55 protein-coding genes (1 of these 55 running past the window's edge) are annotated in these 57671 nt (G+C 45.4%); 27 read left to right on the forward strand and 28 right to left on the reverse strand.

From position 1 onward, the window contains the following. Positions 1–263 precede the first annotated feature (263 nt). A complete protein-coding gene (locus tag QUA74_RS06620; protein ID WP_333326298.1) occupies positions 264–1358 on the forward strand; it encodes a glycosyltransferase family 61 protein in 1095 nt (364 codons plus the stop codon). 178 nt (positions 1359–1536) lie between these two features. Beyond that, positions 1537–3294: an urease subunit alpha gene (gene ureC / locus QUA74_RS06625; protein ID WP_333326300.1), complete on the forward strand. Its 1758-nt coding sequence runs from the start codon at positions 1537–1539 to the stop codon at positions 3292–3294. Between the two features lie 232 nt (positions 3295–3526). Here ureC and QUA74_RS06630 read toward each other — a convergent pair whose 3' ends face one another. From QUA74_RS06630 to QUA74_RS06645, 4 genes are all read right to left on the reverse strand, one after another. After that, complete coding sequence (locus tag QUA74_RS06630) at positions 3527–4156, reverse strand: hypothetical protein (RefSeq protein WP_333326302.1); 630 nt, start codon at positions 4154–4156, stop codon at positions 3527–3529. Between the two features lie 253 nt (positions 4157–4409). Continuing rightward, positions 4410–6122: a calcium-binding protein gene (locus tag QUA74_RS06635; protein WP_333326304.1), complete on the reverse strand. Its 1713-nt coding sequence runs from the start codon at positions 6120–6122 to the stop codon at positions 4410–4412. A gap of 135 nt (positions 6123–6257) precedes the next feature. Beyond that, positions 6258–7931 carry a S8 family peptidase gene (locus QUA74_RS06640; protein ID WP_333326306.1) on the reverse strand — a complete coding sequence of 558 codons (1674 nt, stop codon included), beginning with the start codon at positions 7929–7931 and terminating at the stop codon, positions 6258–6260. A gap of 171 nt (positions 7932–8102) precedes the next feature. Next, entirely contained in the window at positions 8103–8999 is an 897-nt protein-coding gene (locus tag QUA74_RS06645; RefSeq protein WP_333326308.1) for an aspartoacylase, read from the reverse strand. Positions 9000–9250: 251 nt separating this feature from the next. Here QUA74_RS06645 and QUA74_RS06650 point away from each other — a divergent pair, with 251 nt between their 5' ends. Then, positions 9251–10156 carry a LysR substrate-binding domain-containing protein gene (locus QUA74_RS06650; RefSeq protein WP_333326310.1) on the forward strand — a complete coding sequence of 302 codons (906 nt, stop codon included), beginning with the start codon at positions 9251–9253 and terminating at the stop codon, positions 10154–10156. Between the two features lie 701 nt (positions 10157–10857). Here QUA74_RS06650 and crn3 read toward each other — a convergent pair. The 7 genes from crn3 to QUA74_RS06685 form a co-directional block, all read right to left on the reverse strand. Then, complete coding sequence (gene crn3, locus QUA74_RS06655; RefSeq protein ID WP_242722629.1) at positions 10858–11190, reverse strand: CRISPR-associated ring nuclease Crn3/Csx3; 333 nt, start codon at positions 11188–11190, stop codon at positions 10858–10860. A 43-nt stretch (positions 11191–11233) separates the two neighbouring features. Next, positions 11234–12163: a DUF192 domain-containing protein gene (locus QUA74_RS06660; RefSeq protein WP_333326312.1), complete on the reverse strand. Its 930-nt coding sequence runs from the start codon at positions 12161–12163 to the stop codon at positions 11234–11236. Between the two features lie 19 nt (positions 12164–12182). Continuing rightward, complete coding sequence (locus tag QUA74_RS06665) at positions 12183–13913, reverse strand: NAD+ synthase (RefSeq protein WP_333326314.1); 1731 nt, start codon at positions 13911–13913, stop codon at positions 12183–12185. An 87-nt stretch (positions 13914–14000) separates the two neighbouring features. Then, positions 14001–14294 carry an isochorismate lyase gene (locus QUA74_RS06670; RefSeq protein WP_333326316.1) on the reverse strand — a complete coding sequence of 98 codons (294 nt, stop codon included), beginning with the start codon at positions 14292–14294 and terminating at the stop codon, positions 14001–14003. Positions 14295–14364: 70 nt separating this feature from the next. Continuing rightward, the gene (locus QUA74_RS06675) at positions 14365–15114 is read right to left on the reverse strand and encodes an NrtR DNA-binding winged helix domain-containing protein (RefSeq protein WP_333326318.1); all 750 of its coding nucleotides are present in this window, start codon (positions 15112–15114) and stop codon (positions 14365–14367) included. Then, positions 15075–15674, reverse strand: coding sequence for a nicotinate-nucleotide adenylyltransferase (locus QUA74_RS06680; RefSeq protein ID WP_333326320.1), 600 nt, complete (start codon positions 15672–15674; stop codon positions 15075–15077). The genes QUA74_RS06675 and QUA74_RS06680 overlap by 40 nt, the downstream gene beginning before the upstream one ends. Before the next feature lie 62 nt (positions 15675–15736). Continuing rightward, on the reverse strand, positions 15737–17140 hold the full coding sequence (locus tag QUA74_RS06685) for a nicotinate phosphoribosyltransferase (RefSeq protein WP_333326322.1): 1404 nt from the start codon (positions 17138–17140) through the stop codon (positions 15737–15739). Between the two features lie 499 nt (positions 17141–17639). On the opposite strand from QUA74_RS06685, the gene QUA74_RS06690 reads away from it, so the two are divergent. The 4 genes from QUA74_RS06690 to QUA74_RS06705 all read left to right on the forward strand — a co-directional run bounded on the left by QUA74_RS06690 (position 17640) and on the right by QUA74_RS06705 (position 25869). Then, positions 17640–17789: an isochorismate synthase gene (locus QUA74_RS06690; protein WP_333326324.1), complete on the forward strand. Its 150-nt coding sequence runs from the start codon at positions 17640–17642 to the stop codon at positions 17787–17789. 778 nt (positions 17790–18567) lie between these two features. Next, complete coding sequence (locus QUA74_RS06695) at positions 18568–20355, forward strand: NHLP bacteriocin system secretion protein (RefSeq protein ID WP_333326326.1); 1788 nt, start codon at positions 18568–18570, stop codon at positions 20353–20355. A 168-nt stretch (positions 20356–20523) separates the two neighbouring features. Further along, positions 20524–22734 carry an NHLP family bacteriocin export ABC transporter peptidase/permease/ATPase subunit gene (locus QUA74_RS06700; protein ID WP_333326328.1) on the forward strand — a complete coding sequence of 737 codons (2211 nt, stop codon included), beginning with the start codon at positions 20524–20526 and terminating at the stop codon, positions 22732–22734. A 168-nt stretch (positions 22735–22902) separates the two neighbouring features. Then, on the forward strand, positions 22903–25869 hold the full coding sequence (locus QUA74_RS06705) for an NHLP bacteriocin export ABC transporter permease/ATPase subunit (RefSeq protein WP_333326330.1): 2967 nt from the start codon (positions 22903–22905) through the stop codon (positions 25867–25869). A gap of 306 nt (positions 25870–26175) precedes the next feature. Here QUA74_RS06705 and QUA74_RS06710 read toward each other — a convergent pair whose 3' ends face one another. From QUA74_RS06710 to QUA74_RS06720, 3 genes are all read right to left on the reverse strand, one after another. Continuing rightward, on the reverse strand, positions 26176–26316 hold the full coding sequence (locus QUA74_RS06710) for a hypothetical protein (protein WP_333326332.1): 141 nt from the start codon (positions 26314–26316) through the stop codon (positions 26176–26178). Between the two features lie 30 nt (positions 26317–26346). Then, positions 26347–26568, reverse strand: a complete 222-nt coding sequence (locus QUA74_RS06715) for a hypothetical protein (RefSeq protein ID WP_333326334.1) — start codon at positions 26566–26568, stop codon at positions 26347–26349. A gap of 262 nt (positions 26569–26830) precedes the next feature. Beyond that, positions 26831–27244: a Nif11-like leader peptide family natural product precursor gene (locus tag QUA74_RS06720; RefSeq protein WP_333326336.1), complete on the reverse strand. Its 414-nt coding sequence runs from the start codon at positions 27242–27244 to the stop codon at positions 26831–26833. A gap of 202 nt (positions 27245–27446) precedes the next feature. On the opposite strand from QUA74_RS06720, the gene QUA74_RS06725 reads away from it, so the two are divergent. The 3 genes from QUA74_RS06725 (at position 27447) to QUA74_RS06735 (ending at position 31311) form a co-directional block, all read left to right on the forward strand. Continuing rightward, positions 27447–27608, forward strand: a complete 162-nt coding sequence (locus QUA74_RS06725; RefSeq protein ID WP_333326338.1) for a hypothetical protein — start codon at positions 27447–27449, stop codon at positions 27606–27608. Between the two features lie 206 nt (positions 27609–27814). Beyond that, positions 27815–30514, forward strand: coding sequence for a CHAT domain-containing tetratricopeptide repeat protein (locus QUA74_RS06730; RefSeq protein ID WP_333326339.1), 2700 nt, complete (start codon positions 27815–27817; stop codon positions 30512–30514). 164 nt (positions 30515–30678) lie between these two features. Next, complete coding sequence (locus QUA74_RS06735) at positions 30679–31311, forward strand: response regulator (protein ID WP_445251639.1); 633 nt, start codon at positions 30679–30681, stop codon at positions 31309–31311. A gap of 174 nt (positions 31312–31485) precedes the next feature. Here the strand turns inward: QUA74_RS06735 and QUA74_RS06740 are convergent, their stop codons facing one another. The 5 genes from QUA74_RS06740 to QUA74_RS06760 all read right to left on the reverse strand — a co-directional run bounded on the left by QUA74_RS06740 (position 31486) and on the right by QUA74_RS06760 (position 33019). After that, positions 31486–31626, reverse strand: a complete 141-nt coding sequence (locus QUA74_RS06740) for a hypothetical protein (protein ID WP_333326341.1) — start codon at positions 31624–31626, stop codon at positions 31486–31488. Positions 31627–31749: 123 nt separating this feature from the next. Further along, the gene (locus QUA74_RS06745; RefSeq protein ID WP_333326344.1) at positions 31750–32001 is read right to left on the reverse strand and encodes a hypothetical protein; all 252 of its coding nucleotides are present in this window, start codon (positions 31999–32001) and stop codon (positions 31750–31752) included. A 64-nt stretch (positions 32002–32065) separates the two neighbouring features. After that, complete coding sequence (locus QUA74_RS06750) at positions 32066–32290, reverse strand: hypothetical protein (RefSeq protein WP_333326346.1); 225 nt, start codon at positions 32288–32290, stop codon at positions 32066–32068. Positions 32291–32311: 21 nt separating this feature from the next. Then, positions 32312–32578 carry a hypothetical protein gene (locus QUA74_RS06755; protein ID WP_333326348.1) on the reverse strand — a complete coding sequence of 89 codons (267 nt, stop codon included), beginning with the start codon at positions 32576–32578 and terminating at the stop codon, positions 32312–32314. Positions 32579–32623: 45 nt separating this feature from the next. Next, complete coding sequence (locus QUA74_RS06760; RefSeq protein ID WP_333326349.1) at positions 32624–33019, reverse strand: Nif11-like leader peptide family natural product precursor; 396 nt, start codon at positions 33017–33019, stop codon at positions 32624–32626. Positions 33020–33399: 380 nt separating this feature from the next. On the opposite strand from QUA74_RS06760, the gene QUA74_RS06765 reads away from it, so the two are divergent. The 10 genes from QUA74_RS06765 to QUA74_RS06810 all read left to right on the forward strand — a co-directional run bounded on the left by QUA74_RS06765 (position 33400) and on the right by QUA74_RS06810 (position 47634). Next, positions 33400–34680 (forward strand): glycosyltransferase, encoded by a 1281-nt coding sequence (locus tag QUA74_RS06765; RefSeq protein WP_333326351.1) that lies wholly within the window; start codon positions 33400–33402, stop codon positions 34678–34680. A 96-nt stretch (positions 34681–34776) separates the two neighbouring features. Further along, positions 34777–40197, forward strand: coding sequence for an AAA family ATPase (locus QUA74_RS06770; RefSeq protein WP_333326353.1), 5421 nt, complete (start codon positions 34777–34779; stop codon positions 40195–40197). Between the two features lie 9 nt (positions 40198–40206). Next, positions 40207–41274 (forward strand): ATP-binding protein, encoded by a 1068-nt coding sequence (locus tag QUA74_RS06775; protein WP_333326582.1) that lies wholly within the window; start codon positions 40207–40209, stop codon positions 41272–41274. Next, positions 41271–41705, forward strand: a complete 435-nt coding sequence (locus tag QUA74_RS06780) for a response regulator (protein WP_333326356.1) — start codon at positions 41271–41273, stop codon at positions 41703–41705. The genes QUA74_RS06775 and QUA74_RS06780 overlap by 4 nt, the downstream gene beginning before the upstream one ends. Before the next feature lie 9 nt (positions 41706–41714). Further along, entirely contained in the window at positions 41715–42299 is a 585-nt protein-coding gene (locus tag QUA74_RS06785) for a sensor histidine kinase (protein ID WP_333326358.1), read from the forward strand. An 85-nt stretch (positions 42300–42384) separates the two neighbouring features. Next, positions 42385–43017 (forward strand): response regulator, encoded by a 633-nt coding sequence (locus tag QUA74_RS06790; protein ID WP_445302126.1) that lies wholly within the window; start codon positions 42385–42387, stop codon positions 43015–43017. 154 nt (positions 43018–43171) lie between these two features. After that, on the forward strand, positions 43172–43657 hold the full coding sequence (locus QUA74_RS06795) for a hypothetical protein (RefSeq protein ID WP_333326360.1): 486 nt from the start codon (positions 43172–43174) through the stop codon (positions 43655–43657). After that, the gene (locus QUA74_RS06800; RefSeq protein WP_333326361.1) at positions 43627–45318 is read left to right on the forward strand and encodes an SPFH domain-containing protein; all 1692 of its coding nucleotides are present in this window, start codon (positions 43627–43629) and stop codon (positions 45316–45318) included. Before QUA74_RS06795 ends, QUA74_RS06800 begins: the two co-directional genes overlap by 31 nt. Before the next feature lie 273 nt (positions 45319–45591). Next, on the forward strand, positions 45592–46170 hold the full coding sequence (locus QUA74_RS06805) for a ferric reductase-like transmembrane domain-containing protein (RefSeq protein WP_333326363.1): 579 nt from the start codon (positions 45592–45594) through the stop codon (positions 46168–46170). Between the two features lie 102 nt (positions 46171–46272). Continuing rightward, a complete protein-coding gene (locus QUA74_RS06810; RefSeq protein ID WP_333326365.1) occupies positions 46273–47634 on the forward strand; it encodes a WD40 repeat domain-containing protein in 1362 nt (453 codons plus the stop codon). 95 nt (positions 47635–47729) lie between these two features. On the opposite strand, the gene QUA74_RS06815 is transcribed toward QUA74_RS06810, so the two are convergent. Together QUA74_RS06815 and QUA74_RS06820 are read right to left on the reverse strand one after the other, a co-directional pair. Then, a complete protein-coding gene (locus QUA74_RS06815) occupies positions 47730–48146 on the reverse strand; it encodes a transcriptional regulator (protein WP_333326367.1) in 417 nt (138 codons plus the stop codon). A 37-nt stretch (positions 48147–48183) separates the two neighbouring features. Then, positions 48184–48510, reverse strand: a complete 327-nt coding sequence (locus QUA74_RS06820) for a type II toxin-antitoxin system HigB family toxin (RefSeq protein ID WP_333326368.1) — start codon at positions 48508–48510, stop codon at positions 48184–48186. Between the two features lie 126 nt (positions 48511–48636). Here QUA74_RS06820 and QUA74_RS06825 point away from each other — a divergent pair, with 126 nt between their 5' ends. Continuing rightward, positions 48637–48921: a DUF2470 domain-containing protein gene (locus QUA74_RS06825; RefSeq protein ID WP_333136317.1), complete on the forward strand. Its 285-nt coding sequence runs from the start codon at positions 48637–48639 to the stop codon at positions 48919–48921. Positions 48922–49109: 188 nt separating this feature from the next. Continuing rightward, a complete protein-coding gene (locus QUA74_RS06830; protein ID WP_333326371.1) occupies positions 49110–50747 on the forward strand; it encodes an AAA family ATPase in 1638 nt (545 codons plus the stop codon). Positions 50748–50887: 140 nt separating this feature from the next. On the opposite strand, the gene QUA74_RS06835 is transcribed toward QUA74_RS06830, so the two are convergent. Continuing rightward, positions 50888–51964, reverse strand: a complete 1077-nt coding sequence (locus QUA74_RS06835) for a DUF3616 domain-containing protein (protein ID WP_333326373.1) — start codon at positions 51962–51964, stop codon at positions 50888–50890. Positions 51965–52344: 380 nt separating this feature from the next. Between QUA74_RS06835 and QUA74_RS06840 the strand changes: the two genes are divergently transcribed. After that, positions 52345–53448: a site-2 protease family protein gene (locus QUA74_RS06840; protein ID WP_333326375.1), complete on the forward strand. Its 1104-nt coding sequence runs from the start codon at positions 52345–52347 to the stop codon at positions 53446–53448. Positions 53449–53718: 270 nt separating this feature from the next. Here the strand turns inward: QUA74_RS06840 and QUA74_RS06845 are convergent, their stop codons facing one another. The 3 genes from QUA74_RS06845 to QUA74_RS06855 all read right to left on the reverse strand — a co-directional run bounded on the left by QUA74_RS06845 (position 53719) and on the right by QUA74_RS06855 (position 54856). Further along, positions 53719–53877, reverse strand: a complete 159-nt coding sequence (locus QUA74_RS06845; RefSeq protein ID WP_333326377.1) for a hypothetical protein — start codon at positions 53875–53877, stop codon at positions 53719–53721. A gap of 120 nt (positions 53878–53997) precedes the next feature. After that, positions 53998–54324: a cache domain-containing protein gene (locus QUA74_RS06850; protein ID WP_333326379.1), complete on the reverse strand. Its 327-nt coding sequence runs from the start codon at positions 54322–54324 to the stop codon at positions 53998–54000. 298 nt (positions 54325–54622) lie between these two features. Further along, positions 54623–54856 carry a hypothetical protein gene (locus QUA74_RS06855; RefSeq protein WP_333326381.1) on the reverse strand — a complete coding sequence of 78 codons (234 nt, stop codon included), beginning with the start codon at positions 54854–54856 and terminating at the stop codon, positions 54623–54625. Positions 54857–55013: 157 nt separating this feature from the next. Here QUA74_RS06855 and QUA74_RS06860 point away from each other — a divergent pair, with 157 nt between their 5' ends. Further along, complete coding sequence (locus QUA74_RS06860; protein WP_333326383.1) at positions 55014–55148, forward strand: hypothetical protein; 135 nt, start codon at positions 55014–55016, stop codon at positions 55146–55148. Between the two features lie 40 nt (positions 55149–55188). Here QUA74_RS06860 and QUA74_RS06865 read toward each other — a convergent pair whose 3' ends face one another. The 3 genes from QUA74_RS06865 to QUA74_RS06875 all read right to left on the reverse strand — a co-directional run bounded on the left by QUA74_RS06865 (position 55189) and on the right by QUA74_RS06875 (position 56033). Then, positions 55189–55377, reverse strand: a complete 189-nt coding sequence (locus QUA74_RS06865; RefSeq protein ID WP_333326385.1) for a hypothetical protein — start codon at positions 55375–55377, stop codon at positions 55189–55191. A gap of 23 nt (positions 55378–55400) precedes the next feature. Next, positions 55401–55532, reverse strand: a complete 132-nt coding sequence (locus tag QUA74_RS06870) for a hypothetical protein (protein WP_333326387.1) — start codon at positions 55530–55532, stop codon at positions 55401–55403. Between the two features lie 108 nt (positions 55533–55640). Continuing rightward, a complete protein-coding gene (locus tag QUA74_RS06875) occupies positions 55641–56033 on the reverse strand; it encodes an AbrB family transcriptional regulator (protein WP_242722673.1) in 393 nt (130 codons plus the stop codon). A 265-nt stretch (positions 56034–56298) separates the two neighbouring features. On the opposite strand from QUA74_RS06875, the gene QUA74_RS06880 reads away from it, so the two are divergent. The 3 genes from QUA74_RS06880 to cbiB all read left to right on the forward strand — a co-directional run. Next, positions 56299–56742, forward strand: a complete 444-nt coding sequence (locus QUA74_RS06880; RefSeq protein ID WP_333326390.1) for an Rrf2 family transcriptional regulator — start codon at positions 56299–56301, stop codon at positions 56740–56742. 37 nt (positions 56743–56779) lie between these two features. After that, complete coding sequence (locus QUA74_RS06885) at positions 56780–57163, forward strand: GFA family protein (RefSeq protein ID WP_333326392.1); 384 nt, start codon at positions 56780–56782, stop codon at positions 57161–57163. Between the two features lie 359 nt (positions 57164–57522). Continuing rightward, on the forward strand, positions 57523–57671 hold the 5' end (the start) of the coding sequence (gene cbiB, locus QUA74_RS06890) for an adenosylcobinamide-phosphate synthase CbiB (RefSeq protein ID WP_333326586.1). Its footprint extends 931 nt past the window's final position; the window shows 149 of its 1080 coding nt (coding positions 1–149); the start codon lies at positions 57523–57525; its stop codon lies off the right edge, out of view.

A 57671-nucleotide genomic window follows, 5' to 3' on the forward strand; every position in this document is an offset into this window, starting at 1 on the left:
ATTGTCAGACTACTTCGGTAGCAAATCCCGATGAAGCGTCAAGAATCACCGCTCCTTTAGGACGGTGAGCATTTCAAAAAGCCCTCTCACAACTTTTTCTCTGCCTTGTGTATAAGTGCCTTCGGGCTTTCTTTTGTTAGTTCAATCTCCGACTTTTGAGCGAGTTTAAATTTGCAGTTTGCATCTACAGTGGTTGTAAAAACTGCAAAGATATACAGCACAAGCGCGTGATGAACCCACAATTGGTTGACCACATAAAACAGATGTTGAAGCAGAGCTTGCTGGCAACATCAAGGCGTGTCTGGAGAACCCCGTTAGATCGGCGCACCAGCATCAAATTGTTAGATGACAGCATCGTTTACAAAAAGCAGCACGAACCCCTCAATATACCCGCATTAGCCTCGGTAAATAAAGTGCCTTCTCGGTTTTTTGCCACTGAAAAAACCGTGTCTTTTGACCCAGATTATGTTTGGAAGATTTCCCTGAATCAAAAAATAAATTCTCTAACTATTTGTACTTCGGGCAACACGCTGCTGAATAACAAGTTGCTTTTAGACTTGGATTTTCGCATTAGCGGTGCGGGCATTCTGGAATGGCCTTACAAACCTAACAAAATTACCTATACGCTGGTAGTTGCTCCTTGGTCGCATTTGTGGTGTAGTTATTATGATTATGTCATTTTTGTGCTGGCTAAACTTTGTCGAATTGAGGAGGCTTTAGGTAAAGAAATTTGGCGACAAGCCAAAATTTGTTATCCTTTACGGCATACAGATTTTGAGTTGGGCTTTATGACCAAACTCGGTATTCCTGAAAGTTCACTAATCGACACTCGGGCTAGAGATACGGGATATCATGCAGAAAGTGTTGTGGTGGGAAACAATCAAGACTGGTATTTTCCCAGTCCTTACGATATAGAGCTTTTGCGGAAAAAATTCTGTCTTAAGGAAAAGGTAAAGCCTTATAGAAAACTATATTTGTCTAGAAGTGGCCGGCGTCAGGTTAAAAATGAAGTACAAGTGCGAGAGGTTTTGAAAGAATTTGATTTTGAAATTTTGGAAGATATCTCGCGCACTGTCGATGAACAAATTCGTCTGTTTGCAGAAGCCGCGGTGGTTGTCGGCCCTCACGGGGCTGGTTTTACAAATTTGCTGTGGTGTCAGCGAGGAACGAAAGTATTAGAATTCTTTTATGGAGGGTACACTCCGCCATATTTCTATTACATTTGCCAGCTATTGGGATTAGAATACTCCCGTATGGTTGATGACAACAATGTAGGGGAAGATTGGAGTTTCATTGGCATGGATATGACGGTAGATGTGGAGATTTTGAAAAGGGAAATCCAGAAAATGCTGGAGTAAATTTGCCGCTTCATAGCATTTTCGATTTGCGATTGGGAATAATTGATGACGATGGGCGTTTAAAGCTTGCTTAATGTTGGATTTTTTTTACTAATCTCAGAGTGAGGAACTAGCCTCATAGTATAATTCAAGTGGGTCTCAAATGCTAACTAAAAATTTATTAATATTAGGAGCGAGCATGAGTTACAGAATGGATCGCCGCGCTTACGCGGAAACCTTCGGGCCGACGGTGGGCGATCGCGTCCGGTTAGCCGATACAGAATTATTCATTGAAGTTGAACAAGACTTCACAACCTACGGGGATGAAGTTAAATTTGGTGGTGGCAAAGTCATCCGCGACGGTATGGGACAATCGCCTATTTCTAATGCTGACGGCGCTGTTGACACGGTAATTACTAATGCTTTAATATTAGATTGGTGGGGAATTGTTAAAGCAGATGTCGGCATTAAAGACGGCAAAATTTACAAAATTGGTAAAGCCGGGAATCCTTATATTCAAGATAGGGTAGATATTATTATCGGGCCTGGTACTGAAGTAATTGCGGGCGAAGGAATGATTCTCACCGCTGGGGGAATTGACACTCACATTCACTTTATTTGTCCGCAGCAAATTGAAGTGGCGATCGCCTCCGGCATCACGACAATGATCGGGGGTGGCACAGGCCCTGCAACGGGTACAAACGCCACAACTTGTACTCCGGGGCCCTGGCATATGTACAGAATGCTGCAAGCTGCTGACGCTTTCCCCGTAAATCTAGGGTTTTTAGGTAAAGGAAATACCAGTCAACCCCAAGCATTAATTGAACAAATATTAGCAGGTGCAATGGGTTTGAAACTCCACGAAGATTGGGGAACTACACCAGCAACGATCGATACTTGTTTGAGTGTAGCTGACGAGTACGACGTGCAAGTTGCAATTCACACGGATACTCTCAATGAAGCGGGATTTGTGGAAGCTACAATTGCGGCGTTTAAGAATCGAGCTATTCATACTTACCATACCGAAGGTGCTGGTGGCGGACACGCACCGGATATTATTAAAGTTTGCGGCCAAGCTAATGTTTTGCCTTCGTCAACTAACCCGACTCGCCCTTACACTGTCAATACTTTAGAAGAACATTTAGATATGTTGATGGTTTGCCACCATTTGGATCGAGGCATTCCTGAAGATGTGGCTTTTGCTGAATCGAGAATTAGAAGGGAAACTATTGCTGCTGAGGATATTTTGCACGATTTAGGTGCGTTTAGTATGATTTCTTCTGACTCGCAGGCGATGGGAAGAGTTGGGGAAGTGATTATTCGGACTTGGCAAACGGCTCATAAAATGAAGGTTCAAAGGGGAATTTTGAACGGGCAAGATGCCCGTTCCACAGGTGATTTAGACGGGCAAGATAGCCGTTCCACTAGGGGAGAGAATGACAATTTTCGGGCGAAGCGGTACATTGCAAAATATACAATTAACCCGGCGATTACTCACGGAATTAGTCAGTATGTAGGTTCGGTGGAAGAGGGGAAATTGGCGGATTTGTGTTTGTGGCGACCGGCTTTTTTTGGGGTGAAACCGGAGTTGGTAATTAAAGGAGGGGCGATCGCCTACGGGCAGATGGGAGATGCTAACGCCAGCATTCCCACGCCACAACCGGTGCATATGCGGCCGATGTTTGGCAGTTTTGGCGGGGCGATTGGCGCGACTTGTCTGACGTTTGTTTCTCAGGCTGCGTGCGATCGAGATATTGCCGCACAGCTCGGTTTGCAAAAGCCCACTGTAGCAGTTTCCGGGACGCGACAAATTAGTAAAAGAGACATGAAACTCAACGATTATTTGCCACAAATGGAAGTCGATCCAGAAACTTATGAAGTCAGGGCGGATGGGGAATTGTTAACTTGCGAACCGGCAACAATTTTGCCAATGGCGCAGCGGTACTTTTTGTTTTAACTGATATCTTGCACCATTGTCAGCAACAGGCAAGATGCCTGTTCCACAATAAAATTTATATTTTGTGGAACAGGCATCTTGCCTGTTCATAAAAGGCTAACTGACACTTGTGCAATATCTCAGTTTTAACCGATTATACAATCATGTAGGGGCGGGTTTTACAAACAATATTTGCCAAAAATAGACAATCTCAAAAACCCGCCCCCACCCAACAGCAAATCTTCATCTTACTTCATTCTGGATTTGATTTCGTGTTAGAATAATTGAGCGATCGCACTATCAAACCCTGGCACACAAACCAAAAATAAAGTGCAATATTAATCCCGCTCAACAGCTTCGGTATTCCCTCCAGCAAGCTCGAAACAATCTCGTTTTTTAACGGCAGCGCTTCTGCAAAAAAGGCAACAAATAGCAAACCAACGCCACTCAGCAGTAAAGCATAGGGAGTCGAGCGAATTTGTCTCCGAAAAGCTAATCCGTATGCAATTGCCAGCACGGCGTAAAATATGACAATTGTCACTTTCGGAAAACCCGCACGTCCCAGATGAACATGGGTGCGAAAAACTTCATTGAACAGAAAGCAACCCGCAAACAGTGCCGAATATAAAATAAATCGATTTTCTGGGCGCTCTGGTTGAATAATTCTCAGCAATCCAAAGGTAAAAGCGCACACCATTACCGATAAATAAAATAACATTTGAAACGCCAAGAAAAAGAAACCTGCACCCGGATACGTGGCAGAGCAAGGCGGCAAAAATAACCCTTTTACCGAAGAACCGAATAAATTCAGACACGCCGTCACTATCCCAACTAGCACTAAAGTTACACTATTGAACAAAAAAACTGTTTTATAATTTGCCATAATTAATAACTAAAAGCTAACAACAGTATATTGCGCGTCAAACCATTTTTTGCTAGGGCTTGTGCATGGGGGTTCAAAAACCGGGTTTTTTACGAAAATACTGCGTTGTGACCCGCAGATTCGGTAAAAAACCCGGTTTCTCTGTCGGAGTGCGTAAGTCCGGATCGTCTTCTTTGAGTAAAGGTGAGATATTCGGTGAAAGGACAAAGCATTGCTGTGTTTCTACAGCAGGCAATTGAGAATCTACAGATATTTAAACAGAGACGAAATCTTCAGGGCCGATGAGATTGGGAGCAACACCTGTCAAAGCAGCTAAAATTTCACCGCTGCTAGCTAATCCAATTAATGTGCCGTTAGTTCCAGCGGAAATTGATAGCTGTCCGAAGGTCAAGCCGTTGATTAATTGAATGGTATCTTGAGCGTTGCCGAAATCAGAGATTGTATCAACTCCCAACCCCGCAGCTAAAACAAATACATCTTTGCCCGCGCCACCGACTAGAATATCGTTGCCCAAGCCGCCGTTGAGGGTGTCAAAACCTTTTCCCCCAGACAGGTTATCGCTACCGTCGCCACCATTGATGATATCGTTGGCCCGCAAACCAGTCAGCACGTCATTGCCTGCCAAACCGTTGATGATATCGTTGCCGGGAGTGCCAGTCAGGTTGTCGTTGCCGTCCGTGCCGTTGATGACGTTTGGAGGGTTATTGCTGCCACCTGGAGTGCTGCCGATGTCAGAAACAAAGACATCCTTAGCATTGTTCGTGTCTCCCGGCACGAGGTTGGAGGCATCAGATTCAAACGACACTTTCTGTCCGTTCGCCGAGACTTTCGGCCCGTTCGCCGGGATGGCGGAGATGTCGGCGGAGAAGCTGTTCCCCTGATTGCCTGCTGAGTCTATAGAGACGCGGGTAGTGGTATTGGTTAACAAGTCCCGCAGGAAGATGTCGGTTTGATTGTTAGTATCCCCCGGCACCAGGTTGGAAGCATCAGAGTTAAACGCCACAAACCGCCCGTCGGCTGAGATGGAGGGAGCAGCGAAGGAGGTTTTGTCCCCCTGATTGCCTGCTGAGTCTACAGAGACGCGGGTGGTGGTATTGGTTAACAAGTCCCGCACGAAGACATCCTGAGCATTGTTCGTGTCTCCCGGCACGAGGTTTGTTGCAGAAGAAGTAAACACCACAAACCGCCCGTCGCCTGAGATGGAGGGATAGAGGGAGCTGCTGTTCCCCGGATTGCCTGCTGAGTCTACTGAGACGCGGGTAGTTGTATTGGTTGACAAGTCCCGCACGAAGATGTCGCCAGCATTGTTAGTATTCCCCGGCACGAGGTTTGTTGCAGAAGAAGTAAACGCCACAAACCGCCCGTCGGCGGAGATCGAGGGGAATAGAGAGAAGTCGTTTGCCTGATTGCCTGCTGAGTCTACAGAGACGCGGGTGGTGGTGTTGGTGAGCGTGTCCCGCACGAAGATGTCGCCAGCATTGTTAGTATCCCCCGGCACGAAGTTGGTGGCATTAGATTCAAACGCTACAAACCTTCCGTCGCCTGAGATGGAGGAATAGGTGACGCTACCGTTCCCCGGATTGCCTGCTGAGTCTACAGAGACGCGGGTAGTTGTATTGGTTGACAAGTCCCGCACGAAGATGTCATAGAGATTGTTAGTATCCCCCGGCACGAGGTTGAAGGCATTAGATTGAAATGCTACAAACCGCCCGTCGGCTGAGATGGAGGGAGAGAAGGAGAAGCTGTTCCCCGGATTGCCTGCTGAGTCTACTGAGACGCGGGTGGTGGTATTGGTGAGCGTGTCCCGCACGAAGATGTCGCTGCTACCGTTAGTATCCCCGGGCACGAGGTTGAAGGCATTAGATTGAAATGCTACAAACCGCCCATCGGCTGAGATGGAGGAATTGTTGGAGAAGCCGTTCGCCTGATTGCCTGCTGAGTCTACAGAGACGCGAGTAATAGTCATAAGTCCTTACACTAAAATTGCAAATTTGCTAAATAGACGAGAGTTTTGTCGCTCGGCCGAAGCTTCTGACAAAACAGATTCCCGCGGTTGTAGGGCGATCGACTAATGTTTCTGAATAGTTGCTGCCTATTTTTTCTAGGCTATTATCTCATTTGGGTTGGCTGTTGAAGTCAAAATTTGCTCAACCTGAGCCGGAGTTAGATTCGGATTGGCATTCAAAACTAAAGCCGCTACACCCGCCACGTGAGGGGCTGCCATCGATGTGCCGCTGTAGGTTTCGTAGGTGTTATAGGGAGTTGTAGAAAAGATGTCTACTCCCGGTGCAATTAGGTAATCCAAAGGTCGGGAACCTGCACGGTTAGAGAATTCATCCATCCTGCCATTTATATCAATTCCTCCTACGGCAATTCCGAAGCTATCGGCATCTCTAGCAGGATAAGCTGGTTCGCTAAAACCATCATTTCCTGCTGCCATGACGACAACCACTCCTTTGTTAGTTGCGTACTGAATTGCCTCATCAACCTCCATGCTAGGCGACCAGCCACCAATACTAAAGTTAATTACATTAGCTCCATTATCAGCAGCATAGCGAATTCCAGCAGCAAAATTATTGAAGTTCCCATAGCCAAATGCCGGCAAAACTCTTACAGGCATAATCTTTGCATTGTAGGCAACTCCAGTTATGCCAAAATCATTTCGTTCGGCCGCGATCGCGCCTGCTACGTGAGTCCCATGACCGTCCCAATCCATTGGGTTGTTGTCGTTCCACACAAAATCCCAACCCTGAATATCATCAATATATCCGTTGCGATCGTCGTCAATACCGTTATTGGGAATCTCACCCGCATTCTGCCAAATATTGGCATCTAAATCGGGATGGGTGTAGTCAACACCGCTATCGACAACAGCGACTACGATGCCATTTCCGGTAATTCCCCCCTGCCAAACTTCCGGCGCATTTACCATCTCTCTTGCCCAATCATTCCCGCCCAAATTAGGAACTTCGGGGAACTTAACTGGACTGTTAAAAGTGCGGGCTACTGCTGCATTTGCATCCACTAAACCGTATCCGTAATTGCTGCTAAAACCAGTACCAGGCGTGGCAGCAAGATTCAGGTTGTAATTCTTATAGTCAAAGTAACTATAAACTGCGACATAGTAATCTCCAGGAGTCAGGTTGAAGAAATGTATCTCGCCGGATGCACCTGCTGAGGCATAATCGCTGCCAAGAAGTTCATCATAATCAGCCTCACCGTTGCGATTTTTATCTTGAATTAACTCGATCCCTGCCCCATTCAAAACATCGATACGTAAGCTTAAATCGCTATTGTTGTTAATAGTAAAGCGGTAATAATCCTCGTTGTCGTCAACTCCTACAAAATCATTGAAGGTGAAGCGATTGTTATCAGCAACACCAATATTGCGTGCAGTGGCTAAGGAGTTGTCTGGGTCTGATAAATTCAACTGATTAGCCGTTCTCGTTCCTGTGAGGGGATCTGTGCCCACAGTCATGGCTTCTGAGTTTGGTTGTTGTTGAGCTAAAGATGTACCGCTAGCGGCTGGATCGCTGCCTGAGTCACTGAAAATCTCGCTATTTTGAGATACTATAAAATTTGCTATTTGTTGTTCGTTGCTGCCGATCGCGCTCGCTTTCAATTTAGCCGTGTTAAAGCCGTGGGTTGGGATGCTACCATTAAATTGACTGGATGCAGTGAAAAAGTTAAGCTGACCGCTGTTACCAAAGGTTGTTAATGCTGCTGTGAGCTGCTGTTGGCGATCGATTGCAAATATACCGAGCGTACTTTCCATAAATTCACTCCAGATAATTTGAGATTCACTTGTGTTTAGGGGAGACAATGCTTGATTTTAAATTAATTAAGATTATTCCAGATGCGAGATGATAAGTCAATTCATAAATTCATTGCTTGAGTTCATAAAAGTCATAACCCTAATTTCATAAAAGTCATATTTTTCGGCAAGTTATGCCGTTTCAAGCTGAAGCTGTTGTTTTTGCGTCAAAACCATCGCTATGTGTTTTTCGTAATAGGCCGCTTCGTTAATGAATACAGGGAAAACAGTAGATTCTCCTTGATAGGGGAGTGATTCTCCCGTAAATGTGAGAAACATCGGTTCACCGGGATGTAATGGTTCATAGTCTTTGAACTGAAGTTGGGGATGGATCGCAGCTTGCAGTTCACCTACTGAATTTCTGGGATAGTCTACTGAGCCGATCGCCTGATATACAGTTAAATATGATGGTATATGAAGCGGCTTTCCCCGATTTTGTGCGTCGAGATAATCCAGAATGGCGTGAACCAGCATTTCGGTTTGCTGAAGCTGACGGGCGTTAATGACTCCCTGGGCGATCGGCCCAACTTCTATGGTGCCACCGAAAGCAGAGAGCGATCGAAGCATTGGGGCATCCTGACCAGAATGCTCTCCGAAACAAACTCGCAGTGAGGGCTCGATCTCACTCAAATAAGCTAATAATTGCAAATTGAATGGATGTTTGCTAGATGGTAAAATTGTCAGCCCCATGTTGGCCGTTGTGCTGTGAAGGTCAACGATCACATCAGCCCCATGTTCGTCTTTCGGACATAGTTGGGCGGAGATTTCCTTAGCACGTCTGTTCTCGTAACCCATCAAATCTGGGTTAGACAAATCTTCCTCGGCAAAGCAACGGTTCAAATCGCGATCAACATAACGCCGATTGGACTTTACCGCTTGAGGATTAGCTAATAGAGTAACCACCTCAAAACTCGATCGTTTCAGTAAGTCTGGGAATTGTTGAAACTTCTTAATCAGAAAAACCCCAGTCAACTCGTTTCCGTGGGTTCCTCCCACAACTGCAACTCGTCGAATTACTTGCGAAATCATGAATAATCCTCATTAAGCAATACTTAAATGGGTATTTCGTGCCGAAATTTATAACTATTACTTTCAAGATAAAGAAGTTATTGCTATATGTCAAATACTTTTTTATATATAACAATATACTTAAAAAATATAGTATTTAATCCCCGTTACAAAAGAGAATGTAACTGTAGGACCGTGCTCCAAACCATGATAGTAATCATTCATTCCCAATCGTTCTATTCTCAAATCTAAAATCTAAAATCGTATAACCTATGGAACTTCGCCATCTTCGTTACTTCATTGCAGTGGCAGACGAACTGAGCTTTAGCCGTGCTGCAGAGCGATTGCACATTGCCCAACCCCCCCTAAGTCAACAAATTAAAGATTTAGAGGCTGAACTGGGTGTGAAGCTATTCGATCGCAAAACTCTCCCAATTCAGCTAACCCCAGCAGGACAGGCGTTTTTAGAAGAAGCTCGCGCAACTTTGGTACAGTTAGAACAAGCGGTACATAAAACCCAGCGCATTCATCAGGGTGAATTGGGTTATTTGACGGTGGGTTTTCCCAGTTCGATCGCGAATGGTGTCTTTCCAGAGATGCTGCGAACTTTTCGACAGCGATATCCAGAGGTAAAACTGATTTTGCAGGAAGAACATAGTGCTTCCCTAATTCAGAGGTTGCGCGATCGCCAGACTGATATCATTTTTCTCTATCTCTACCACGATATTTCTGAAGCCAATGATTTAGAAACGATGTCTCTCACGCAAGAACCACTTGTCGTCGTTTTACCCAAAAACCATCCGCTTACAGCCCAATCCAAAATTTCGCTTTCCGACCTAAAGGATCAAGAATTTGTAATGCCCCTTCATCAGATTGTGGCTGGCTTATCTGAGGAAATTTACCATGTATGTTCGCAAGCAGGGTTTGTTCCTAAAGTTGCTCAAACAGCCGTCTTTATGGTCACAATTTTGGGATTAGTCGCAGGCGAAACAGGTATCAGCATTCTGCCATCTCACGTACAGAATCTTCAACGCGAAGGAGTGGTATATCGTCAGATTCAGGAACAAACGACAACCACTCAATTAACTGCTGTTTGGCGGCATAATCATTCGTCCACCATTTTGCAGCAATTCCTCAATATTATTAAAACCCTCTCAATTTATAGCAATCCTAAATGATTTGTGAGAAACAGGCATAGGTAAAAAGCTTTGAAAAGTCAAGCAATTAAGGTGCCTCGCCATTAACAATCTGCAAGTTTTATCCAATATCTCGCAGATCCGCACCCTACAGATTAACACCACACAATATAGCTGCTACTGTAGTTCATGAAGCTGGAATATGCTGTATTAACTGTTACTTGCCGCAATTGGCGAAAGTAGAAAACAGGTTAAATTTTGTAACTCTCCACGCTTGTCATGTCTGCCCGCCAGCAAAAAGACAGTACCTAGTTATGCTTTTATCGCTGTCAACATAACTTTGCCAACTTCATGCAGCAACTGTTGGAAACTCCCCTGGTATAGGGATTACTTGCGAACTCATGTTCCATCCTACTTGCTTGCTAAAATTTTGAATTTGACCTTCACAAGTTCGCCAACTAGAACCGCCGAATTTCTGTCAAATTTATAACTGCGAAGTCAATCCATATTTGCCATCCATTGCTGGATTGCATCCACATCCCATCCGCGCGCAGGTTAGGACAAAACTGATTCGCGCGGGTGTATGGCGATCGACTAATATTTCTGAATAGTGGCTGCCTATTCTTTGTAGGCTATTATCTCATTTGGGTTGGCTATTGTCGTCAAGATATACTCAACTTGAGCCGGAGTAAGAGTCGGGTTGGCATTCAAAACCAAAGCCGCTACACCCGCTACGGAGAGTCTTAATCGCTTGGTAAACTCAATTTTAATACCTGTCCAACTGATACCTCATGCTTGTGCGTCGCTACTACCACGGCACCTTCTAATCGCGGATCGTAACATCCCACCCAAGCCGCAGGATGACATTCGTGCACTAAATACCCGTACAGCCAAATTGCTCCTCTACCTTCAATAACAATTCCTTGGCTCAATTGAACGTCTTGAGGAAGTTTCAAACCTTGTAAATCATCGGGTGTGATGATACCGTCTTGAGTTGTAATTCGCAAGCGCAAATGTTGGTAAGCTAAACCGTCTTGAGTTTGATGGGAGATTATTTTTAATTCAATAGGATTCATTGGATGCACAAATGTTGAATGCTGCGATAAAATCATATACCTTTTAGGGTAAATTGGGAATCAGATCGCCAACTTTGAGTCCCAATTGGGCCGCCCTTCCGCCTCTGAGTTCAATAACTCCGTCAACGGGAACATCCGGGCCGTAGTTGGGGCAGGTTTCGCTGAAACACGGCGGTACATTAGGAATTATCGCCTGCACGACGCCTTCCCGCAGAAAAACCATATCGAGCTCAATCAACACGTTTTTCATCCAAAAACGCACGTTTCGCGGGGGTTCGATGGGGAAAAACATTCCTCTGTCATCCGGTAATTCTGTGCGAAACATTAAACCTGTCGCTTGTTCTTGGGGAGTTTGCGCCACTTCCAGTCCGATCGCGCGATCGGCTATAATCGTGTTAACCGAAATTGGCAAAAGCTGACCCCTATCTATCCCGCCAAACAGCGACATAAAGTTTGATTCAGTCAGATTAGAATTTCCCGAAACAACTCCTAAATAATTACCAGAGTTTTTATCTTTCATAATAGTTTGGTTATCCGCAACAGAAAGATCCAAATCGCTAAACTTCATGCCATCGGTCAAGACAATTTTATCATTGCCGTTGCCAAAATCTGTAATTATATCTGCTTCAGTAATAGTAGAGGCGGCGGCGGTTTTTTCCATCACAAATAAATCCTCCCCCGCGCCTCCTGTCAAGATATCCCCGCCTTCGCCGCCTATTAGCAAATCGTTACCCCGATCGCCAAAAATCCAATCGGAGTCTTGTCCTCCATAGATTGTATCGCTTCCTTGCCCGCCAGACAGCGTATCAGCGCCTTCATTTCCTGCTAACAAATCATTTTCCCGATCGCCAAAAATCCGATCGTTTCCCCCCAAACCTTGAATAGTATCATTACCTGCAAATCCTCTCATCGTATCGTTGCTGAGAGTTCCCAGGAGAAAATCGAAGCCGAAAGTACCGTCGATGTTAACCATTTTGCGTTTAATGATGCGTTTAATAGAAGGAAGATTTGGCGATCGGCATCCGCCAACCAGTACCAAAAGCTCGATCGCTAATTTTCAAACCCGGGGCTGCTTGCCGCCGTTTAAACTCCGCTTGCCTCACTAATTTTACTACACGTTTAACCACGGCTTCATCGTATCCTGCAGCCACAATTTTTTGGGCAGATTCGTGATGTTCGATCAACCGCTGCAAGATGTCATCCAAAACATCGTAATCCGGCAAAGAATCTTGGTCAATTTGGCCAGGTTTCAGTTCAGCACTCGGCGGTTTACTAATAATATTAACCGGAATAATTTCCTTTCCCAAGTTTACCTGATTTTTAATCTTCTCACTCCCAGAATTCAGCCACCTACAAAGCGAATAAACGCGAGTTTTCGGCACATCAGAAATCACCGCCAATCCTCCATTCATATCGCCGTAGAGAGTGCAGTAACCCACCGCCATTTCCGACTTATTCCCAGTCGAAAGCAGCAAATGTCCGAACTTATTAGAAATTGCCATCAACAAATTGCCTCGAATCCGCGATTGAATATTTTCCTCAGCAATCCCGAAAGTTGTATTGACAAACAAATCGGCGAGAGTGCGATCGTAAGTTTTCATCAAATCGCCGATCGGCAATAGTTCGATCGCAACGCCCAGATTTCGGGCTAATTCCAAAGCATCATTAACCGAATGATCCGAACTGTAAGGAGAAGGCATCAACACCCCTAGAACATTTTCGGGCCCGATCGCGCAACTGGCGATCGCCGCCACCAAAGCCGAATCTATCCCGCCACTCAAACCGAGTACAACCTTAGAAAAACCGCACTTGCGGACATAATCTCGCACTCCCAAAACCAAAGCCGCCCAAATTTCGGCATCTCCTTCTGCCGGATGGAAACTTAAATCTGTTGTGGATCGGGCATCTTGCCCGATGCCGCCGCTGCCAATTAAATCTTGTTTATTTTCGTCATATTCCAGCACCGCAAAATCCGTTTCAAAAGAACCTAATACCTGAATGAAATCACCCTTTCGATTCACACCAAAACTGCTGCCGTCAAAAATAATATCATCATTTCCCCCTACCTGATTAGCGTAAATAATCGGTATCCCGCAGCGGATGACGCTGTGCTGCAACATCGCCGATCGCACTCCCCGCTTCCCCGCAGAATAAGGCGATGCCGACAAATTCAGCACTAAATCTACACCCAATTTTGCCAAATCGGAAACAGGATCGCCTGCGTAGCTGCGTTTACCCCAAAACTCCTCATTGTTCCACAAATCTTCACAAATTGTCACGCCGATTTTGACTTCGCCAATAGAAAAGTAATTGCTGTTTTCGCCCGGTTCAAAATATCTATCTTCATCAAATACATCATAAGTAGGCAACAAGCGTTTATGAAAAACTTGTTTGACGGCGCCATTTTGCAACAAAACAGCGCTATTAAACAATGATTTTCCGCCGAGTTGAACAGCATTAGCATTAGGTAATGCCGTGCCTACTATGACTGCCAACTCCGGTGGCAAAGCTTGCGCCAGTTGCAGCAACTGTGCACCTGCATCTGCAATGAAACTCGGATTGATTAACAAATCGCGCGGCGGATAACCGATCAGGGAAAGTTCCGGTGTTAGCAATAAGTTTGCGCCCTCAACCTCAGCTTTTTTCGCTGCCTCCAGAATTAGGTTGGAGTTGCCAAAGATATCACCGATAGTAGGGTTGAGTTGTGCGATCGCAATTTTCATATCACCAAATCACTTAATAAATATTGCTAACAGTCCGCCCGCGCGGACTCACTTTCCTATAGTCCTAGATTTGAATGTAGCGAAAGATTACTCAGATTTGTAATGTTTCAACTCTTCCTCAATATAATAATTTACCAAATCCCGGTAAATATTTTCAACCACATCAGGATTCAAACCAGATTCTTGAGCCCACTCCCGCCGCTGTTGTAACATAGCCTGAAAGCGATCCGACGATCGAACGCTAGCTTCACTCGTTTTGAACCTTGCAGCCGCGATGACGTATTGAAATCTCTTGCTCAAAGCATCGATCACTTCTCGATCGATGATATCAATTTCCTCCCGAACTTCGTGAATATTAGCGCATTCATCAGGGTCTTTCATAGTCTGCACTCCTAAATAGCTTCTATTCTAATGTTACTAAATTGCTCCCCGAATGTCATCCAAGGAACAGCTAGATAAACACCAGTGGCTTATTTTTGAAAGGAGCAAAAGCGGCCGCATCAAAGCGGTACAAACTAGCAGGGCGGCCAGCCCCGCGCGAAACCTTAACACCGGTATCGCACAAAAAACCCAATTTCAACAATCGAGATCTAAAATTAGAATAATCAGAAAAACTTTCCCCCAAAATAGTTGTATAAAGTTGATACAAATCGCTCAAAGTAAAAAGTTCCGGCAAAACTTCAAAAGCTACCGGGCTGTATTCAAGTTTGTTACGCAGTCGCCGATATCCGTATTCGAGAATTTGAGTGTGATCGAAGGCGAGCTTTGGAACTTGTTGCACGGGATACCAAGCAATGCCGCCGACACGGTGTCCCACACCCGCGACTACACTCCCAGCAATTAACTCAGCTTCCTCAAAGCGAACCAAAGCAAAATAACTAACCGAAAGATAACGATCGCCCCTGGTAACTTCCCGAGGATCGCGCCCCGGTTCTCCGAAAGTATACAATTGCTCCAGATACAAATTTTTTACCCGAATTTTCTCAGACAAAATCCGGTAAGCCGCATTTTCAAGAGACTCCCCCTCACGCACCAAAGTACCAGGAAGACTCCAAGAATCGATAAACGGTTCGTCTTGCCGCATTACCAACAGCACCAACAAGCGGTTCTGCACGGTATCGACGGAAAAAATAACATTATCTACTCCTACTTTAAAGTCAGCTAATGAGCAACCCTCGCTCTTTTTTGTGCCTCGTGCCATGCGTACAAATGCTCCCTATTGATGTAATCTTCGATGGTCGGAGTCAGGGCTTGGGTGTCTCCTGTTTCCCGATAGGAAGTAGAAGAAACATTGGGACCATTCAAAGAGGCGATCGCCACGTCTGCACCCATGCGCCTCAACTGCCACAAATCTAATTGTTCTGATGGATAACCAGGTCGCGGTACTATCAGCAGATCCACTTGTTTTAACAATTGTTCAAATTTGTACCAGCGAGACAGTTGCCCCACCAAGTCCGAACCTATTACCAGTGTCAAATCTGCATTCGGCCACAGCAATCTTGCTTGTTCCACAGTTTCCACCGTCCTTGGACTGCTGAGTTCTGGATGCAAGCAAAGATTGTGTCTGGGCGAATTAATTTCTTGAATCATTAACAGCAGCATTGCCGATCGGTGTTCTAGAGAAGTTTGGTGCGACTTAAAAGGATTGTCCGACGCCCAAACTGCTACCCAATCAAAATGTTGGGAAAGCCAACTCAGAATTGTTTTGTGTCCTGCTGTGGGTGGATCGGCACTGGTTCCAAAAAGAGCAATCTTCTGCATAGGTAATTGTTGACTGTTGACTGTTGACTGTTGATTGATGACTACTGACTAATGACTACTGACTACTGACTCTTTTTGGTTTTTTGGGTGAGACTCTGCAAATCTGTAGAAATTTCCACCGGCGGCGAAATCGGGTTGTCAAGTTGGCGAGTTTCGGGTCGAAGACTGGCGACAGAAGCAGCAGTTCGTTTGGCAATATCCTCCAAACTTTCCTGGTTCTGGACTCGTTTGCCATCCTTGACAACCAATTTCATTAATGGTACATGAGAATCGCAATTCTTAATATTTTCTCCTGACAATCCCAAACAATCTCCGAGAATTTGCCCATTTTCAATATGTCTAAAAATTTGTTTTCTTCCTGGATATGTTACCTTGCCGCTTGCCTCTTTCATCACCGGAATTCCGTCAATTTCCACCAACTTATAAACACCGTTCACAGGGGAACCGCTGACCAACTTGGTTCCCAAACCGTAACCGTCAATGCAAGCACCGCTACTTTTTAATTTAGCAATTTCTCGATCGTCCAAATCGCCACTAGCAAAAATTGGAACGCCCGGAAGGATAGATCGAACTTCCCGAGACAGCGCCGCCAAATCGCCCGAATCCAGCCGCACGCCTTCCAACTGCATTTCACCGCTGTTTACTCGATCGGCCAACATCCGCGCCGCCGCCACAGTATCATAAGTATCTATCAGCAGCGGCGCCCCCGGAAAATAGCGGTGAAAAGCTGCAAATGCCTGATTCTCGCTGCCTTCGAGGGCGGCAACAGCCATCACCAAAGCATGGGCGATCGTACCTACAGGTTTGCGGCCCAACTTCAAAGCAGCCAAAACATTAGAAGTTCCGTCGAACCCCGCAGCCAGGGCAGCCCTAGCCGCCCAAACAGCAGCTTGAGGCCCAAAAGCCCTGCGCGTCCCGAATTCCAGCAACTTAGCCTCCGGGCCCGCCACATCGCGCAGCCGCGCTGCCCGCGTCGCAATCAAAGTTTGATAATTTATGGCATTCAATAAATAAGTTTCCACTAACTGAGCCTGCCACAGAGGAGCCTCAATTCGCAGCAGAGGCTCGTTGGCAAACACCGCCGTCCCCTCCGGCACCGCCCAAACATCGCCAGTAAAACGGGCTGTGGCGAGTAAAGTCCAAAATCGCTCCGGCGCGCCGGCAAAAATCCCAGTGGACTGCAAAGCCTCAATTTGCGCCGGCGAAAACCGAAATTTTTCCAAATAATCAATAACTTGCGCCAAACCCATCGCGATCGCGTAGCCAAAACCCTCTGGTAGTCTGCGCGCGAATAATTCAAAACTCGCGGCCCGCCCGTCGAGCCCTTCCCCGACATAACAAGCGGCCATCGTTAGCTGGTAGAGATCGGTCAAAAGGCTGTAATCTGCTGAAGAAACCGTTAGTTCCTGGTCTTCTAAGATTTCTTCAAAACCTGTGAGCTGCAGGCTTTCTGTGGTAGTTTTCATAAAAAAAACCCCGGACAAACTTCTTTTTTTAATTATAGTGACAAACACCATATCTTTTTGTAAATATTTGATGAAGATTGCAGATATGTGTCGGAAAAATTCGCTGATTATGGCCTTTAATAGCGGCTTTCGGTTAATTTGTACATTAATTTTATGGTAAAAACCATATAAATTCTTAATTTAACAAACTCAGGAATTAACCACAAACACTCAAGCGTTCCGGGTTTTTTGCGAAAATATTTCCTTGCAGCCTTTGAATAGAGTTAGAAAACCCGGTTTCTGAGCGTCGTGAGGGCGATCGCGAGTGCTTGAGTTGAGCCAGGAAAAATCTACCAGCAAAAGGTCGATCGTCCAAAAATGCGTAATTCCTAAAACCTTCAGCTTGCTTCTATGTTGCAGACCAATAAGTAATTCAAATAAATATTGCTAAACTCATCCACAGCCCAAAAATCAGAGTAATATTAAAAGTATCAGAACTCAGACAAGAGAGGCAGATTCTATGAATCTTTCTAAATCTTTGGCAAACGCGATGCGTTACGTTTCGGAAGCAGCGGTGCGGATTTTTAGCCCCAGCGATGACAACTATCCAAATAGTGGAGTTCAACCTTTTGAGGGTAAGCTCTCCAAAAGCTCTAAATCGAGAAAATGAGCAGCCATTCAAGCAGTTTCTAGCGAGTTCGGGACAGGCATTCAGTTTAACAGTCAACAGTTAACAATTAATTGTTGACTGTTAACTTTTGACTTTTGACCGTTAATAGTAATTGTAGGTGGGTTTCCCTTCCTTCTACCCCACCTACAATTACCCATCACCAATTACATTGAACTTCCCAAATTGACAAAAAGCATATTCAGTGGAGTAAGCTTTTGAAATAAAGATTTTTGCCCCCGGTTTACTGCGTATAAATTAGAGAAACACCAAGCAAAACGAAAACCTTTTTTTGCACTAGGGTTGGTTCAGTAACCTTACCAAAAATCAAACTATATAGCAATCCTTGCAGGAGTCGTAAATGTTTTACCCCCCTCCTTGGACAAATCGCACCACATTTTAAGTTGCTACTTCGATACCTTAGAGTAATTATACTGATTGACAAAAGTGTTTTTAGCTTAACTGGTGAGCAATGTGTAGACACTGGCTGTGGGCGATACCTAGCCAAAAGTTCGGGTCATTCCCCCGTCTGAAGACTGGCTGTAAGCTGGTCTTTTTGTTAGCTGAAAACTATACTGTTAGTTAGGTCTTACGAGGGTTAATTGTCGTAAAGTGATTTTACAGGCAAGCGGCAAACAGGAGTGAGAACATTCAAGTAATTGTAGGGAAGCTTTGAACGTTTGTTGGGAAATTGTTTGTGCCTCAATTGACTTGCAAGGAATTTCCCCTTCAAATACACCCCTGCTTACAGCCGCGATCGCACTCTCGAAAGGAATAGCTGATGCAGGTAAAACAAAACAAACTTTTCACTACTGAAGCGATCGATCGCTTATCTTCACCGGAACGCCTCGACGAAATGATGCAGGTGGTTAGTCCTCGATCGTGGCTGCCACTAACTGCAATTGGCTGTTTAGTTGCTGCTGCGGCCGTTTGGAGTGCGATCGGGCGAATTCCGCTGACTGTTTCCGGTCAAGGCGTGTTGCTTCTGCCCCGCCGAGTCGTGCAATTTCAAGCTGCTAGTTCCGGTCAATTGGTAAAGCTGAATATCAAGCCGGGGGATGCAGTGAAACGGGGTCAGGAAATCGGCAGAATTGATAAACTAGACCTCAAGCAGCAGCTAGAGCAAGAGAAAGCGAAATTAGCTGAACTGCAAGGGCAAAAGCAAGATACTAATAAGCTGCAAAAACAGCAGATTGCCCTGGAATTAAAAACCCTCGAACAGCAGCAAAAAGACCTTCAAGAAAGCTTGAATAGGGAGTCAGTTGCACCGATATTGCACCAGCAAAGTATGGCTGCATTAGAGCAAAAACGCCAAAGTTTGGAAGAAAGTTTACGCCGCGAACAAATTGCGCCGGTACTGCGACAGCAAACTCTGACAGCATTAGCAGAAAAACGCCAAAGTTTGGAAGAAAGTTTGCGGCGAGAACAAGTTGCGCCGATATTGCGGCAGCAAACTCTGGCCGCGATCGCCAAAAAACGCGACAGTCTTTTGCAGCGAAAGCAGCACATCACTTCTTTGGTGGAAACTTTGCAGCAGCGGTTTGAAACTCGTCGCGTTCTTTACGAACAAGAGAGGGCGATCAGCGAGGATGTAATGCTGCAAGCGAGACAGGAATTCGCGGACTCTCAGATGCAACTGGCGGATATTGAAACGCAGTTAAAGGAACTCGACGTTCAGAAAACTAATAGCGATCGCGAATTCCTGCAAAATCTCAATAAAATTGACGACATCAAAAACAGCCGGCAGCAACTCAAGGTAGAAGCTACCAATACCGAACGAGAGTACCTGCAAAATCTCAACCGCCTTAACGAAATTAAAAACAACCTCCAAGAACTTAAAGTTCAGAAAAGTAACACCGAACGAGATTACCTGCAAAACCTCAACAAAATTGATGAAATAAAAACTAAGATTAAAGACATGGAAACCCAAGCGGTCAAACTCGCTCAACAAGATTTAGAAAAGTCGATCGCCCAAACAAATCAAATTCAGGAAGTTAAACGCAAGATGGCCCACTTGCAGAATCAGTTGACGGCCGACAGCAAAATTACCAGCCAATATGACGGTCGCGTTTTGGAAGTTAGCGCCGTTGCAGGTCAAATGCTGAACATCGGTACAAGAATCGGGACAGTTGAATCTGAAACTTCTCGCGAAAAAATGGTCAGTCTTGTTTATTTTGCTGACAGAGACGGCAAGCAAATTAAACCGGGAATGACTGTACAAGTTACCCCTAGCGTCGTCAAGCGGGAACGCTACGGTGGCATTGTCGGCAAAGTAACCCAAGTTTCTCCTTTTCCGGTTACTAATCAAGATATGTCGTCAATTATCGGCAATGAAAATTTGGCTGACAGCATCGCAAAAAGCATCGCTGGCGGCGGTGCTCCCGTGCAAATCTTTGTGGAATTGCAACAAGATCCGAACACTATCAGCGGTTACAAATGGTCTTCCTCGAACGGGCCTCCTCTCAAGATTTCCCCCGGTACTACGGCGCTAGTTCGGGTTCAAATCGGGCAGTTAGCGCCGATTTCTTACGTGATTCCTATTTTTCGGTCTTTGACGGGGGTTTACTAACCGTTATTAGTCAGTTTTTTCGTTTCCAGGCTCTGCCTGATAATGCCTATCACGAGGCTCTGTCTCGCATAAAATATGAGGCTGATCCTCACACCCTGCGTTCCCAGGCCGAGGCTAGGAACGAGAGTAACGAAAGTATTACTATTACCATTTATCCCTTACTAGCCGATGAAATCTCAGTGGATTGACAACTTTTTTACGCCTCAAAAATTAAGGCGAGTTCGTACTCCCACCCTGTTACAAATGGAAGCAGTAGAATGCGGTGCTGCTGCTTTAGGAATTATTTTGAGTTACTGGGAACACCCGGTACCTTTAGCTCAATTGCGGAGCGAGTGCGGCGTTTCTCGCGATGGCAGTAAAGCTTCTAATATCCTCAAAGCAGCCCGAATTTACGGCTTAGATGCTAAAGGGTTTAAAAAAACTGTCGAAGAGTTGAAAGTTGTACCGCCACCTTTTATTGTTTTTTGGAATTTCAATCACTTTTTGGTGGTTGAGGGGATGAAGAAAAAGCGCGTTTATCTCAACGACCCCGCATCGGGACCGAGGACTGTTTCTCTAGAAGAATTTAAGTCTGCTTATACTGGCGTTGTTTTGACTTTTGAGCCTGGGCCGGAGTTTAAAAAGGGTGGGAAAAAACCGAGTATTGCCCGTGCTTTAGATTCCCGATTGCAAAGTTCCCGTTGGGCGATCGCATTTTGTTTAATTGCTGGTTTATTACTGACTGTTCCCCGTTTGGCTGGAGCGGCATTTACTCAAATTTTTGTAGATGAAATTCTGGTCGAAAACCGTCACGAGTGGCTGCGACCTTTAATATTGGGAATGCTGTTTGCGGCGGCCGTCCAAGGGCTGCTAGCGCGAATGCGGCTTTTCTATTTGCGGCGGCTGGCAAACAAGCTTGCGATTTCGATGTCGGGACAGTTTCTCTGGCATACTTTGCGCTTGCCTGTGGGATTTTACGCCCAGCGGTTTGCAGGTGAAATTAGCAGCCGCTGCCAAGTTAATGACAAGGTTGCTGAAATTTTATCGGGGAAACTTGCTGCAACTGTGATCGACGCAGTGATGATGGTTTTCTATGCGATAATTATGGTTATGTACGACTGGGTATTGACCAGTGTTGCCGCTGTTTTTGCAGCCTTAAACTTTTTGGCACTGCAATCTTTATCCCGCAGCCGTGTCGATGCTAACACCAGATTAGCTCAGGAAACAGGTAAGGTTGGCGGTGCTGCAATTGCAGGCATTCAGTCTATTGAAACTGTCAAAGCTAGCGGTTTAGAATTCGATTTATTTTCTAAGTTTGCCGGGTACTATGCCAAAATGAGCAACGCCCAGCAAGAATTGGCTTTGCCCACTCAAATATTGTCAATATTACCCGCATTTTTGACGGCCTTAGCTGCAACTACTATCTTAGTTGTCGGCGGCATGCGAGTGATGAACGGCAGTTTGAGTATCGGGATGTTAATTGCCTACCAAAGTCTCACTCAGCAATTCCTCAGCCCAGTTAACAATCTGGTCAATTTTGGCAGCACTCTGCAAGAATTAGAAGCCGATTTAAGCCGACTTGATGACGTTCTGCAAAACCCGATCGATCCTGAAGCAGACCGCGATTCTTTTCACAGTCAAAACGGCCGCAGCGCCCTTGCACCAGATTCTTTTCACCTGCAAGGAAGCATTGAATTGCGGAGTGTCAGTTTTGGCTACAGCCGCTTGGAAGCGCCACTAATTAACAACTTGAACTTAACCGTAAAACCTAGTCAGCGGGTAGCGTTAGTGGGGGGCAGCGGTTCAGGCAAATCTACTATTGCCAAACTTGTCACCGGACTTTACGAACCGATGAATGGCGAAATTTTATTTGACGGGGTTCCCCGCAATTTGATTCCCCGTTCTATCCTAGCAAATTCGCTGGCAATGGTCGAACAAGAGATATTTCTATTTGCCGGGACTGTTCGGGAAAATCTCACGCTTTGGGACCCGACAGTACCGGAAGCAGATTTAGTGCAAGCGTGCATTGATGCGGCAATTCACGAACTTATTTTGAATATGCCGGGAGGATACGATGCTCAACTCAATGAAGGGGGAACAAATATGAGCGGCGGACAGCGGCAGCGTTTGGAAATTGCCAGGGCGTTAGTAAGGAATCCAGCGGTGTTGGTGCTGGATGAAGCAACGAGTGCTTTGGATGCTGAAACCGAGTTAATTATCGATCGCAATTTGAGGCGTCGCGGTACTTCTTGTATTGTGGTTGCTCACCGTTTGAGTACGATTCGAGATTGCGATGAAATTATTATGCTTGCAGGGGGGAAAGTAGTTCAGAGAGGCACTCATGAGGAGTTGCAAAAGCTGGGAGGAGCTTATGCTCGTTTGGTTGGGAACGAACAATAAACAGAAATACCGAACTTTTGAGGTAAGGTACAGATCCCTTGTAGGGACACGGCAATGCCGTGTCCCTACGGGTATCGATCGATCAGATAGATGTGTACTTCATAAACTTGCAATCTGCTGTATAAGCAACTAACCAGACTTGATATTACTAATCGCAAATTACTAGCTATGCTCGATCTAAATCCTGTTAAGAAACTGCACCGAATTAAAGGAAATGAACCGCTGCTGCTGAATGACCCGCATCAGGTATGGATTGTTCGATCGGGCGCGATCGCAGTTTTTGCAGCCAAGATACAAAGTGAGAAGCCGGCGGGCAACCGCCATTATCTGTTCGGCGTCGGTACAGGCGAGGCTTTGTTCGGCGCTGCTACCCCCCCCAACCAGGGCGGGCACGGGGGCACCGCCCCTACAAGGGGGGGAGAAATTTCAAAACCAGGTTGGGGACTTCTGGCGATCGCGATCGCCGAAACGGAACTGGAACCGATCGCGATCGCAGATTGTGCCGCTTTAGTTGCTGCTGGTGACGGCAAAACCCTCGCCCTTGTGGAACGGTGGATACAGCATTTGGGAGAACGAGTGATTCCCTACGGGATAGATCCGCCGCGCGTGCCGGAGGAAATAGTTGCCCCAGAAACTGCGGTTGTAGCAGCAGCCTCGCAGCAGATATCGCTGCAAAAAGGTCAAATTCTGCGATCGCCGGGAACAGTTGTCTGGGTGCGCGTCCAGTCGGGCGATGCGAGTGTCGGGGAATTGAAGTTAAATTCCGCTTCTCCAGCGTTTCCCTTGGCTGGGAATATGCTGCTGGTGGCATCCGGGGAAGTTGAGGTGCAAATTTTCTCAACAGCAGAGGTGGAAAATGCCGACTGGCTGCCCGCGAGTTTAGCTTTGCTGCACGAGTATTTCTGCTGCTGCTTGAACTTGCTGGTTTCCCAGCAAAAAGCAGAGGATTTCCGCCGCTTTCAGGAACGAGAACAGCTAAACCGCCAAGTAACTCAGACAGCTTTGGGAGAGTTAACCGAGGTGCTGCATCCCCGGAAAACTGCCTTGTCTGAGGAAGGAACGCCGCTGTTAATCGCTGCTGGGGCTGTGGGTAAAGCACAAGGGATTACCGTCGAGCCCCCGGCGGGTTCCGAAGACTTGAGTCGAGTTAAAGATCCGATGGAGGCGATCGCGCGATCGTCCCAATTTCGCACCCGCCGCGTCCTGCTGGTTGGAGATTGGTGGCGGCAGAACTGCGGCCCACTTTTGGCTTATACAAAGTCCGACGATCGACCAGTAGCTTTGTTGCCCGGTAAGGGATATCGCTATACTTTGTTCGATCCGATCGACCGCAGCCGCCAACGGGTAACGAAAGCAGTCGCCCAAGGGTTGTCGCCAGAAACTCAAATGTTTTACCGACCCCTGCCGCTATTACTTCGCAACGCTGTGGAACTGTTTCGGTTCGGGACGAAGGGCTACGAAAAAGACATGATCGTTGCTTTTGGGCTGGGGATATTGGGAACGCTGCTGGGGATGGTGACGCCGCAAGCTACCTCGATTTTGGTCAATGATGCTATTCCTGACAGCGATCGTTTGTTACTGTGGCAGTTAGGGCTGGTATTGTTAGTTGCGGCGATCGGACGGGCTGTATTTAGCATGGCCCAAACAATTATGACGCTGCGGATCGAAAATGCTGCCAGCGGCACTCTCCAGCCGGCAGTTTGGGATCGATTGCTGAGATTAAAACCGGCGTTTTTTCGCAGCTATTCCTCTGGCGATTTGCTGACTCGTTTATTAGCAGTTAATCAAATTCGCGCCCAACTCAGCGGCGCGACGCAGCGCACACTTTTGAACGCGATATTTTCCCTGCTGAATTTGGGGCTGATGTTTATTTACAGCCTGCCGCTGGCTTTAGTCGGAATTGCTTTAACTCTTATTGCGGTTATAGTAACAGTCACATCGAGCTTACTCTTAATCCCAAAAGAGCGGAAAATGGAAACAGGAGAAGGCGACATTAATGGGCTGACAGTAGAACTGATTAACGGAGTATCAAAGCTGCGGGTAGCTGCAGCAGAAGGGCGAGCGTTTGCAGCTTGGGCGAAAAAGTATAGCCAGCAAATCAAGCTAAGAACAGGAATTAAACGAATTGACGACAGCGTTTCAGTATTTAACGAAGCGCTGCCATTAGTAAGTTCTATCCTGATGTTTTGGTTTGCAATTCAGTTCATGGAAAACCCTAAAACAGGAGGCGACGTACTGAACATGGGCACATTTCTCGCTTTTAATTCCGCCTTCGGAACCTTTCTTTCCGGCATCACAGACTTGAGCAATACCGTAACTGATATTTTAGGAATTGTACCGCTGTGGGAGCGAGCCAAACCGATCGTCCAGGGAATCCCGGAATCTGACCCGACAAAAGCCGATCCCGGTCGCTTGCAAGGTCAAATTACGATCGATCGCGCCACTTTCCGCTACCGTGAGGATGGCCCCCCAATTTTAGATGATGTCAGCATCAATATTCAACCGGGGGAATTTATCGCGATCGTCGGGCCGTCTGGTAGTGGCAAATCAACATTATTTCGGCTGTTATTGGGATTTGAAATAGCACAAAGCGGCACTGTTTATTACGACAATCAAGATTTAGCAGGCCTCGACTTTCAAGCTGTGCGGCGGCAGTTAGGAGTAGTGCTGCAAAACGGCAGAATTAATGCTGGTTCGATGTTTGACAATATTACCTGCGGGGCGATGGTAACGCACGAGGAAGCTTGGGAAGCCGCCAGAATGGCCGGTTTAGCCGCCGATATCGAACAAATGCCGATGGGAATGCACACGGTTGTCAGCGAGGGCGGCACGAATCTTTCGGGAGGACAGCGGCAGCGGTTATTAATTGCCCGCGCAGTGGTTGTCAAACCAAAGGTTATCCTGATGGATGAAGCTACGAGTGCTTTGGACAATCACACGCAGGCGATCGTTACTGAGAGTTTGGATAAGTTAAATGTGACGCGAGTTGTCATCGCCCACCGCCTGAGTACGATTCGCAATGCCGATCGCATTTATGTAATTGAAGCAGGCCGTTTAGTGGAAGTCGGTTCCTTTGAAGAATTGATCGAACAGGGAGGATTATTTGCGAGATTAGTTGAGCGACAGTTAGAGTAGAGATTAAACATAAAACCATTCTCAAGAACGGGCAAGATGCCCGTTCCACAAAGAGTAAATTTCTTGTGGAACGGGCATCTTGCCCGTTCATAAAAGCCTTATTAAAAATGGTGCAACATCTCATATCAATTCCGGTGTAACCCGAATGATATAGAGGAGACGGCAGTGCCGTGTCCCTACCGACAATAATATTGTAGGGACACGGCACTGCCGTCTCCTAATTTTGGCTACTAATAATTCCGATGCTACCGGATTTGATATCATTTACATCCGTTACATCCGTTACATAATCCGCTGCCGAACTGCTTATTCTTTGGTTAGCAAATCGGGCAACCACAACAAAATTAGCAATAGCAAACAGGCGATAACTAAGCCAACGCTAAATATTGTAGCGTTACCGCGATCGGGGGCTTGCTGCATGAGGTATACGGGCTGTATTGCATTCATGTTTTCTGTAGATAAGGGATGCTAGAATTCCTACAGACGACTGATGAGTGCGTAAGACATAGCTTTGTATGCGTTGAACCCTATGTCCTTTTTTAATTTAGCTTGGAATATGTCTAGTGGGCTTGGTGGTGGAGGCGGAGGGTAACCTCCATTGATAACTTCAAGATCGCGCTCATCCAGTTCACCATCAGCCAACTTGTTTGTGCGATTCTCAGAGTTAAAATGCAGGTCATGATTTTTAGTGTCAGACATTATTTTTATCCTCGCAAATGAAGTTTATTGTCGTTGGTAATGAATAGTCAAGCGCGGTTTGATAGGCGCTTGACTGGTTGTGATAGTACGGATGCCGCCTGTGCGCTTAGAGTTCCAAGTCGTTCAATTCTTCAGCGATAGGATTGGCTGGATATCGAGGTGGTTTACTTTCACAAAAGCCGGTTTACAGCTTTAAATATAGCATTCTCAATCCCCTTATCCATGTGTCTCAGACGTAAGTCCTAATTAAGACAAAGATTACCTACGGTGTAGGAGCAAACAAACCGATGGTACCTCCAACTTTAGCTCCTTTTCCCGCCCAATCAAGCACGCCACCGACGTCTCTTCCCGACCTGTAAGCGATTACACCTCCAACTACAGCACCTCCCACGGCGCCGACTAACGCCCCCCAAGGTCCTGCACCAGCAACAGTATCCAATTCACTGTCAGACAACTCGCCTGAAGTATCTGACTGACTCTGATGCTGGGCATTCATCGACTCCAGCCACTCTGAAACCTCTGTTGAGGAGAAATTGTAGCTCCTTTCTTGGCCCAGAGCTACCGCTGTATTCACTAAGCTTTCCCGATCCGTTACTGATTGAAACTGTAGCTGGAGTTCGGGATCTTGCGAGACTTCTTGAAAAAAATGATTGACGTTTTCAAATTCAAAAGACATGAGATTTGCTCCTGATTGAATTGTTTGTGTCTGCTAACTGTTTATAGTTTATTGAATTCCCCCGCCGAAGTAGCTAGCTAAAAGTTGAGTTTTGAACCTATAAAAAAGCTAGCTAAGAACTAGCTATAAAATCGGGTAACAACCTGAACTTTTGGGTAGGTATCGCCGATCGCATACAACGATAGACTGGTAACACTCCCCTGTGATGAGTCAAGCCTGCCTCCTATTGAGCGTTACCAAAGTGCGATCGGCAATTAAGAAAGCCCTAAGAGTATTACAAACAAAGGGCGATCGCACTCCAAGAGGCAATTGTGCGATCGCCCGAGAGTCAAGAAAGCTGCTGACATTATTTAACAAGCTGTAGTGAGAAGTGCTATGGGTATTGAGATACATTGCACTTTCCCGCAATCAACATTGCACCCCTCCGAAGATCAGATCTGTGGGTAGAACGAATGAATTTACCATCTGGGTTGCTTAAGATTAAAATATCGATTTAAGCAGATTGAGGCGATCGCGCGACGGCAGAAAGAGCGATCGGGCTAACTCTCTAAATCCAAACCCCAGAATCCTATGCTGTATTCTCCATTTCAGCGACTCAAATCGACCCACTCTAGGTTCACTCCTGTTTTCCTAGCTTCCATTTCCCTTTTCCTACTTACCACTGCTTTCCTATTAACTACTCCTGACTCTCTATTCCCAGCGATCGCTCAAACTACCGATGCTCGTAAAACCGAGGCCGATCGGCTGTTTCAGCAGGGCAACCAACAGTATCAGACTAGCCAATTTTCAGCCGCGCTGAATTCCTGGCAACAGGCACTGCAAATTTATCGCGCCATTAAATACCGTTACGGGGAGAGTTGGGCACTGGGCAATTTGGGAAGCGCTTATCACTCTCTGGGCAACTATGCCCAAGCGATTGAGTATGCACAGCAACAGTTAGCGATCGCCCGCGAAATTAAATACCGCGAAGGGGAAGGGGAAGCACTAGGCATTTTGGGAGATGCTTACAACTCTCTGGGCAACTATGACAAAACCATTGAGTATGTACAACAACAGTTAGCGATCGCCCGCGAAATTAAAGACCGCTACGGGGAAAATGAGGCACTAAGCAATTTGGGAGCCGTTTACCACTCTCTGGGCAACTATGCCAAAGCCATTGAGTATACAGAGCAGACTTTAGCGATCGCCCGCGAAATTAAGGATCGCCGAGAGGAGAGTAATGCACTGGGTAATTTGGGAGTCGCTTACCACTCTCTGGGCAACTATGCCAAAGCGGTTGAGTATTCAAAGCAACATTTAGCGATCGCCCGCGAAATTAAAAACCGCCGAGGGGAAGGTACAGCACTGGGCAATTTGGGAGCCGCTTACTTCTATCTGGGCGACTATGCCAAAGCCCTTAAATTTGGGGAGCAGAGTTTAGCGATCGCCCGTGAAATTAAAGACCGCCGAGGGGAGAGTAATCCACTGGGTAATTTGGGAGCCGCTTACCTCAGTCTGGGCAACTATGCCAAAGCGGTTGAGTATTCACAGCAACATTTAGCGATCGCCCGCGAAATTAAAAACCGCCTTGGGGAGGGTGTGGCACTAAGCAATTTGGGAGCCGCTTACCACTCTCTGGGCAACTATGCCAAAGCCATTGAGTATACACAGCAGACTTTAGCGATCGCCCGCGAAATTAAAGACCGCAAAGGGGAAGGTATAGCGCTGGGCAATTTGGGAGTTGCTTACCGCTCTCTGGGCAACAATGCCAAAGCGATTGAGTATTCACAGCAATATTTAGCCATCGCCCGCGAAATTAAAAACCGCCTTGGGGAGGGTAGGGCGCTCACCAACCTCGGAGTGGCGTTATTGAAAGCTGGCAACCCAACAGAAGCCGAGAAAATGCTCCTCAAAGGGATTCAAGTTTGGGAATTGATGCGTCAAATGCTCGGCTCCAACGACGCGCATAAAGTCTCCATCTTTGAAGGACAAGCTCGCACCTATCGGACTTTACAACAAGTTCGGGTAGCTCAGAATAAGCCGATCGCGGCTTTAGAAATTGCCGAACGGGGACGTGCTCGTGCCTTTGTCGATATACTGACACAGCGCTTATCAACTGGTGATGCCAATTCGGTCATCGCCACTGCTCCCAACCAAGAGCAAATTCGCCAAATCGCCAAAGCACAGAACGCGACTTGGGTGCAGTATTCCATCATCTACGATACTTTCGAGATCCAAGGCAAACAAGTAGGGAGGGAATCCGCGCTCTACATTTGGGTAATTTCACCGACAGGCGAAATTACCTTCCGTCAAGTTGACCTCCAACCCCTTTGGCAACAGCACAACCGCTCCCTAGCCAGCTTGATCGTTGGCAATCAAGAATTTCTTGCCGTCCGCCGTCGCAGCAGTCTTGGCTCCACCCAACCCCAACCGGACTTACCGACGCTGCATCAACTGCTGATTGATCCGATCGCCAATTTCCTACCCAAAGATCCCAATGCCCACGTCATTTTCATTCCCCAAGGTTCCTTGTTCCAAGTGCCCTTCCCCGCCCTGCAAGATAGCAACGGCACTTACTTAATCCAGAAACACACCATTCTCACCGCCCCCTCGATTCAAGTTCTGGCATTAACCCGACAACAACGACTGAAGCTAGCGAGTCAGCAATCAAACAGCGGAAAAGCTCTAGTATTGGGCAATCCCACCATGCCTAGTGTGTCTCTCTCTCCCGGAGAACCCAAACGGCAATTGTCTGCTCTACCTGGGGCCGAAGCCGAAGCCAGAGCGATCGCCCCTCTGCTCAACACCCAAGCCATCACAGGCGCTCAAGGTACAAAAGCTGCGATCGTCCAAAAAATGCCCCAAGCATCGATTATTCACTTGGCAACGCATGGATTGCTCGATGATGTGCGCGGATTGGGAAGTGCGATCGCCCTGGCTCCTTCTGGCATCGACAACGGCTTATTGACCGCAGAAGAGATTTTCGACATGAAACTGCAAGCAAACTTAGTTGTTTTGAGTGCTTGCAACACTGGAGAAGGCAGAATTACCGGGGATGGCGTGATTGGTTTATCGCGATCGCTCATTTCGGCAGGAGTTCCCAGTGTGATCGTCTCCTTGTGGATGGTTCCCGATGCGCCTACAGCCGAATTGATGCAGGCATTTTATCAAAATCTTCAGAAAAACACGAATAAAGCACAGGCACTTCGGCAAGCCATGTTGACCACAATGAAAGCGCATTCTAATCCGCGAAATTGGGCAGCGTTCACGTTGATTGGTGAGGCAGATTAAGCTTCTTAGGACTTACGAATAAATACCAAAGAAACCAGGTTTTTCACTCCTTATTAAATAAAGGCTCGAATGCAGTCTTTTCCTCCAACCCGGTTTCTGCGTCCAGGACTAAAGTTTGCAGTGAGGACGACCGTCCTCTTTCATAAAATTAACAGGGAAAAAACATGATTCAACAATCAAATATGATTCGCGTTTTAATTGCCGACGATCATGCGATCCTGCGACAGGGTTTAGCCGCCTTGCTGGAACAAGAACCAGATCTAACAGTTGTTGCAAAAGCTAGCAACGGACAGGAAGCATTAACAATGTTCCGTCAATATCAGCCAGACGTGACACTAATGGATGTGCGAATGCCACAAATGGATGGAGTCGCGGCTATTACCGCCCTTTGTACTGAATTTGAAGCTGCCCGCATCGTCGTGTTCACTGCTTATGATGGTGATGAAGATATTTATCGCGGGCTGCGGGCTGGTGCCAAAAGTTATCTGCTCAAAGATACCGAACCTGACGAACTTTTTTTGGCAATTCGCACGGTTGTTAGCGGTAAAAAGTACATTCCCAGCGCCGTTGGTGCTAAACTAGCAGCTCGCATAGACAATGCTCAATTGAGCGATCGAGAATTGGAGGTAATTCGCCAGATCGTAACTGGTAAATGCAACCACGAAATCAGCCAATTTTTGCACATCAGCGAAAGTACCGTCAAGTTTCACATCAACAATATTTTGGGCAAATTGGGAGTTAGCGATCGCACGCAGGCCGCGATTTCCGCCTTAAAACGGGGGATTGTCAGCCTGTAGTTTAATGATCGGTATTTTTTATACTGAGAAATATGACTATTATGAGGGCAAATTATGATAAATAAGACCTTAAGTTTTAGGTAACAACTTTTTAGTAAGGCTAAGCTGGAGATCCATGGTACAATATCTCAGTTGCATCCGTTACATCCCGTACATTGCTCGTTGGCGAAATGGTTATTCTTTTGTTAGCCAATCAGGCAACCACAACAAAATTAGCAATAGCAAGCAGAGGATAACTAAGCCTACGCTAAATATTGTAGTTTTACCGTGATCGGGGGCTGGCTGCATGAGGTATACGGGCTGTATTGCATTCATATTTTCTGTAGATTGGGATTGCTATAGTTGTCATTTTTCCACGGAAAAGCAATCGCATACTCTGCGATTGCTTTGCAAATTTTAGCCTCATCGATCGCGTGGCAGTTGGCAATTATAAGTCACTCAGTTCCGATTGCCAAATGCGCGCGACGCTGCTTCTATTAAGTCCAAAGATACCAGCCCAATATTGGGACCTTTTGAATTGGTTGTGATAACGCGCATCCCGGCAGTCAGAGCTCGATCTGCCATATCGGAACGGCCGCCCGCGATCGCATCTAACTCTAAGTCGTTCAAGTCTTGATTAGTTGAGTCTGTCGGTGCCGCTGCTGCAATTGCCGGCGGTACTTCTTGAAAAGATTGATTGTTGCTTTCCATCAGATGTTTTCTCCTTGGATGTTTAAACTCAGCAGAAGCGCGATCGCTTCTAGTTACAAGCAGCTCATTTGCCGAAATGGGACTGCAAGTGGTTAATCAGTCGCATGGATATGCGGGGTTTCAGATAGTCCGGCACTGGGCCTTCGATTGTGAGAGTACGCATACCACCTGCGATCGCTTCGAGATCCAAGTCGTTCAATTCTCGATCGGTTGAGTTATCAGATTCGGATGCTGTGATTGCAGACGATTCGGACGGTACTTCTTGGGAAAATTTATTGTTGCTTTCCATTGATGTTTTCTCCTTGCACAATTAGTGAAATTTGTTTCCAAAAGCGATTGAACCCACTCCTAGGAAAGTTGCCTGCTCTCCAACTTTTTTACCCGCAAATGCGTCATAATTTCTCGGAGAGAAGCGGGGGATATTATGCCAATCTTGAAACATAAAACCCAAACCGCCTGCGATCGCATCTAATTCCGTATCATTCAATTCTTCACCGACAGGATTTGCTGGCGACTGTTGCGGCTGCACCGCAGTATCTTGCTCAACTTCTTGGGAAAACTGATTAATGCTGTCCATCTGATTTCTCCTTTTAATTTCGGTATTGGATTCAGAAAAGATTGCCTACAGTCCAGGAGTGAAGGCACCCGCGATCGCCCCAGCAACAGCTCCTTTTCCTGCTTCCTTAATAGGGTCTTCTCCTGCGAAAAGACCGGCGAAAAATCCACCTATTGCACCTAGTAATCCTCCTAGAAGAGGTCCAGCGCCAGCAACAGCTTCCAATTCACTGTCAGACAACTCGCCTGAAGTATCTGACTGACTCTGATATTGAGCCTCGATCGAATCCAGCCACTGTGAAACTTCTGTTGGCGAGAAACTGTAGCTTTTTTCTTTGCCAAGTTCCACCGTTTTATTCACTAAGGTTTCCCGATCCGCGATCGATCGAAACTGTAGCTGGAGTTCGGGATCTTGCGAGACTTCTTGAAAAAAATGATTGATGCTTCCCACTTCAAAAGACATGAGATTTGCTCCTGATTTAATTGTTAAGGAAGTTACTCCTTAATTAATTTTTTACAGCTAGGCTCTGGCTGGCCTATGCGTAAATTTAGTTTAGAAAATTTCCTGGCTAAAGTAGCTAGCTCAAAGTTGAGTTTTGAAGCTATAAAAACAACTTAGTTTGAACTAACCTTTAGTTGAGGAGATTACCTGAACTTTTGGCTAGGTATCGAATATCCCACACAACTATATACTGGTAACACTTTCTTGCAATGACTAAAGCCTGCATCCCATTCCTGAGTTTCTCCAAGCGATCGCCCCCACGCCCCAACCCCCCAACACAAACCACTCATACCGCCCATTAAATGCTAAAACAAGTTTAAACTCACACGGAGCCTTCCCTAATGACCCACTTCGGCATCTTCTGTCCAGCAGCCAACGGCCACCTCAACCCGATGACAACATTAGGCAACGAACTGCTTCGCCGAGGCCATCAAGTTACTGTATTTAACTTCCTTGATGCTAAAGCCACAACCTTAGCAAGCGGCTTAGAATTCCAGCCATTAGCTGAAGATGAATTTCCCGCAGGCTCAATGCCAGAACGCTTGGCCCAACTGGGGAAACTCAGCGAACTGACAGCCTTTCGATATACTATTAAACTATTGACCCAAGTTTCAGATATTCTCCTTTCACAAGCTCCAGCAACTATCAAAAAGGCTGGTGTAGAAGCTTTGCTCGTAGACCAAGTTTCACCAAAAGGAGGAACGATGGCGGATTTTCTCAACCTTCCTTTTATCACGGTTTGCAGTGCGTTAACCCTAAATCAAGACCCCAAAATTCCTCCCTTTTGTACACCTTGGCAATACAGTCCAACTTGGATAGCGAGTTGGCGCAATCAACTTAGCTATCAGTTACTCAGTTTGCTTGCAAGACCGATTCGAGAGGTCATTGCTGAGTATCGCGAAGAGTGGAAATTACCTCTGCACTCCCACCCGAATGATGCTTACTCGAAACTTGCTCAACTCAGCCAGCAGCCTCCTGAATTCGACTTTCCCAGGCAAAATTTACCCCCGCATTTCCATTTCACCGGCCCCTATCACAACCCAGCGACGCGCAAACCAGTGCCTTTTCCTTTTGAACAATTAACTGGGCAACCGTTGATTTATGCTTCGATGGGAACTGTGCAAAATCGCTTGCTGGATGTTTTTAAAATAATCGCCTCTGCGTGTGAAGGATTAGATGCCCAATTGGTAATATCTCTCGGCGGAAGTGCGACTCCCGAATCCTTGCCGTTATTGCCGGGAAATCCGATCGTTGTTGGCTATGCACCGCAATTAGAATTGCTGCAAAAAGCGACTCTGACGATTACTCATGCCGGGATGAATACAACGTTGGAATCCTTAAGCAATGGAGTCCCAATGGTGGCAATTCCTGTGACAAATGACCAGCCGGGAGTGGCAGCGCGGATTGCTTGGACGGGTGTTGGTGAAGTGGTTTTATTGAAGGAATTGAGCGTTCCTAAACTGCGATCGGCAATTGAGAAAGTCCTAACCCAAGAGTCGTATAAACAAAGGGCGCTCGAGATGCAAGAGGCGATCGGGCGATCGGGCGGAGTCAAGCGCGCCGCTGACATTATCGAACAGGTTGTGTTGACTGGGAAACCTGTCTTGGCTTCTAAAATCTAAAATCTAAGATTTGGAGTCAAATCTAAAATCTAAAATCTAAAATCTAAAATCGACTGATGGCTCACGCACCTCTGGTGTGAGGAGCAAATTTATGCTATGTTCGACTGCAAAGTTGACAGCGGTATGAATATGCTGACTCTTCCCGGCGTTGAAGTCACAGAGCTCATCTACGAAAGCGCAAACTCCCTGGTTTACCGAGCATTCCGACAACCCGACAGTCTCCCCGTCCTCCTCAAAATCCTCAAAGAAAATTATCCCACACCCCAAGAACTTGCCCGCTATCGCACAGAGTATAAAATTACACAATCTCTGAACCTGAGCGGCTGTATAAAAGCCTATGATTTGCAGCCATATCAAAACACCCTGGTGATGTTTGTGGAGGATTTTGGCGGCGAATCCTTGAAAATTTGGATGCAGCAGCAAAAATTTAGTATTGAAGAATTTCTCAGAATTGCGATCGCCACTACAGAAAGTTTACAACAAATTCACAACGCCCAGATCATTCACAAAGACATTAACCCTTCAAATATTGTCTTCAATCCAGCTAACGGCGAACTCAAAATTATCGATTTTGGCATTTCCACGCCGTTAACGCGCGAGAATTACACCATCAAAAATCCCAACATTTTAGAGGGAACTCTTGCTTATATGTCGCCGGAACAAACCGGCAGAATGAACCGAAGTTTAGATTACCGCACGGATTTTTATTCCCTGGGCGCTACCTTTTACGAACTGTTGACATACCAACTGCCTTTTGACACTAACGATGTGCTGGAATTAGTACACAGTCATCTCGCTAAACAGCCGTTATCTCCATCTCAGGTGAATCCCGAAATTCCGCAAATTGTTTCCGATATTGTGATGAAGTTGATGGGGAAAAATGCTGAGGAGCGGTATCAAAGTGCGATCGGAATAAAAGCCGATTTAGAAGAATGTTTAAATCAATTGCACAGCCATAACCATCTATCAGTTTTTACTCTAGGGAGTCAAGATATTTCTAACCGTTTTCAAATTCCACAAAAACTTTATGGCAGAGAGCGAGAAATTGATAGCTTACTGACAGCTTTTGAACGAGTCAGCGGACAAGGGCAAGATGCCACTCCCACAAGTTCAATAATGCTGATTTCGGGATATTCTGGTATCGGCAAATCAGCTTTGGTGCAAGAATTATACAAACCGATCACTCAACAGGGCGGTTATTTTATCTCCGGCAAATTTGACCAATATCAGCGCAATATTCCCTACAGCGCAATTGTCAATGCTTTTCAGGATTTAGCCAAACAACTGTTAACAGAAAGCGAAGCAAATCTCAAAGAATGGCGGGAAAAACTATTAGCAGCAGTGGGAATTAACGGTAAAGTCCTGATTGACGTAATTCCTGAAATTGAATTAATTATCGGCAAGCAACCTGCGCCGCCAGAATTGGGTGCGGCAGAAGTGGAAAACCGCTTTAATTTTGTGTTTCAAAACTTCATTAAAGTTTTTACCAAACCGGAACATCCTCTGACAATATTTATCGATGATTTGCAGTGGGCTGACGGCGCATCTGTGAAACTGATGCAACTGCTGATGAATGCTTCGCCAGCGGGACTGTTTTTAATTGGGGCTTATCGGGATAACGAAATTTCTGCGGCTCATCCGTTAATGCTAACAATTGAAGAGATTGTCAAAAATGGGGCAAAAGTCGATCGCATTTTCCTGTCACCTTTGGATCTATCCTCTGTTACTCAACTGATTTCTGATGCCCTGAATTGCCCAGAAGCAAGAGTCAACTGCCTTGCCGAATTAGTGTTTTTCAAAACGGGCGGAAATCCTTTCTTTATGAATGAATTTCTCAAATCCCTTTATACAGAAGGACTGTTACAATTTGACTTTACCCCCCTCCTCCCCCCTTACCAAGGGGGGACAAAAGACTTAATTCCCCCTTACCAAGGGGAGAGACAGGGGGGTTGGCAGTGGGATTTAGAGGAAATTAAAGCGAGGGGATTCACTGATAACGTTGTCGAATTGATGGCTGGCAAAATTCAACAACTGCCCGATAATACGCAGGAAACTTTAAAGGTGGCAGCCTGCATTGGCAATCAATTCGATCTGAAAACGCTAGCGTCAATTCGCAAAAAAAATCTGAGAGAAACGGCCGATGATTTGTACGAAGCAGTTGCGAGAAATTTAGTTTTCTTGCTGGGGAATATGGGAGATGTTGAATTAGACATTGCAGGTAAATCAGCCAGTAACCAATCCGTAGAATACAAGTTTGTTCATGACAGAATTCAGCAAGCTGCTTATTCCCTGATTGATGAACAGGATAAGCCGATAGTCCACAAACAAATAGGACAACTGCTGCTGCAAAATACTCCGCTCGACAAGCGAGACGAAAAAATATTTGATATTGTTAACCAATTAAATTTCGGCTTAGAGTTGATTGTTCATCAGCAAGAAAAAGACACACTGGCGGAATTAAACCTGATAGCAGGTCAAAAGGCTAAAGCATCAACTGCTTATCAGCCAGCTTTTAACTATCTGCAAACAGGGATAAACTTGTTGGCAGAAAACGCTTGGGTGATGCAATATAACCTAAGTTTGCAACTCCATCAGGAAGCCACAGAGGCAGCTTATTTTTTTGGGGATTTCGAGCGAATGGAAAGTTTAGCTGCCCTTGTCCTGGAAAATACTAAAATCGCAGTCGATGGAGCCAAAGTTTACGCTCTTAAAATTCAAGCAGCGCTGTCTAAAAGCAACTTTCAAGAAGGCATAAAAATCGGTTTGTATTTTCTACGCTTATTGGGGATAAACTTACCAGACAACCCAGACAGGAGGGATGTTGAAAAAGGATTTGAAAAAACAAAATCTCTTTTGGCTGGCAGGAAAATAGAGGAATTGCTTGACTTGCCCGAGATGACACAACCTGAACCTCTGGCAGCTTTATTGATTTTATCAAGACTAATGGGGACTACCTATATAGCTAATCCCAACTTAATGATATTAATGGTTTTAACTAATGTCAATTTATCGGTCGAATATGGAAATTCTATTTTGTCGGCTTTTGCTTATGCGACATACGGCGTTGTATTGTGTGGGATTGTTGTAGATATTGAGTTGGGTTATCACTTTTCCCAATTGGCATTAAAGTTAGTAGAACGCTTTAATGCCCAGGAAGTCAAGGCTAAAGTTTTAGATGCTATTGCCCATCACATTCTTCCTTGGAAAAAGCATTTAAAAGAAACTAGAGCTATGTTATTAGAAGCTTATCAGAGGGCGGTTGAAACGGGAGATGTAGAATTTATTGGCCATGTTTTATTCGAGCGACCTTTTAATTCTTATGCAATGGGATTTGAACTTGGGAAACTAGAGCAGGAAATCGTAAATAACAGTGAAATTATTAGAAAGTTTAGACTAACAAGTTGCTTAAATTATCTTTCTATGTATTTAGAGGTGGTTCGCAATTTACAAGCTAAGTCAAACAATACTATTCAGTTGATAGGAGATGCTTACAATGAAGAGGAATCGCGGGATGTATATCTATTAAATAATGACAAACACGGGTTGTTTTTGCTTTTTTTAAACAAAATGATTTTAGGTTTTTTATTTGAAGATAATTATGTATCGCTCGATAATGCAGACCTGGCACAACAGTATATAAGTGGCGAAACAGGAATAGTTGCTGTTCCGATATTTCACTTTTATGATTCTCTAGTTTATTTAAAATTAGCGAGCTATCGAATACCAATTGAGGATAAAAATAATTGGATCGAGCGAGTGACTCTCAACCAAGAAAAAATGCGTAACTGGGCGCATCACGCTCCCATGAATTACTTACATAAATTTTATCTAGTTGAAGCTGAAAAAGCGCGAGTTTTGGGGCAAGTTGTGGAAGCGATCAACTATTACGATATCGCAATTTCCCTGGCCAAAGAAAACGAGTACATCCACGAAGCCGCCCTCGCTTACGAACTCGCAGGCAAGTTCTATTTATCTAGGGGGAAAGAATTAACAGGCAAAGCTTATATGCAGGAAGCTCGTTACTGCTATCAACTCTGGGGTGCCGTGGCTAAAGTTAAAGATTTAGAAACGCGATATCCGCAATTATTTACGCTCGATCTACCTACAAAGAAAAACATTTCAACCACTACATCAACTACGGGCAGCCCTTCTACTTCTTCCTTGGATATCGCTACAGTCATGAAAGCTTCCGAGGCCATTTCTGGCGAAATTGTACAGGAAAAATTACTCTCCAGATTGATGAAAATTTTGATTGAAAATGTCGGGGCTCAAAAAGGATATTTAATTTTAGAAAGCCAGGAAAAATTGCTGATTGAAGCTGAAGGTGTAATGAATGATGAACGGATAACAGTGTTGCAATCGGAACCAGTAGAAAACTGCCAGGAACTTTCCGAAACAATTATCAATTATGTCGCCCGAACCAAAGAAAATTTAGTTTTAAATGATGCCACTCGTGAAGGTAACTTTACGAATGACCCTTACATCAAAGCACGTCATCCCAAGTCTATTTTGTGTGCTGCTTTGATGAATCAAGGTCAACTGGCTGCTATTGTTTATCTCGAAAATAACCTTACCGCACAAGCTTTTACTCCCGATCGCCTGGAAGTTTTGCAATTGCTATCGGGACAAGCCGCGATCGCACTTACCAATGCTAAACTTTATGCAGAAGTAAAAGAACGCGAAAACCGGCTGACTCAATTTATCAATGCTATGCCCATCGGGGTAGCCGTGCATGACACCACCGGACAAATTACCTACGCAAATCAGACAGCACGTCAACTAAGTGCCATTCCCACAATACCCGAAGCAAATACTGAGAAATTAGCAGAAGCTTGTCAACTTTATCTCGCGGGAACTAACGAGTTATATCCCACCGCACAAATGCCAATCGTGCGTTCTTTGGCGGGTGAAACGGTCAAAGTAGATGATATCGAGTTCCGCCGACCTGATAAGATTGTTTCCTTGGAAGTTTCCAGCACACCAATTGTGGATGAAACGGGTAAAATTAATTATGCGATCGCCACATTTCAAGACATCACCGATCGCAAACAAGCCGAAAAAGTTTTAGCTGATTACAACCGCACTTTAGAACAGCAAGTGAGCGATCGCACTCTCGAACTCCAGCGAGAAATCATCGAGCGACAACGAGCCGAAGACGCAGCACAAGAAGCCAACCGAGCAAAAAGTACATTCCTCGCAAATATGAGCCACGAATTGCGGACTCCCCTCAATGCAATTCTCGGTTTTTCTCAATTAATGAATCGCGGTTCTAACTTATTGCAGGAGCAGCAAGAGCATCTGAGTATTATCACCCGCAGCGGAGAACATTTGCTCGAACTGATTAACCAAGTATTAGATTTGTCCAAAATAGAAGCGGGACGCACGACTCTCAACCAGACAAATTTTGACCTCCACCGCCTGCTGCACGACATCGAAAATATGTTCCAAATTCCGGCACAAAATAAGGGATTGCAGTTATTAGTAGAGCGGATGCCAGATGTTCTCCAATATGTGTGAACTGATGAAATAAAATTGCGCCAAATCTTGATTAATCTGCTTTCTAACGCGATTAATTTTACCTCCAAAGGCGGCATTTATGTGAAAATAAAAAATCACGAGCTTGCTCATAAAATCTACTTTGAGGTGGAAGACACGGGAGCGGGAATTGATGTTAGTGAATTAGACAAGCTCTTTCAAGCTTTTGTTCAAACTAAAACAGGGGAAGAATCGCAACAAGGAACAGGATTAGGTTTAACGATCGCACGTTCTTTTGTAAACTTAATGGGGGGTGAAATGACAGTCAGTTCTCGTGCGGGAGGCGGTACTATATTCAAATTTGACATTAAAGTTAATTCAGTGGAAAATGCCGATCGCCAACGGGAACAGCCAACCAGACGAGTTATTGCGATCGCACCCAATCAACCCCGCTATCGAATTCTCGTTGCAGACGACGCTTTTGACAACCGCCAACTGCTAGTTAAACTGCTTTCCGCGATCGGTTTTGAAGTTTACGAAGCCAAAAATGGGAGAGAAGCAATAGAAAAGTGGGAGCGGTATTCGCCGCACTTAATCTTTATGGATATGCGGATGCCGGTGATGGATGGGTATGAAGCAACCAAACAAATTAAAGCCAAAGCATCATCAAGCTCCCCCCTTGTTAACGGCGGTATCGAAAGTCAAGCAACAGCAATTATTGCCATAACAGCAAGTAGTTTTGATGAAGAGAAAGCCATTGTTCTTTCTACCGGGTGCGATGATTTTATTCGCAAACCATTTAGAGAAGCAAACATATTTGATGCTCTACACAAACATATGGGGGTGCAATTCGTTTTTGAAGAACTAAATGCTGCGCCCAGTTTCACAGAAAATGAAGTAAATGTATTGACAAAAACCGCTTTTTCTGAACTACCTACTGAGTTAGTAGCAAATCTCCAGCAAGCCATTAGCAACCTCGATTTGGAACAGATGGAAACAGTCATCAGTCAAATTCGCGAAATCAATCAGCCCTTAGCTAGGGCGAGCGCAGCTTGCATTAAAAATTTTCAGTACGAACAGTTGCTAAATTTAATACACACATTAAGGGATGAGAGATGAACAAAAACCTCAGTTTTACCCGCGAAGAAAGTATTTTAGTTATTGATGATTGTCCTGAGAACTTAAAACTTTTAAGCGGGATACTATCGGCCGCTGGATATAAAGTTCACCTAGCTCCCAGTGGGAAATTAGCTCTAAACTTTATCAATGCCAACTTACCCGACTTAATTTTACTGGATATTATGATGCCTCACATGGATGGCTATGAAGTCTGTAAGCAGCTCAAAGCTACTCCGAAAACTCAAGATATCCCAATAATTTTTATCAGCGCTTTGCAAGAAGTTTTCGATAAGGTAAAAGCATTTTCTCTGGGCGAAATAGACTACATTACAAAACCTTTTAAACAACAAGAAGTTTTAGTTCGCGTCGAAAATCAATTGCGTCTGAAAAGGATGGCTAAACAACTCATAGACCAAAATATTCTCGAATAACGCAACCGCATGGCGCGGGAAATTCACGACACTTTAGCGCAAACTTTTGCAGGCATAATCATACATTTGGGCGCCGCAGAACGGGTAATAGCAGCAAATCCAGAACAAGCACAAGGACACATGAAAACAGTCTGCGAATTGGCTCGCTCTGGACTTGCTGAAGCACGGCGCTCCGTAGAATCTTTGCGCCCGCAAGTGTTAGAAGATGGCGACTTGTATAGCGCTCTAAAACAAATTGCTCAACAAATGTCATCAGATACTGATAATCGTACTATTGTTGAAGTGGTTGGCACGGCATATTCCCTACCATTAGAGGTAGAAAATAATCTGTTGCGGATCGGGCAGGAAGCATTAACAAATACTTTCAAATATGCCAAAGCTACGGCGATCAAAATTGAGTTGGTTTACGAAACATCCAAGTTTATTTTGCGGGTGAAAGACAACGGACAGGGATTTGATACGGAAAGTATCTGTTTTAGGAATGGCTTTGGTTTATTGGGAATGAGAGAACGCGCCGATCGCATTAACGCGCAGCTAACTGTAAACAGCCGCCCCGGAAACGGCACAGAAGTTATAGTTTCAGTTAATCGCTAGTAAAGTAAGGTGCACATTTCGCACCCTACATAGTAAGTTTGTAGTGAGATATTCAGTTTTTTTTGATAAAATTAACAGGGTAAACATGATTAATCAATCAAATATTATTCGCGTTTTAATTGCCGACGATCATTATATTGTGCGGCAAGGTTTAGTGGCGCTGCTGAATCAAGAATCAGATGTTAATGTTGTGGCGCAAGCAAGCAACGGCGAAGAGGCTGTGACCATGTTCCGCGAATATCAGCCCGATGTAACGCTTATGGATTGGCGGATGCCGGTGATGGATGGAGTCGCCGCCATTGCTGCGATTTGTGCGGAGTTTCCCAGCGCGCGGATTGTCGTGCTGACGACTTATGACGGCGATGAAAACATCTATCGCGGATTGCAAGCTGGTGCAAAGGGCTATCTGCTTAAGGATGCGGAACCAGAGGAGCTTTTAGCAGCAATTCGGGCGGTTTTTGAGGGTAAAAAGTACATTCCGCTGGCAGTGGGTGTTAAGTTAGCCGATCGCCTGAGTGGCCCTGAATTGAGCGATCGCGAATTAGAAGTCATCCGCCTGATCGTCGCTGGTAAAAGCAACAGCGAGATTAGTGAAGTTTTGCACATCAGCGAAAGCACCGTCAAGTTTCACATCAACAATATTTTGGGCAAATTGGGAGTTAGCGATCGCACGCAGGCCGCGATTTCCGCATTAAAACGGGGGATTGTCAGCCTGTAGTTTAATTATCTGTATTTTTACTAATAAATAGGACTATTATGACGACAAATAATGATAAATAAGACCTTAAGTTTTATCTAAAAACTTTTTAGTAAGGCTAAGCTGGAGCTCATAGGACAAATTAGCCCAGATCAAAAAAATGCTTTATTAATTTTTGTCCAAGTCTCAAGTCAAAGTCCGGGTTTTAAAACATTTAGCAGCCACTGTTTCGGCGTCTTTAGCTCTTAGTGCAACAACCAGTTTGAAACCCTCGCCGGTATTAGCCACTAGCAATATCCCCCCCGCAAATCAAACCTCGACTCAGTTAGTCGCAAAACCTGATTCTAGCTTGCAGTTAGGGCAGTTGCGGAGCACTGTTCCCGTGCAGACAATGCAGCTCGATCCGGGCGGATTTATCCCGATCGCGATCGGCGGTATGATCATTATTCTGGTGCTGCCACTATTTTTGGGCGGATTGGTGGTAATTGGCGATCGCGAAGTTGGCATTGTCAGTAAAAAGTTTAGCTTCGGCGGCAAGTCTTTACCGCCCGGAGATTTAATTGCCTTAAACGGAGAAGCTGGATATCAAGCTGATACTTTCCCCCCGGTTGGCACTGGGGTTATTGGCCTTTGCAGTACAACGTTCGCAAAGAGTCTCTGACTGTAGTTCCCCAAGGTGAAATTGGTTTAATTATTGCAGCAGGTGGTCAGTCAATTCCCCCACAGCGCATCCTCGGCCAAATCACAGACTGTGACAACTTTCAAGATGCTCGCCAATTCCTCAAAGGCGGCGGCGAAAAAGGTAGACAACGCGGCATCTTGACTGGCGGTAGCTATCGAATTAATACAGCATTATTTACAGTAATTACAGCGGCTAATGCTGCCAAACACGGGATGACAGCCGAACAATTAAAGCTGTACAGAATTGCCCCAGATAAAGTGGGAATTGTCACAACTTTTGACGGCGTTCCAATTCAAGATGGCGAAATTGCCGGCCCGATTATCCCGAATCACGACAACTTCCAAAACGCGCAAAAATTTATCGCCGCCGGCGGGCGGCGCGGTTTACAGGAACAGGTTTTGCTTTCCGGTTCGTGGAACTTAAATCCTTGGTTTGTCGGGGTTGACCAAGTGGCGATGACCGAAATCCCGATCGGCTATGTCGGCGCGGTTATTTCCTATGTCGGAAAAACCTCGGAAGATGTGAGCGGTGCTGCTTTCACTCACGGAAATTTAGTAAATGTGGGCAATAAAGGGGTGTGGGTGACTCCTCTTTATCCGGGCAAACATCCTCTGAATACTCCCATTTTGAAAGTAGAGTTAGTGCCGACTACTAATATAGTATTGAATTGGTCGGGTAAAACAGAAAGGCACAGTTACGATTCTAAACTTTCGTCTTTAACCGTGCGTTCTCAAGACGGTTTTGCCTTTGATTTAGAAGTAGCTCAGATTATTCACGTCGGCGCTTTGGATGCTCCAAAAGTGATTTCCCGCGTCGGTTCGATGCAGAATTTAGTAGACCACGTTTTGCAGCCGACTATTGGGAATTATTTCCGCAATTCTGCTCAAGCTTATTCTGTATTAGATTTTCTATCGGCAAGAAGTGGCAGGCAAGCGGAAGCCGCCGAGTATATCAAAGCAGCTTTGCGTACCTACGACGTGCCGGCAATTGATACTTTAATCGGGGATATTTTGCCGCCGGGAGAGTTGATGCAAACTCAAACCGATCGCAAAATTGCTGAGGAACAGTGCAAGACTTATGAGGTGCAGCAATTAGCACAAACTCAGCGGCAACAATTGGTGCGGGAAACTGCTTTGGCTGAGATTCAGCAAGAGATGGTGAAATCTGAGCAAGGTGTTAAGATTTCTGAGTTGAAAGCCAATTCTCAGGTCAAACAAGCTCAAGGCGAAGCTGAGTCGATTCGGGTGAAAGGAAATGCTCAAGCTGAAGCTTATCGCGCGGGTGTTGTGGCTTTGGGTGGTTCAGGTTATACGGCTTTGCAGTTAATGCAAATTATAGGCGATCGCAACGTGCGAGTTGTGCCGGATGTTGCGGTAACAGGCAACGGTAGCGGCGGCGGTTTAGTTGATGGTTTGCTGGGAATGATGATGTGGAATCAAACGAGCAAAAATGGAGAAAATGGCGGGGAGTTACCTGTAGTTAACCTACAGAAATCGGAACCGGCCGCCAAGTTACTGGTAGCCAAGGTGCATTCAGCAAAGCCGCCGGCATCTGGCGCTAATTGCCCTGTTGCTAATTCTGAGACGGATAGTGATTCGCGATTTGATAAATTGCCATTTGACCCTGGCTCTTTTAGTTAGGCTGTGCAGTTTGGAGCGAGAACTTCCGTCCTCTGTTATTGAAAGGGGGTATTACCCGTTTGTAGTTGGGCGCAATACCTAGCCAAAAGTTCAGGTAACCTCCTCAACCCAAGGTCAGCTAATGCTGACCTTTTTTTATAGGTAAAAACTCAACTTTTAACCAGCTATTTTTGCGAATAAGTGTTATAAGCTTAAAACTTAATTGACATTGCAATTTCAAAAGGCTAGCCTAGCTTCAATTGGAGTTTAGCTACTTAGCAGTGAGAGTAAGTTATGCAATTTTCAACGGTGAATTTAGATACATTTTCTCAAGCGAGTCTCCTGGGATTCGCTGCCTTAACAGCCTATATTCTCACACTGCTTCCCACAAATTTGATAATTGTTTTCCCTCTCACAAGAAAAACTGGCTTTCCCCAGTGGCTGCTGAAATATCGCCGCCTCATAGGTCTCCTCTCTTTCTTTTTAGCGGTATTTCACGGATTCATCTTTTTCAAACAAAGAAATTTTGATATCTTTGATATCCAAACTTATTTTGTTTACTTCCAGGGAGTAGCAACATTCATTATTTTTACTCTTTTGGCTATCACCTCTAACGATTGGAGCGTGAAAAGACTTAAGAAAAATTGGAAAAAATTGCAGCGTCTCACTTACCTTGCTATGTTTTTAGTAACCTGGCATATCTGGGATAAAATGGCCGATCACTGGACATATTTAACCCCTGTTGGAATTGCAGCTATAACCGCCATAATAGTTTTATTCCTCTGCCGCACCTGGATTCAGCGCCAATCTAGACCACAAAAACATAAGCCAACCGCCGACAAAGTAACAGTGCTAAATAAAAGTGTTGGATAGCATTTCTCAAAGTGAGAATCCAGCCGACACCTCCGCGATAATTTTGTGGAATTGAAATCTGGAAATTTATTTTACCTAAACTGAGTTTTGGAGGTCATGTTTATGATATCAAAAGCAGTTAAATGGAAAACCTTAGCCTTGACCTTAACAGCAGTTGTAACTGCGGCGGGCATCGGCTTGTATCGGTATTTTGCGGAATTGGAAACAACTGTATCGCAGTTTAAATCAGGGCTGTTTACTCAATATTCTAGCAGTTTTAAAGATAATTCTGGGTGGATTTATGCGATCGCACTCACTCCAGACGGCAAAACTTTAGCCAGCGGCTGTTATGGCGGCATTATCAACATCTGGAACTTGCAAACCGGCAAATTACTTTACACCTTAAAAGCACATACCGATGCAATTGAATCCCTCGCCATTAGTCCTGACGGCAATCTTCTGGCTAGCGGGAGTTGGGATAACCGGATTAAATTGTGGAATCTCAAAACTGGCATACTCATCAATACCTTGAAAGGTCATGCGGATGATGTCAAGGCAATAAGTATCAGTCCTGATGGAAGGTTACTCGCTTCTGGCAGTACCGACAAAACTGTAAAATTGTGGAATTTTTCCGATGGCAAACTACTCCGCACACTTCCAGATACAGACTGGATTCAATCTGTCGCTTTTAGCCCGAACAGTAAAATTTTAGCAACCGGCAGCGAGGATGGAACTATCAAGATTTGGTGGCTTGATGATGGCGGCAATTACACCCTGACTGGGCATTCCGGGCCGGCGAACTCAGTTGCATTCAGTCCTGACGGCAAAACTTTAGCGAGTGGCAGTGCGGATAAAACTGTTAAGCTGTGGCAGTTTACAAATGGCAAAGTTCTGCATACATTAACAGGGCATTCCGGCCCGGTGCAGTCAGTTGCTTTTAGCCAGGATGGACAGGGTTTAGCTAGTGGCAGCTACGACAAAAGTATCAAGCTGTGGAACTTGAAAACAGGCGAACTGATGACAAATTTTGCGGAGCATTCTAAGCCAGTTTGGTCAGTTGCTTTTAGCTCTCAAGATAGTGTTTTAGCCAGCGGTAGCGGAGATGAAACTATTAAGCTTTGGCCTGTATCTGTCCCGATTGCGACTCAGGTTAACTCTCCAGCACCAGAGGTAGAGGCAGCACCTTCTGAAATTATCTCCCCCGGTGAAATTGCACAGTTGAACCGGAAAGTTTACGACCAAATTGACAAGAGTTGGCGCTCGACTCCTACCTTCAGCACTTCATTAGTTTATCGGGTTGCCGTGGATGAAGAAGGGGGAATTATAGATTGTCAGCCTCTGAACCAAGCAGCGGGTAATTTTCTTCAAGAAGTTCCTCTTTCTTCCTTTTGTAAGGCTGGTAAAAATCAGCATTTTTCTCAATATAAGGTAGTGTTCAAACCCTCTGGGGTGATTGAGGTTAGTCCGTGGGATGGGTGGAGGTAATAATATTAATTATGAAAAGCTATGCAACAGAAATTTTTCATAGCATTACCCAAATTTTTATTAAAACCAGGCCGCCCCAAACGCTCGCTTGAATTTCAAGCAGTTTTTTGAACTGGATGCAGCGGAAAGAAAACAGCTGGTGAGACGCAGAAAAACTCTGCAAGTTTTTGTATGTGTTCGGTTGTAAGTTGGCGCTTTTCACGGAGGATATCAGAGACAATAGACTCGGTTTTAAAAATAGGAACTAGGTCTTTTTGTCTGAGTTCAAATTCTTCTATTAAAGCCTTTAACAGTTCTACTCCGTAAATGTCAGGTATGGGTTCTAAAGTTTGCTCGTACTCATAAACAAGGGTTCCCAGTACGTTGAGGTAGTCGCGTTCGTCGGGAGTTAGTTCGCCTTTATCCAACAAAGAGTCGATCGCTTCTTGAGTTGCCATTAACTCCTCCTCAGCAGTTATGGGTCGCGGCGGAAATGTTTTGAGTAGTTCGATATAAGCGCTAGAGTTTTTCATGTGACTATGCAATATTAAGAAAGTAGAACATTATCTATTATTGATACCACGGGTCTTTTTTCCATCGCTCTTCATCATATTCTTCATGGGTAAGTACAGCTCGAATAAAAACCTTTTTAGGTCGATATTCATAATCTATGAAGGTAATCAGTCTGTAGTTATTACCTCTGATGTTAAAGACAGTAAAGTTGCCAACTCTATCGGCTGAGGAAAAAACTGCTTTCACTTCAGCTAAATTTGACCACTCTGCTGTAGTTGCTAGTTTGTACCAAGAGCGCAGACTTGTTTCGGCATCAGGATACTTTTCCCAGAATTTCCTGAGTGCTGATTGAGAGATAACGTGCGTACAGTTCCTCGATAACAAACAAATTTACGCATCGATTGGACTTTCGCTAAAATCATTTGAATTTCATATTAGCAAATTGCGAAGTATTTTGTCTACTCCGATTTGCAGTACAATCGATCGATATTGCATCTGAGGAATCTCCCCATGTCAGAACCGTTTTCTACTGAGATTAGCGATCGCATCTGCACTCACATGAACGAAGACCACGCTAGTGCTGTCGTGCTATATGCTCAAGCATTTGGCGACCAACCGCAGGCAACAGAAGCTCAAATGCTCGCTATTGATGCCAACGGCATGGATTTAACCGCTAAAGTCAACGACGAAACAGTGCCCGTCAGAGTAAATTTCGATCGCACTTTAAAAGACGCCGAAGATGCTCACCACACTCTCATTGAAATGGTGAAACAAGCTCGAAAAGTTGCTAAGTAGTCAACTGCCTACTAGGCTGTTATAATTTTAACGTTTGCAGTACGGAATTTAGTCCGCTTAAATAGTTGTTAAGGACTAACATCCTTACTACAAACCTTTAGTTGGGTGAAATCATTTTAAAGACTAAAATCCTGACTGCGAACAAAATATTTAATAAAGTTGAATTTACCTCTAAAATATCCCCTAAAATGACAGAAAATTACCCCAACTCCCAAGCATTAGATGTCGTCAATGGCAGTAAAAACAACCATTTCGAGGCACTGGTAAAGCGACTAGATTTGATGATTCGCGCCCGCTATTCGCTGCTGTACATTGTCGGCGCGGAGGAGGAACCGGTCGAAGCCGTAATTGCCCAAGTAGCGCTGCAAGTAACTCCCGCGCGCCGGGTGTTGTTCTGGGATCTCGTGCGGGGCTGGGAGGATAACGGTTCTGGGAAAGGTTCGGTAATGGCGGCGCTCGATCGCGTCAGCAAAACTGCTGTTGAAGAATATACCATATTTGTACTGCGGGATTTGCACCCTATTTTGAAATATCCATACAGCGAAAAAAGCGCGGCGGTAGTGCGAGAATTGCGGAACTTAACGCGGGAATTGAAGCGCAGCAAAAAAACTATAGTTCTTACTTCTCACACGCTGGAATTGCCGGAGGAATTGAAAGAAGAAGTCACAGTAATTGATTTTCCTTTGCCCAACGTGCAAGAAATCGACAGTTTAATTTCCCACGTTGTGGAAAAGCCGCAACAGTTGCAAGTTAGCGGTTTAGCAAGGGAACAGTTGGTTAAAGCTTGTCAAGGTTTGAGCCGGGCTCGAATCGGGCGGGTTTTGGCTAAAGCTTTGGCCGCCAAACAGCAAATTAACGAGTCCGATATTGACGGAGTTTTGGAGGAAAAACAGCAAGCAATTCGCCAAACTGGAATTTTGGAGTTTTTTAACTCCAGAGAATCCCTAAAAAGTGTGGGCGGATTGGAGAATTTGAAACAGTGGGTAAAAATGCGGCAAGATGCTTTTACTGACGAAGCGCGTCGCTACGGCATACCGAATCCGAAAGGAGTTTTGTTAGTAGGAATTCAAGGAACGGGCAAATCTTTATCTGCGAAAACAATAGCCTCAGAATGGCGTTTGCCACTGTTGCGATTGGATACTGGGAGATTGTTTGGCGGCGTGGTCGGGGAGAGCGAAAGTCGGGTCAGGCAAATGATACAATTAGCAGAGGCGATCGCACCTTGCGTTTTGTGGATCGATGAAATAGATAAAGCCTTCGGCAACATTATCAGCGGCAGCGACGGCGATTCGGGAACTTCGCGCCGGGTATTCGGCAGTTTGATTACTTGGATGCAGGAAAAAACCAGTCCGGTGTTTATTGTCGCAACTGCAAATAACGTCAGGATTTTGCCTGCAGAGTTGCTCAGAAAAGGCAGGTTTGATGAAATTTTCTTTTTAAATTTGCCCTCAGAATCGGAACGGCAAGATATTTTTAAAGTGCATTTGCAGCGTTTGCGGCCAACTAGATTGCGCGAGTTTGATTTGGCGGTTTTGGCCAAACGCGCTGAGAATTTTAGCGGTGCAGAAATCGAGCAAGTCGTAATAGATGGGTTATATCGGGCTTTTGGCACTTTTGTCAACGGACAGCGGCGGGATTTGATGACGGAGGATATTTTGAGGTCGATCGAGGATACAGTACCTTTAGCTGCGATCGCGCGATCGCAAATTGAAGATTTGAAGCGTTGGGCGGCGGAAGCGGGTGCGAGAACAGCTTCTAACGATACTCACTTAATTGATGAATTGAAACGCTACAGCCAGCGGCGAAGGGATGCGATCGACAATTAACCCCACTTGTAGGGTGCGTCAGTTCATGTCTAATTAATTCTCGGAAAAATTACATCTGACGCACCTTCCTAATCGCCGGGTGCGTCAGTTCATGGGTGATTAATTATCCCAAATATCTCCCGTTATGACGCACCATACTACTACGAACCTAATTTAAAAACATCAGCAAGAATAGCATTTTCTTCCACCATTCTCCCCGCATCCGGCGAATCGTAAACCACTAACAGCGAATTCTCCTCCCCCAAATATGGAAACAGGCTCAATCCCTCAGCATTGTCCGTACCAACCTTAAAAGGCAAGTCAAACAATACCTCCAAATCTCCCCCATCTTGTTCAGTAATACTGTCGCCCGATCGCCCTAAAATTTCCTTCAACCGAAAAACCCTCGTCGCCCCCGATAAAGTCATCGTCGGCCCGGCTAAAACAATCAAATCTTCCCCGTTCCAGCACAATTCTCGCACCCCCAAACCGTTCAAATCAACAAAATGTTTGTTGTACAATTTCCCTCCTTCCCCAATTTCCTTAAGCCTTAAAACTCCCGGTTCTGCCTCTTCAACTTCTATTTCTAAAATTATCGCCCAACCCCGCAGCACCGGCCCCCGCAAACCGAGCAAAATGCGATCACCCCGCACCGCCAACCCTTCAATATCAAAGCCATTTTCTTTACTCGGAATCGGCACAGATAAATACAAGCCGAGGTGGCTGTCATCTTTGAGCGCGTCTGTCAGCAAATTGCCTGTTTCTGTCCGCTGAAGACATCCCGCTTTCTGTTCGCTTTCGGGATTGTTTGAAGGGGAAATTGACTCGCACAAAATCCCGTCTTTCATAGGAATACGCGCCAGCAAATAGCGGTTGACCTCAGTCTCGATTTGTGCTAATCTTTCAATGTCTTTGTCTGCGTCTTTACCTTTAGTTTTCTTGCGTTTTGTGCTGTGAGAACCGACCAACCAAAGATAATCGCTGTTGAAATCCATTCCTTCGATATCGATTTCGGATTTTCCAGGTAGATCGATAAAATCTGCGATCGCAAATCTTTGATGTTCTCCAAAAATATGAGGCGCGACAGGCGACAAACGCTCGAGCGAAGTCGTTTCATCGGAACCCACCCACAAATTGCCATCGGGAGTTAAAGCAACAGCGGATAAGTCTGTAATAATATCAGCGGCTTCGCTGTTGAATTGCAGCAGCAGCCGACCGAGCAAAAAGGATTCTGGCATAATTCTTAGCACTAAAACTATTCTTAAGGTAAGTCATTATAGCTAAAGTGGGTTGAAACTGAGCTCTTGCTACAGGTGTAATAGTCCGCCGGCAATTAATTCTCCGTCTCAAAGCTTGCATTCGGTTAAAACCGGCTGAAAATTAAAACAGAAAACTAAAACAGATATCCTCCTCAAGCCTGATAGCGAGGACTTCCGGTTTGAGATAAGGATTTTTAACCCCTAGCGGGCCAAACCGCAGTCGGCGTTGATTATTCCGCAAACCGAACCTCCACAGACGGATAACACCCTAATTGAAGCATTAACATCGCCGTTACGTTTCGTTACGATAAGGAGACAGAGAGAAAAACCTCTCATTCGTAAAATTAGAGGTAGCCATTATGAACGGTACATTTCGCGTCGGCAACCTGTTTGGGATTCCCTTCTTTGTCAACGCATCTTGGTTTTTAGTTCTGGGTTTAGTAACCTGGCAGTACGGCGGCGCATTAGCTGCCCTGTTTCCCACATTGGGCCCTGTAGCGCCCTGGATGCTGGGATTATTCACAGCGTTACTGTTATTTGCTTCCGTCTTAGCCCACGAATTAGGACACAGTTGGGTAGCCATCAAACAGGGAATTGGCGTGAAATCGATTTCGCTATTTCTGTTTGGCGGACTGGCTAATTTAGAAAGAGAATCCAAAACCCCAGCCGAAGCATTTTGGGTAGCCATTGCAGGCCCGTTGGTCAGCTTATTGTTATCCGGTTTGTTAACAGCGATCGGCATCGGTGCTGGTCTCACAGGCCCCGCAGCGGCCATCGTCGGACTTTTAGCTTCCATCAACTTAGTTCTAGCCTTATTTAACTTAATTCCCGGTTTGCCCCTGGACGGCGGCAACATCCTCAAAGCGATCGTCTGGAAAATTACTGGCAACCCTTACAAAGGTGTAATTTTTGCTAGCCGCGTCGGTCAAATAATTGGTTGGATTGCCATTGCTACAGGCATATTCGGCAATATTTGGAATCTAGTAATCGGTTGGTTCTTACTGCAAAATGCCGGTCAATCTGCCCAATATGCCACAGTCCAAAATCAACTGGCAGGCCTGACAGCCGCAGATGCTGTGACCGCCGAAAGTCCGATCGTCTCCCAAGAGTTGTCCCTCAGAGAATTTGCCAACAATTACGTGATCGGTAGCACTCAAACCTGGCGCAGGTTCCTGGCAACAGATGATGCCGGACAATTGGTAGGGGCGATCGACCTTGACGACCTCAAAACCATTCCTACTGGACACTGGCCCGAAGTTTTAGTGAAAGAACTCCTGAAGCCGATCGAGTTTTCCACCACCGTCAAACCAGAATTATCCCTCCTCGAAGTCGTCACCCTCCTAGAACAACTCAAAGTACAAGAACTACCCGTCATTCGCGAAAATGGTGTCCTTGTCGGACTTGTAGAAAAAGCTGAAATTGCCCGCTTGTTGCAAAGACGAGCCGAAGCGAACCCTGCTTAATATCCTCAGATACTTGACAAATAACACCAGTTTCCCCCAAAAAACGCAACTGTAGCGCCGTGCTTCAAACTCTGGTAGTTCTCAGTCATTCCCCATTCTTCAGTCGAAAATCGTATAATAGTTAACCCCCTCGATTTCCCCTTACCAAAAGGGCGATCGGGGGGGTTAACTGTAGCTGGAGAAAAGCCAAGTGAAACACTAAATTATTAGCTGCAAATCAAGCATGATAATTATAATTATCATAATGTATTGAGCATCTGAGCGAGGACGTTACGCCATCTCACGACTATGGTCGCAGCAGCGCCACCAAACCAAGTAAAATTGTAGTCTGGTATTTCTGTTAATTTCCCCCAAGCAATCGGATTTGGGAACTGCGATCGCCCTCAGCCACTTCAAACCGTAAACATCAGAAAACGCCAGCACTTCCACAAAATATTCCTCCCAGTCTCGGCTAAATTTCAGTTGTTGTCGCTGCTTAATGTCGCCAAAGCCCCCGAAGTGTTCGTATAAATATTTAGCTGCGGTGCGAATGACAGGAGTTGGGCTGTCTCAAACATTCAGCCACTGCCGTTGCTGCTTTCCCGGCATCTTTCTAAAGGGTGATTCTTGACTCGCACTGGCCACCAGCAAGCCCGATCGTTCGATCGCGAAAATTTGTTTCGTTTTGCTAAGCTTGATGCGATCGAGATATTGCTGAAGACCCAAGAGCGAAAAGTCTACTGCACTAACTCCGAGCACTTTACCATTTCGATCGCGAATCGGTTGGCTGGCAGCAATAAAAACAGTCCCAGGAGCAAAACCAGGATAAATACTCGTCCAAATCGCTTTGTTGGTTCGCTGCGACAGCTTCTTTGTACCAGGGGCGGAGGGCGGCATCGTAGGTTGCCGGTTCTGCCTTTAATTTAGCGGTGCGAGTGCCTAGGCTGTCTGTAGCTTAGTATATGTTGTGAGAGTTGGTAGACTTGTTAGCTGCGACAATTGGCAAGCTGTTGTCGATGTGGTTGCGTCAACTGCCGAGATATTCTCCTGATTTTCCTGTACCGAAGGATATCCACTGAATGCTTTGAAAAGATCGCATTTGCTACCAAAGGAACTTTTCTCCCCGAGGCTGGGGCCTTTCTAACTGTAAGTTTAATTCAGCACGGTCGATCGCTTCGGCGTTAAGTTGATTTACTCAGTGGGTATTTTCAACAACAGTAGTTAGCTTTTCTTCAACTCTCTTACCCGTCTTTGCGATCAATTTCTGGGCGAACTCTTCCACTACTCTTTCTCCGTTGCGAAAGCACACATACCCGACAATCCCGACTGCCACGACGATTTGCAGCACAAAAGAAGCCACTAGAAGGCGACGCAGGAGGATTTTTGTTTGGTGTTGAGAAGTTTTGTTCGCGAATCCCGGCAACGGCATAGGCTGGTGACTAATTGCTCCCTAACGCTTTAACTGTTCCAGCCTGTAATTTCACTTACGGGCGATCGAGGCTGTTTGCTTGTCCTCAAAACACCTCCCACACAGACACATACAATTTTATATTTTAGATTTTAGATTTTAGGTTAAATAAGTTGGAATGAATGATCAAGCTCGTGCTTTCGAGCTTCGCTACAGTTGCATTCTTTTTTTCAACGGGTATGACGCACTGTTAGCTGAGAATACCTCCGCCATTTTCTTGCTGTGGTGGGTTTCCTACCTCAACCAAACCTAATGCTTCCTGGAAACCTCTTCGGTTCATCCGTTACATCGGTTCAATCACGTACATAATCGGCTGCCAAACATCCATCCGTTACATCTGTTAAATCTGCTACACCATCCATTGCCGAAGGGAGCATCTCATATTTGTAAAAACACTTCTTCTGGCTCCTTCTTTCTTCCTTCTGACTCTTTCCTCCTGGCTCCTGGCTCCTAACTCCAATTTTGGGCTTAGCTGCTTTCATTGAGATGCTCCCTTGCCGAACTTCTATTTAACAGCTACGCGGAAAATCCCCCGCTTGTCCAAACGGATATAGCGAGGGGCGAGAATAGGTATCCTCGCAAAATATAAAGTGGTGGCAGTGGCTTTTGTCGAGCCATTGCCATCTATAGAAGCCATACTGTTTTAGGCTCACAGAAAGATTTCAGAGCCAACTCTCTGCTTGCAGTCAATGCTTGAAGTCAAACCAACCAGTTCAAGCAAGAAGTCAAAGCAAGTCGTAAAGGCCTAAGATACTTCTTCTTCTTCTCGATCAATTTGGCGCAGGTGAATGTGCTTGCGTCCCAGAGAGATTTCAAATTCATCTCCCGGCTGGAGTTCCATTTGTTTGGTGTAGGCAGCGCCAATCAGTAAGTTGCCGTTAGATTGAACGCTAATCCGATAGCTGGCAGAGCGTCCGCCGCGTCCATTGCCGTTTTGCTTCCCGTCTAGCTGAATGCCTTCTGCATCAATCAGCGCATTCAGGAATTTCATCATGTTGACCCGTTCTACGCCGTTCTTGGTAACGGTGTAGTAGCCACAGGCTCTAGCTTTTTCTTCCTTGGTAAGGTTCTCTAGGTCTTTGACCTTTTTGATCAGATCTTCGCCTTCAAGGGGTTCGATATTTTTCTTTTTAGCCATTTACTGAGTCCTGAAATATTCAACTGGTGTACGGATTTTTTCTCGGTTGGTTTTTGGTTTGACCAAGAAACTTTAGCTTTATAGCTGGTCGTAAAACCATATTACACCGATCGGCTCAATTGTTAACCACTATTATCTAAATATTTTTAACAACCTGCAGTCTTTCTTGAGGAGTAGCTGCAACCGGTGCGAGCAATCTCTAAACTCGGTAGCATAAGCTATCAGCTATCAGCTAGCTGAATATTTGCCCCGCTCTTAAAATCCCATGAAGTTAACCACACGCGGACACTACAGTGTCAAAGCATTACTGGATCTAAGTTTGCAACCTCGCTTTGGCCCGACATCGGTGAAATCGATAGCGAAGCGACAGGAGTTACCGGCTCCGTATCTAGAAAAATTGCTGATTGAAATGCGACGAGCCGGTTTAGTCCAATCTGTTCGGGGTTCTCAAGGAGGATATCAATTAGCCCGCCAGCCAGCTCAAATCTCTTTAGGACAAATCTTAGAGGCTGTAGGTGAAACTATTGAACCTTTACCTCGACATTTTCCCGACTCGACGCAAGCAGAGGACTGGGTAACATTCAGTTTGTGGAACCGATTGCACAAAAAACTTGCCGAAGCGCTGTACACTATTTCCCTCGAAGACTTATACTATGATGTCCGCAGTTGGCAAGCGGCTCTTGGGGAAGAAACTAGCTTTATCATTTAAATGGTAAGTTCATTCATTCGATCGGCAGCAATCACACATGGACGCAACACTTGTTACCTACTTTGGCGGCTGTCACTGCGGAGCTGTCCGCTTCCGTGTCGCCGTTGACAAACACGAAGCATCTGATTGCAACTGCTCTATCTGTAAAAAGAAAGGATTTTTGCACCTCATTGTGCCGCCGGAACGTTTTACCTTGCTCAGTGGCGAAGATGTTTTGACCACCTATACATTTAATACAGGAACTGCTCAACATACTTTCTGCCGAATTTGCGGCATTCACTCGTTCTATCGCCCCCGATCGCATCCCGATCAATTCGATGTCAACGTCCGCTGTCTTGACTCAGATGCCATCGAACACTTTCAGATCCTACCCTTTGACGGTGTTAATTGGGAGCAGAATGTACACTTGCTTCGCGACTAAAGTAATCTCAGCAGTTATAGCAACCACGCCTGATGATGAGGTTTTGAATTGCTCAAACCCTTGCCTTTATTGCTTCTTCCTTCTTCCTTCTACTATAAAATCGCCCCTCAAAAAATCCAAGTCCGCAAGGGTAGCAGGAGTTAAAATCTGCTCTCTGCGGCGAGAGATCCTGCTGTGACAATCAAGGAAGATGGTTCGGGCCCCCCTATTCATCCGTGGAGCGAGAAAAAAGCTCCTCGCTCCCCATCGCAAGTCCCCGGATTGATCGGTGGGGTCGCTTTCTTCAATTCTTTAATCTAAAATCTAAAATCTAAAATCTAAAATCGATTGACGGACTATCAAGTTTGACACAATATATAATGATGCCGGATGAATTTCCTGTTTTGATTTTAGCTGCGGTGTTGGATTATTCGATCGGCGATCCTTGGGGTTGGCCACATCCCGTGCAGGCGATGGGTTGGGCGATCGACCGCTATACTCGACTTGTCTTTAATATATGGAATAATTC

Source organism: Microcoleus sp. LAD1_D3, assembly GCF_036702135.1.
Lineage (GTDB): Bacteria > Cyanobacteriota > Cyanobacteriia > Cyanobacteriales > Microcoleaceae > Microcoleus.

Coding starts and splice junctions, on each gene's coding strand:
- QUA74_RS06620 (WP_333326298.1), top strand. CDS start 264: ATGTTGAAGCAGAGCTTGCTGGCAACATCAAGGCGTGTCTGGAGAACC.
- ureC (WP_333326300.1), top strand. CDS start 1,537: ATGAGTTACAGAATGGATCGCCGCGCTTACGCGGAAACCTTCGGGCCG.
- QUA74_RS06630 (WP_333326302.1), bottom strand. CDS start 4,156: ATGGCAAATTATAAAACAGTTTTTTTGTTCAATAGTGTAACTTTAGTG.
- QUA74_RS06635 (WP_333326304.1), bottom strand. CDS start 6,122: ATGACTATTACTCGCGTCTCTGTAGACTCAGCAGGCAATCAGGCGAAC.
- QUA74_RS06640 (WP_333326306.1), bottom strand. CDS start 7,931: ATGGAAAGTACGCTCGGTATATTTGCAATCGATCGCCAACAGCAGCTC.
- QUA74_RS06645 (WP_333326308.1), bottom strand. CDS start 8,999: ATGATTTCGCAAGTAATTCGACGAGTTGCAGTTGTGGGAGGAACCCAC.
- QUA74_RS06650 (WP_333326310.1), top strand. CDS start 9,251: ATGGAACTTCGCCATCTTCGTTACTTCATTGCAGTGGCAGACGAACTG.
- crn3 (WP_242722629.1), bottom strand. CDS start 11,190: ATGAATCCTATTGAATTAAAAATAATCTCCCATCAAACTCAAGACGGT.
- QUA74_RS06660 (WP_333326312.1), bottom strand. CDS start 12,163: ATGGTTAACATCGACGGTACTTTCGGCTTCGATTTTCTCCTGGGAACT.
- QUA74_RS06665 (WP_333326314.1), bottom strand. CDS start 13,913: ATGAAAATTGCGATCGCACAACTCAACCCTACTATCGGTGATATCTTT.
- QUA74_RS06670 (WP_333326316.1), bottom strand. CDS start 14,294: ATGAAAGACCCTGATGAATGCGCTAATATTCACGAAGTTCGGGAGGAA.
- QUA74_RS06675 (WP_333326318.1), bottom strand. CDS start 15,114: ATGGCACGAGGCACAAAAAAGAGCGAGGGTTGCTCATTAGCTGACTTT.
- QUA74_RS06680 (WP_333326320.1), bottom strand. CDS start 15,674: ATGCAGAAGATTGCTCTTTTTGGAACCAGTGCCGATCCACCCACAGCA.
- QUA74_RS06685 (WP_333326322.1), bottom strand. CDS start 17,140: ATGAAAACTACCACAGAAAGCCTGCAGCTCACAGGTTTTGAAGAAATC.
- QUA74_RS06690 (WP_333326324.1), top strand. CDS start 17,640: ATGAATCTTTCTAAATCTTTGGCAAACGCGATGCGTTACGTTTCGGAA.
- QUA74_RS06695 (WP_333326326.1), top strand. CDS start 18,568: ATGCAGGTAAAACAAAACAAACTTTTCACTACTGAAGCGATCGATCGC.
- QUA74_RS06700 (WP_333326328.1), top strand. CDS start 20,524: ATGAAATCTCAGTGGATTGACAACTTTTTTACGCCTCAAAAATTAAGG.
- QUA74_RS06705 (WP_333326330.1), top strand. CDS start 22,903: ATGCTCGATCTAAATCCTGTTAAGAAACTGCACCGAATTAAAGGAAAT.
- QUA74_RS06710 (WP_333326332.1), bottom strand. CDS start 26,316: ATGAATGCAATACAGCCCGTATACCTCATGCAGCAAGCCCCCGATCGC.
- QUA74_RS06715 (WP_333326334.1), bottom strand. CDS start 26,568: ATGTCTGACACTAAAAATCATGACCTGCATTTTAACTCTGAGAATCGC.
- QUA74_RS06720 (WP_333326336.1), bottom strand. CDS start 27,244: ATGTCTTTTGAATTTGAAAACGTCAATCATTTTTTTCAAGAAGTCTCG.
- QUA74_RS06730 (WP_333326339.1), top strand. CDS start 27,815: ATGCTGTATTCTCCATTTCAGCGACTCAAATCGACCCACTCTAGGTTC.
- QUA74_RS06735 (WP_445251639.1), top strand. CDS start 30,679: ATGATTCAACAATCAAATATGATTCGCGTTTTAATTGCCGACGATCAT.
- QUA74_RS06740 (WP_333326341.1), bottom strand. CDS start 31,626: ATGAATGCAATACAGCCCGTATACCTCATGCAGCCAGCCCCCGATCAC.
- QUA74_RS06745 (WP_333326344.1), bottom strand. CDS start 32,001: ATGGAAAGCAACAATCAATCTTTTCAAGAAGTACCGCCGGCAATTGCA.
- QUA74_RS06750 (WP_333326346.1), bottom strand. CDS start 32,290: ATGGAAAGCAACAATAAATTTTCCCAAGAAGTACCGTCCGAATCGTCT.
- QUA74_RS06755 (WP_333326348.1), bottom strand. CDS start 32,578: ATGGACAGCATTAATCAGTTTTCCCAAGAAGTTGAGCAAGATACTGCG.
- QUA74_RS06760 (WP_333326349.1), bottom strand. CDS start 33,019: ATGTCTTTTGAAGTGGGAAGCATCAATCATTTTTTTCAAGAAGTCTCG.
- QUA74_RS06765 (WP_333326351.1), top strand. CDS start 33,400: ATGACCCACTTCGGCATCTTCTGTCCAGCAGCCAACGGCCACCTCAAC.
- QUA74_RS06770 (WP_333326353.1), top strand. CDS start 34,777: ATGTTCGACTGCAAAGTTGACAGCGGTATGAATATGCTGACTCTTCCC.
- QUA74_RS06780 (WP_333326356.1), top strand. CDS start 41,271: ATGAACAAAAACCTCAGTTTTACCCGCGAAGAAAGTATTTTAGTTATT.
- QUA74_RS06785 (WP_333326358.1), top strand. CDS start 41,715: ATGGCGCGGGAAATTCACGACACTTTAGCGCAAACTTTTGCAGGCATA.
- QUA74_RS06790 (WP_445302126.1), top strand. CDS start 42,385: ATGATTAATCAATCAAATATTATTCGCGTTTTAATTGCCGACGATCAT.
- QUA74_RS06805 (WP_333326363.1), top strand. CDS start 45,592: ATGCAATTTTCAACGGTGAATTTAGATACATTTTCTCAAGCGAGTCTC.
- QUA74_RS06810 (WP_333326365.1), top strand. CDS start 46,273: ATGATATCAAAAGCAGTTAAATGGAAAACCTTAGCCTTGACCTTAACA.
- QUA74_RS06815 (WP_333326367.1), bottom strand. CDS start 48,146: ATGAAAAACTCTAGCGCTTATATCGAACTACTCAAAACATTTCCGCCG.
- QUA74_RS06825 (WP_333136317.1), top strand. CDS start 48,637: ATGTCAGAACCGTTTTCTACTGAGATTAGCGATCGCATCTGCACTCAC.
- QUA74_RS06830 (WP_333326371.1), top strand. CDS start 49,110: ATGACAGAAAATTACCCCAACTCCCAAGCATTAGATGTCGTCAATGGC.
- QUA74_RS06835 (WP_333326373.1), bottom strand. CDS start 51,964: ATGCCAGAATCCTTTTTGCTCGGTCGGCTGCTGCTGCAATTCAACAGC.
- QUA74_RS06840 (WP_333326375.1), top strand. CDS start 52,345: ATGAACGGTACATTTCGCGTCGGCAACCTGTTTGGGATTCCCTTCTTT.
- QUA74_RS06850 (WP_333326379.1), bottom strand. CDS start 54,324: ATGCCGCCCTCCGCCCCTGGTACAAAGAAGCTGTCGCAGCGAACCAAC.
- QUA74_RS06855 (WP_333326381.1), bottom strand. CDS start 54,856: ATGCCGTTGCCGGGATTCGCGAACAAAACTTCTCAACACCAAACAAAA.
- QUA74_RS06860 (WP_333326383.1), top strand. CDS start 55,014: ATGAATGATCAAGCTCGTGCTTTCGAGCTTCGCTACAGTTGCATTCTT.
- QUA74_RS06865 (WP_333326385.1), bottom strand. CDS start 55,377: ATGAAAGCAGCTAAGCCCAAAATTGGAGTTAGGAGCCAGGAGCCAGGA.
- QUA74_RS06870 (WP_333326387.1), bottom strand. CDS start 55,532: ATGGCTTCTATAGATGGCAATGGCTCGACAAAAGCCACTGCCACCACT.
- QUA74_RS06875 (WP_242722673.1), bottom strand. CDS start 56,033: ATGGCTAAAAAGAAAAATATCGAACCCCTTGAAGGCGAAGATCTGATC.
- QUA74_RS06880 (WP_333326390.1), top strand. CDS start 56,299: ATGAAGTTAACCACACGCGGACACTACAGTGTCAAAGCATTACTGGAT.
- QUA74_RS06885 (WP_333326392.1), top strand. CDS start 56,780: ATGGACGCAACACTTGTTACCTACTTTGGCGGCTGTCACTGCGGAGCT.